This is a genomic window from Bradyrhizobium sp. CCBAU 21365 (assembly GCF_015291305.1).
GTDB classification, from domain to species: domain Bacteria; phylum Pseudomonadota; class Alphaproteobacteria; order Rhizobiales; family Xanthobacteraceae; genus Bradyrhizobium; species Bradyrhizobium elkanii.
This window is the reverse complement of the sequence record NZ_CP030036.1, coordinates 397,410-452,262: the sequence shown is the minus strand read 5'-3', so window position 1 is coordinate 452,262 and position 54,853 is coordinate 397,410. Positions and strand designations below refer to the sequence as shown.

General features: G+C 65.0%; 58 protein-coding genes (2 of these 58 only partly in view). 32 read left to right on the top strand and 26 right to left on the bottom strand.

The window, feature by feature from the left end; translation table 11 throughout:
• The 8 genes from XI02_RS02130 to XI02_RS02095 all read right to left on the bottom strand — a co-directional run.
• Positions 1 to 2,903, bottom strand: the 5' portion of a protein-coding gene (locus XI02_RS02130; RefSeq protein ID WP_069277283.1) for a 2-oxoglutarate dehydrogenase E1 component. It extends 58 nt beyond the left edge of the window; 2,903 of the gene's 2,961 nt are visible here — the first part of the coding sequence; its start codon is at positions 2,901 to 2,903; the stop codon falls past the left edge of the window.
• Positions 2,904 to 3,158: 255 nt separating this feature from the next.
• Positions 3,159 to 4,040, bottom strand: a complete 882-nt coding sequence (gene sucD, locus XI02_RS02125; RefSeq protein ID WP_172646103.1) for a succinate--CoA ligase subunit alpha — start codon at positions 4,038 to 4,040, stop codon at positions 3,159 to 3,161.
• A 97-nt stretch (positions 4,041 to 4,137) separates the two neighbouring features.
• A complete protein-coding gene (locus tag XI02_RS02120) occupies positions 4,138 to 4,614 on the bottom strand; it encodes a DUF1579 family protein (RefSeq protein ID WP_016845086.1) in 477 nt (158 codons plus the stop codon).
• 2 nt (positions 4,615 to 4,616) lie between these two features.
• Complete coding sequence (sucC, locus tag XI02_RS02115) at positions 4,617 to 5,813, bottom strand: ADP-forming succinate--CoA ligase subunit beta (protein WP_016845085.1); 1,197 nt, start codon at positions 5,811 to 5,813, stop codon at positions 4,617 to 4,619.
• A gap of 161 nt (positions 5,814 to 5,974) precedes the next feature.
• A complete protein-coding gene (gene mdh / locus XI02_RS02110; RefSeq protein WP_016845084.1) occupies positions 5,975 to 6,943 on the bottom strand; it encodes a malate dehydrogenase in 969 nt (322 codons plus the stop codon).
• Positions 6,944 to 7,140: 197 nt separating this feature from the next.
• Entirely contained in the window at positions 7,141 to 8,328 is a 1,188-nt protein-coding gene (zapE, locus tag XI02_RS02105) for a cell division protein ZapE (RefSeq protein WP_194483361.1), read from the bottom strand.
• Positions 8,329 to 8,479: 151 nt separating this feature from the next.
• On the bottom strand, positions 8,480 to 9,016 hold the full coding sequence (gene thpR / locus XI02_RS02100; RefSeq protein ID WP_016845082.1) for an RNA 2',3'-cyclic phosphodiesterase: 537 nt from the start codon (positions 9,014 to 9,016) through the stop codon (positions 8,480 to 8,482).
• Between the two features lie 166 nt (positions 9,017 to 9,182).
• Positions 9,183 to 9,842, bottom strand: coding sequence for an arylesterase (locus XI02_RS02095; RefSeq protein WP_026192096.1), 660 nt, complete (start codon positions 9,840 to 9,842; stop codon positions 9,183 to 9,185).
• Positions 9,843 to 9,897: 55 nt separating this feature from the next.
• On the opposite strand from XI02_RS02095, the gene XI02_RS02090 reads away from it, so the two are divergent.
• The 3 genes from XI02_RS02090 to XI02_RS02080 all read left to right on the top strand — a co-directional run bounded on the left by XI02_RS02090 (position 9,898) and on the right by XI02_RS02080 (position 14,227).
• Positions 9,898 to 10,617, top strand: coding sequence for an ABC transporter ATP-binding protein (locus XI02_RS02090; protein WP_069277322.1), 720 nt, complete (start codon positions 9,898 to 9,900; stop codon positions 10,615 to 10,617).
• Positions 10,618 to 10,630: 13 nt separating this feature from the next.
• Positions 10,631 to 13,201, top strand: a complete 2,571-nt coding sequence (locus XI02_RS02085) for an ABC transporter permease (RefSeq protein ID WP_172646105.1) — start codon at positions 10,631 to 10,633, stop codon at positions 13,199 to 13,201.
• A 234-nt stretch (positions 13,202 to 13,435) separates the two neighbouring features.
• Positions 13,436 to 14,227, top strand: coding sequence for a Bax inhibitor-1/YccA family protein (locus XI02_RS02080; RefSeq protein ID WP_021078796.1), 792 nt, complete (start codon positions 13,436 to 13,438; stop codon positions 14,225 to 14,227).
• Between the two features lie 231 nt (positions 14,228 to 14,458).
• Here the strand turns inward: XI02_RS02080 and XI02_RS02075 are convergent, their stop codons facing one another.
• The 3 genes from XI02_RS02075 to acnA all read right to left on the bottom strand — a co-directional run bounded on the left by XI02_RS02075 (position 14,459) and on the right by acnA (position 19,015).
• Positions 14,459 to 14,830, bottom strand: a complete 372-nt coding sequence (locus XI02_RS02075) for a DUF2794 domain-containing protein (RefSeq protein WP_016845076.1) — start codon at positions 14,828 to 14,830, stop codon at positions 14,459 to 14,461.
• A gap of 541 nt (positions 14,831 to 15,371) precedes the next feature.
• Positions 15,372 to 16,133: a thioredoxin family protein gene (locus tag XI02_RS02070; RefSeq protein WP_016845075.1), complete on the bottom strand. Its 762-nt coding sequence runs from the start codon at positions 16,131 to 16,133 to the stop codon at positions 15,372 to 15,374.
• Between the two features lie 161 nt (positions 16,134 to 16,294).
• Positions 16,295 to 19,015 carry an aconitate hydratase AcnA gene (acnA, locus tag XI02_RS02065; RefSeq protein ID WP_172646106.1) on the bottom strand — a complete coding sequence of 907 codons (2,721 nt, stop codon included), beginning with the start codon at positions 19,013 to 19,015 and terminating at the stop codon, positions 16,295 to 16,297.
• A 240-nt stretch (positions 19,016 to 19,255) separates the two neighbouring features.
• On the opposite strand from acnA, the gene ccmA reads away from it, so the two are divergent.
• The 6 genes from ccmA (at position 19,256) to XI02_RS02035 (ending at position 22,723) form a co-directional block, all read left to right on the top strand.
• Positions 19,256 to 19,858 (top strand): heme ABC exporter ATP-binding protein CcmA, encoded by a 603-nt coding sequence (ccmA, locus tag XI02_RS02060; protein ID WP_069277279.1) that lies wholly within the window; start codon positions 19,256 to 19,258, stop codon positions 19,856 to 19,858.
• Positions 19,855 to 20,523: a heme exporter protein CcmB gene (ccmB, locus tag XI02_RS02055; protein ID WP_018269392.1), complete on the top strand. Its 669-nt coding sequence runs from the start codon at positions 19,855 to 19,857 to the stop codon at positions 20,521 to 20,523. The genes ccmA and ccmB overlap by 4 nt, the downstream gene beginning before the upstream one ends.
• 75 nt (positions 20,524 to 20,598) lie before the next feature.
• Complete coding sequence (locus XI02_RS02050) at positions 20,599 to 21,399, top strand: heme ABC transporter permease (protein WP_172646107.1); 801 nt, start codon at positions 20,599 to 20,601, stop codon at positions 21,397 to 21,399.
• A gap of 4 nt (positions 21,400 to 21,403) precedes the next feature.
• Positions 21,404 to 21,583: a heme exporter protein CcmD gene (gene ccmD / locus XI02_RS02045; protein WP_172646108.1), complete on the top strand. Its 180-nt coding sequence runs from the start codon at positions 21,404 to 21,406 to the stop codon at positions 21,581 to 21,583.
• Positions 21,580 to 22,173 carry a DsbE family thiol:disulfide interchange protein gene (locus XI02_RS02040; RefSeq protein WP_069277276.1) on the top strand — a complete coding sequence of 198 codons (594 nt, stop codon included), beginning with the start codon at positions 21,580 to 21,582 and terminating at the stop codon, positions 22,171 to 22,173. Before ccmD ends, XI02_RS02040 begins: the two co-directional genes overlap by 4 nt.
• A 175-nt stretch (positions 22,174 to 22,348) precedes the next feature.
• A complete protein-coding gene (locus tag XI02_RS02035) occupies positions 22,349 to 22,723 on the top strand; it encodes a helix-hairpin-helix domain-containing protein (protein WP_069277275.1) in 375 nt (124 codons plus the stop codon).
• Positions 22,724 to 22,900: 177 nt separating this feature from the next.
• Here XI02_RS02035 and XI02_RS02030 read toward each other — a convergent pair whose 3' ends face one another.
• Both XI02_RS02030 and ftsY read right to left on the bottom strand, forming a co-directional pair.
• Positions 22,901 to 23,503, bottom strand: coding sequence for a septation protein A (locus XI02_RS02030; RefSeq protein ID WP_069277274.1), 603 nt, complete (start codon positions 23,501 to 23,503; stop codon positions 22,901 to 22,903).
• Positions 23,503 to 24,447 (bottom strand): signal recognition particle-docking protein FtsY, encoded by a 945-nt coding sequence (gene ftsY, locus XI02_RS02025; protein ID WP_016845066.1) that lies wholly within the window; start codon positions 24,445 to 24,447, stop codon positions 23,503 to 23,505. The genes XI02_RS02030 and ftsY overlap by 1 nt, the downstream gene beginning before the upstream one ends.
• 49 nt (positions 24,448 to 24,496) lie before the next feature.
• Between ftsY and XI02_RS02020 the strand changes: the two genes are divergently transcribed.
• On the top strand, positions 24,497 to 25,198 hold the full coding sequence (locus XI02_RS02020; protein ID WP_026192094.1) for an RluA family pseudouridine synthase: 702 nt from the start codon (positions 24,497 to 24,499) through the stop codon (positions 25,196 to 25,198).
• Positions 25,199 to 25,303: 105 nt separating this feature from the next.
• Positions 25,304 to 26,443, top strand: coding sequence for a DUF2336 domain-containing protein (locus XI02_RS02015; RefSeq protein WP_172646109.1), 1,140 nt, complete (start codon positions 25,304 to 25,306; stop codon positions 26,441 to 26,443).
• A gap of 183 nt (positions 26,444 to 26,626) precedes the next feature.
• On the opposite strand, the gene XI02_RS02010 is transcribed toward XI02_RS02015, so the two are convergent.
• From XI02_RS02010 to dapF, 3 genes are all read right to left on the bottom strand, one after another.
• Positions 26,627 to 27,691, bottom strand: coding sequence for an IS630-like element ISRj1 family transposase (locus XI02_RS02010; protein WP_011084514.1), 1,065 nt, complete (start codon positions 27,689 to 27,691; stop codon positions 26,627 to 26,629).
• Positions 27,692 to 27,875: 184 nt separating this feature from the next.
• The gene (gene mtaB / locus XI02_RS02005) at positions 27,876 to 29,150 is read right to left on the bottom strand and encodes a tRNA (N(6)-L-threonylcarbamoyladenosine(37)-C(2))-methylthiotransferase MtaB (RefSeq protein WP_172646110.1); all 1,275 of its coding nucleotides are present in this window, start codon (positions 29,148 to 29,150) and stop codon (positions 27,876 to 27,878) included.
• 18 nt (positions 29,151 to 29,168) lie between these two features.
• Positions 29,169 to 30,059, bottom strand: coding sequence for a diaminopimelate epimerase (gene dapF, locus XI02_RS02000; protein ID WP_172646111.1), 891 nt, complete (start codon positions 30,057 to 30,059; stop codon positions 29,169 to 29,171).
• 185 nt (positions 30,060 to 30,244) lie between these two features.
• On the opposite strand from dapF, the gene XI02_RS01995 reads away from it, so the two are divergent.
• Complete coding sequence (locus XI02_RS01995) at positions 30,245 to 30,955, top strand: GyrI-like domain-containing protein (RefSeq protein ID WP_172646112.1); 711 nt, start codon at positions 30,245 to 30,247, stop codon at positions 30,953 to 30,955.
• A gap of 5 nt (positions 30,956 to 30,960) precedes the next feature.
• Positions 30,961 to 31,677, top strand: coding sequence for an SIMPL domain-containing protein (locus tag XI02_RS01990; protein ID WP_172646113.1), 717 nt, complete (start codon positions 30,961 to 30,963; stop codon positions 31,675 to 31,677).
• A 141-nt stretch (positions 31,678 to 31,818) separates the two neighbouring features.
• Here XI02_RS01990 and XI02_RS01985 read toward each other — a convergent pair whose 3' ends face one another.
• Positions 31,819 to 32,883, bottom strand: a complete 1,065-nt coding sequence (locus XI02_RS01985) for an MBL fold metallo-hydrolase (RefSeq protein ID WP_172646114.1) — start codon at positions 32,881 to 32,883, stop codon at positions 31,819 to 31,821.
• Between the two features lie 379 nt (positions 32,884 to 33,262).
• Between XI02_RS01985 and ffh the strand changes: the two genes are divergently transcribed.
• From ffh to rimM, 3 genes are all read left to right on the top strand, one after another.
• A complete protein-coding gene (ffh, locus tag XI02_RS01980) occupies positions 33,263 to 34,810 on the top strand; it encodes a signal recognition particle protein (RefSeq protein ID WP_018269389.1) in 1,548 nt (515 codons plus the stop codon).
• An 85-nt stretch (positions 34,811 to 34,895) separates the two neighbouring features.
• Positions 34,896 to 35,228 (top strand): 30S ribosomal protein S16, encoded by a 333-nt coding sequence (gene rpsP / locus XI02_RS01975; RefSeq protein ID WP_016847621.1) that lies wholly within the window; start codon positions 34,896 to 34,898, stop codon positions 35,226 to 35,228.
• A gap of 18 nt (positions 35,229 to 35,246) precedes the next feature.
• Positions 35,247 to 35,780 carry a ribosome maturation factor RimM gene (gene rimM, locus XI02_RS01970; RefSeq protein ID WP_172646115.1) on the top strand — a complete coding sequence of 178 codons (534 nt, stop codon included), beginning with the start codon at positions 35,247 to 35,249 and terminating at the stop codon, positions 35,778 to 35,780.
• 10 nt (positions 35,781 to 35,790) lie between these two features.
• On the opposite strand, the gene gcvA is transcribed toward rimM, so the two are convergent.
• Entirely contained in the window at positions 35,791 to 36,702 is a 912-nt protein-coding gene (gcvA, locus tag XI02_RS01965) for a transcriptional regulator GcvA (protein ID WP_172646116.1), read from the bottom strand.
• Between the two features lie 169 nt (positions 36,703 to 36,871).
• On the opposite strand from gcvA, the gene XI02_RS01960 reads away from it, so the two are divergent.
• The 6 genes from XI02_RS01960 to XI02_RS01935 all read left to right on the top strand — a co-directional run bounded on the left by XI02_RS01960 (position 36,872) and on the right by XI02_RS01935 (position 42,741).
• Positions 36,872 to 38,071, top strand: a complete 1,200-nt coding sequence (locus XI02_RS01960) for an MFS transporter (protein WP_172646117.1) — start codon at positions 36,872 to 36,874, stop codon at positions 38,069 to 38,071.
• A gap of 227 nt (positions 38,072 to 38,298) precedes the next feature.
• Positions 38,299 to 39,381, top strand: a complete 1,083-nt coding sequence (locus tag XI02_RS01955) for a zinc-binding alcohol dehydrogenase family protein (RefSeq protein ID WP_172646118.1) — start codon at positions 38,299 to 38,301, stop codon at positions 39,379 to 39,381.
• A gap of 9 nt (positions 39,382 to 39,390) precedes the next feature.
• Positions 39,391 to 40,152, top strand: a complete 762-nt coding sequence (trmD, locus tag XI02_RS01950) for a tRNA (guanosine(37)-N1)-methyltransferase TrmD (protein WP_172646119.1) — start codon at positions 39,391 to 39,393, stop codon at positions 40,150 to 40,152.
• A 109-nt stretch (positions 40,153 to 40,261) separates the two neighbouring features.
• The gene (rplS, locus tag XI02_RS01945; protein ID WP_018269387.1) at positions 40,262 to 40,642 is read left to right on the top strand and encodes a 50S ribosomal protein L19; all 381 of its coding nucleotides are present in this window, start codon (positions 40,262 to 40,264) and stop codon (positions 40,640 to 40,642) included.
• A 372-nt stretch (positions 40,643 to 41,014) separates the two neighbouring features.
• Positions 41,015 to 42,421, top strand: coding sequence for a 3-isopropylmalate dehydratase large subunit (gene leuC / locus XI02_RS01940; RefSeq protein ID WP_016847628.1), 1,407 nt, complete (start codon positions 41,015 to 41,017; stop codon positions 42,419 to 42,421).
• A 110-nt stretch (positions 42,422 to 42,531) separates the two neighbouring features.
• Positions 42,532 to 42,741: a hypothetical protein gene (locus XI02_RS01935; RefSeq protein WP_016847629.1), complete on the top strand. Its 210-nt coding sequence runs from the start codon at positions 42,532 to 42,534 to the stop codon at positions 42,739 to 42,741.
• A 113-nt stretch (positions 42,742 to 42,854) separates the two neighbouring features.
• Here XI02_RS01935 and XI02_RS45930 read toward each other — a convergent pair whose 3' ends face one another.
• On the bottom strand, positions 42,855 to 42,989 hold the full coding sequence (locus XI02_RS45930; protein ID WP_256438826.1) for a hypothetical protein: 135 nt from the start codon (positions 42,987 to 42,989) through the stop codon (positions 42,855 to 42,857).
• A gap of 96 nt (positions 42,990 to 43,085) precedes the next feature.
• Between XI02_RS45930 and XI02_RS01930 the strand changes: the two genes are divergently transcribed.
• Positions 43,086 to 43,379, top strand: a complete 294-nt coding sequence (locus XI02_RS01930) for a DUF1330 domain-containing protein (protein WP_016847630.1) — start codon at positions 43,086 to 43,088, stop codon at positions 43,377 to 43,379.
• Between the two features lie 75 nt (positions 43,380 to 43,454).
• Here XI02_RS01930 and XI02_RS01925 read toward each other — a convergent pair whose 3' ends face one another.
• The 3 genes from XI02_RS01925 to XI02_RS01910 all read right to left on the bottom strand — a co-directional run bounded on the left by XI02_RS01925 (position 43,455) and on the right by XI02_RS01910 (position 45,042).
• Positions 43,455 to 43,793 carry a hypothetical protein gene (locus tag XI02_RS01925; protein ID WP_194483499.1) on the bottom strand — a complete coding sequence of 113 codons (339 nt, stop codon included), beginning with the start codon at positions 43,791 to 43,793 and terminating at the stop codon, positions 43,455 to 43,457.
• Between the two features lie 127 nt (positions 43,794 to 43,920).
• Positions 43,921 to 44,154, bottom strand: coding sequence for a hypothetical protein (locus tag XI02_RS01920; protein WP_016847632.1), 234 nt, complete (start codon positions 44,152 to 44,154; stop codon positions 43,921 to 43,923).
• Positions 44,155 to 44,715: 561 nt separating this feature from the next.
• Complete coding sequence (locus tag XI02_RS01910) at positions 44,716 to 45,042, bottom strand: hypothetical protein (RefSeq protein WP_172646120.1); 327 nt, start codon at positions 45,040 to 45,042, stop codon at positions 44,716 to 44,718.
• 115 nt (positions 45,043 to 45,157) lie between these two features.
• Between XI02_RS01910 and XI02_RS01905 the strand changes: the two genes are divergently transcribed.
• From XI02_RS01905 to XI02_RS01885, 5 genes are all read left to right on the top strand, one after another.
• Complete coding sequence (locus tag XI02_RS01905) at positions 45,158 to 45,556, top strand: metallopeptidase family protein (protein WP_016847635.1); 399 nt, start codon at positions 45,158 to 45,160, stop codon at positions 45,554 to 45,556.
• A 189-nt stretch (positions 45,557 to 45,745) separates the two neighbouring features.
• Positions 45,746 to 46,348: a 3-isopropylmalate dehydratase small subunit gene (gene leuD / locus XI02_RS01900; RefSeq protein WP_016847636.1), complete on the top strand. Its 603-nt coding sequence runs from the start codon at positions 45,746 to 45,748 to the stop codon at positions 46,346 to 46,348.
• Positions 46,349 to 46,441: 93 nt separating this feature from the next.
• Positions 46,442 to 47,251 carry a hypothetical protein gene (locus XI02_RS01895; protein WP_016847637.1) on the top strand — a complete coding sequence of 270 codons (810 nt, stop codon included), beginning with the start codon at positions 46,442 to 46,444 and terminating at the stop codon, positions 47,249 to 47,251.
• Between the two features lie 76 nt (positions 47,252 to 47,327).
• Positions 47,328 to 47,741: a DUF6455 family protein gene (locus XI02_RS01890; RefSeq protein WP_069277258.1), complete on the top strand. Its 414-nt coding sequence runs from the start codon at positions 47,328 to 47,330 to the stop codon at positions 47,739 to 47,741.
• Positions 47,742 to 47,769: 28 nt separating this feature from the next.
• A complete protein-coding gene (locus XI02_RS01885; protein WP_069277257.1) occupies positions 47,770 to 48,132 on the top strand; it encodes a cytochrome c in 363 nt (120 codons plus the stop codon).
• A 96-nt stretch (positions 48,133 to 48,228) separates the two neighbouring features.
• Here the strand turns inward: XI02_RS01885 and XI02_RS01880 are convergent, their stop codons facing one another.
• Positions 48,229 to 49,107, bottom strand: a complete 879-nt coding sequence (locus XI02_RS01880; RefSeq protein ID WP_172646121.1) for a CoA ester lyase — start codon at positions 49,105 to 49,107, stop codon at positions 48,229 to 48,231.
• A gap of 142 nt (positions 49,108 to 49,249) precedes the next feature.
• Here XI02_RS01880 and XI02_RS01875 point away from each other — a divergent pair, with 142 nt between their 5' ends.
• Entirely contained in the window at positions 49,250 to 49,906 is a 657-nt protein-coding gene (locus tag XI02_RS01875) for a carbonic anhydrase (protein WP_016847641.1), read from the top strand.
• A 5-nt stretch (positions 49,907 to 49,911) separates the two neighbouring features.
• On the opposite strand, the gene XI02_RS01870 is transcribed toward XI02_RS01875, so the two are convergent.
• Positions 49,912 to 50,472 carry a TIGR00645 family protein gene (locus tag XI02_RS01870; protein ID WP_016847642.1) on the bottom strand — a complete coding sequence of 187 codons (561 nt, stop codon included), beginning with the start codon at positions 50,470 to 50,472 and terminating at the stop codon, positions 49,912 to 49,914.
• Between the two features lie 25 nt (positions 50,473 to 50,497).
• Positions 50,498 to 51,532, bottom strand: a complete 1,035-nt coding sequence (locus XI02_RS01865; protein WP_016847643.1) for an aspartate-semialdehyde dehydrogenase — start codon at positions 51,530 to 51,532, stop codon at positions 50,498 to 50,500.
• A 117-nt stretch (positions 51,533 to 51,649) separates the two neighbouring features.
• Between XI02_RS01865 and XI02_RS01860 the strand changes: the two genes are divergently transcribed.
• A complete protein-coding gene (locus XI02_RS01860; RefSeq protein ID WP_172648973.1) occupies positions 51,650 to 52,444 on the top strand; it encodes a hypothetical protein in 795 nt (264 codons plus the stop codon).
• 176 nt (positions 52,445 to 52,620) lie between these two features.
• Positions 52,621 to 53,025 (top strand): hypothetical protein, encoded by a 405-nt coding sequence (locus XI02_RS01855; protein ID WP_028337879.1) that lies wholly within the window; start codon positions 52,621 to 52,623, stop codon positions 53,023 to 53,025.
• A gap of 159 nt (positions 53,026 to 53,184) precedes the next feature.
• Here the strand turns inward: XI02_RS01855 and leuB are convergent, their stop codons facing one another.
• Positions 53,185 to 54,297 (bottom strand): 3-isopropylmalate dehydrogenase, encoded by a 1,113-nt coding sequence (leuB, locus tag XI02_RS01850; protein ID WP_172646122.1) that lies wholly within the window; start codon positions 54,295 to 54,297, stop codon positions 53,185 to 53,187.
• A gap of 274 nt (positions 54,298 to 54,571) precedes the next feature.
• On the opposite strand from leuB, the gene XI02_RS01845 reads away from it, so the two are divergent.
• Positions 54,572 to 54,853, top strand: partial view of an EamA family transporter gene (locus XI02_RS01845; protein WP_018269384.1) — the 5' end (the start) only. Its footprint extends 582 nt past the window's final position; 282 of the gene's 864 nt are visible here — the first part of the coding sequence; it begins with the start codon at positions 54,572 to 54,574; its stop codon lies beyond the right edge, outside the window.

The window sequence follows — 54,853 nt, the reverse complement described above, 5'->3', positions numbered from 1 at the left end:
CCGGTCGCGGTCGCCGCCGATGCCGGACGGCCGGCATAGCGCGGACGCTTGTTGGGGGCGTGGATCTGGTTGAGCACCCATTCCAGATAGGGCTCGATGAAGTGCCACGAACCCATATTGCGCGGCTCCTCCTGGCACCAGACCACTTCGGCGTTCTTGAAGCGGCCGAGCTCCTGCACCAGCGCCTTCAGCGGCACCGGATAGAGCTGCTCGACGCGCAGCAGATAGATGTCGTCGATGTCGCGCTTCTCGCGCTCCTCGTACAGGTCGTAATAGACCTTGCCGGAGCACAGCACGACGCGGCGAATCTTGTCGTCCGGCACCAGCTTGATCTTCTCGTCCGGCAGCATCTGCGCGTCATCGTACAGGATGCGGTGGAACGTGGCGTCCTTGCCGAGCTCCTCGAGCCGCGACACGGCACGCTTGTGGCGCAACAGCGACTTCGGCGTCATCAGGATCAGCGGCTTGCGGATTTCGCGATGCAGCTGGCGCCGCAGCACGTGGAAGTAGTTCGCCGGCGTGGTCGGATTGACCACCTGCATGTTGTCTTCGGCGCACATCTGCAGGTACCGCTCGAGGCGCGCGGAGGAGTGCTCCGGTCCCTGCCCTTCGTAGCCATGCGGCAGCAGGCAGACGAGGCCCGACATGCGCAACCACTTGCGTTCGCCCGAAGAGATGAACTGGTCGAACACCACCTGCGCGCCGTTGGCGAAGTCGCCGAACTGCGCTTCCCAGAGCGCCAGCGCGTTCGGCTCGGCCAGCGAGTAACCGTATTCGAAGCCGAGCACCGCCTCTTCCGACAGCAGCGAGTTGATGACCTCGTAGTGGCCGGTGTCTTCGCCGCCGAGATGGTTGAACGGCGTGTAGCGGCTCTCGTCCTCCTGGTCGATCAGCACCGAATGGCGCTGCGAGAAGGTGCCGCGCTCGGAATCCTGCCCGGACAGGCGCACATGATGGCCTTCCTGCAGCAGCGTACAGAACGCCAGCGCCTCACCGGTGGCCCAGTCGATCCCGACACCGCTGTCGATCGCCTTGGCGCGATTGTCGAGGAAGCGCTGGATGGTGCGGTGGACGCGGAAACCGTCCGGCACCTTGGTGATCTTGCGGCCGATGTCCTTGAGCACGGCAAGGTCGACGCCGGTGACGCCGCGGCGGGCGTCTTCTTCCTGGTCGGCGATCTTGAAGCCCGCCCATTTGCCGTCGAGCCAGTCGGCCTTGTTCGGCTTGTAGCCGGCGCCGGCTTCGAGCTCGGCGTCGAGCCGCGCGCGCCAGTCGGCCTTGGCCTTCTCGACCTCGCCCTCGGTCAACACGCCGTCAGCGACCAGCCGCTTGGCGTAGATCTCCAGCGTTGGCGGGTGAGAAGCGATCTTCTTGTACATCACCGGCTGGGTGAACGCCGGCTCGTCGCCCTCGTTGTGGCCGTGGCGCCGGTAGCAGAACATGTCGATGACGACCGGCTTGTGGAATTTCTGCCGGAATTCGATCGCGACCTTGGCTGCGAACACCACGGCCTCCGGATCGTCGCCATTCACGTGGAAGATCGGCGCATCGATCATCTTCGCCACGTCGGACGGATAGGGCGACGAGCGCGAGTAGCGCGGATAGGTGGTGAAGCCGATCTGGTTGTTGACGATGAAGTGCAGCGAGCCGCCGGTGCGGTAGCCCTTCAGATCCGACAGGCTGAAGCATTCCGCAACCACGCCCTGGCCCGCGAAGGCCGCGTCGCCATGCATCAGCAGCGGCAGGACCGAGATGCGCATATCCGGCGGATCGCCGTGCTGGTCCTGCTTGGCGCGCACCTTGCCCATCACGACCGGATCGACGATTTCCAGATGCGACGGATTTGCGGTCAGCGACAGATGGATGTTGTTGCCGTCGAACTCGCGGTCCGAGGACGCGCCGAGGTGATACTTGACGTCGCCGGAGCCTTCGACCGAATCCGGATTGGCCGAACCGCCCTTGAATTCATGAAACAGCGCGCGGTGCGGCTTGCCCATCACCTGGGTCAGCACGTTGAGGCGGCCGCGATGCGGCATGCCGACCACGATCTCCTTCACGCCGAGATTGCCGCCGCGCTTGATGATCTGCTCGAGCGCCGGGATCAGCGATTCACCGCCGTCGAGGCCGAAGCGCTTGGTGCCGGTGAACTTGGTGTCGCAGAACTTCTCGAAGCCGTCCGCCTCGATCAGCTTGTTGAGGATCGCGCGGCGTCCCTCGGGCGTGAACGAGATCTCCTTGTCCGGCCCCTCGATGCGCTCCTGGATCCACGCCTTCTGCGCGGCGTTCGAGATATGCATGAACTCGACGCCGAGCGTCTGGCAGTAGGTGCGTTCGCAGATCTGCACGATCTCGCGCAGCGTGCCGTATTCGAGGCCAAGCACGTGGTCGAGGAAGATCTTGCGATCGAAGTCCGCCTCGGTGAAGCCGTAGGAGCGCGGATCGAGCTCCTCACGGTCGCGCGGCGCCTCGATGCCGAGCGGATCGAGCTTGGCGTGGAAATGGCCGCGCATGCGATAGGCGCGGATCAGCATCAGCGCGCGAACCGAATCGCGGGTGGCCTGATGGACGTCGGCATCGGACAGCTCGGCGCCCTTGGCCTGCGCCTTGGCCGCGAGCTTGGTGCCGACCGCCTTCTCGACCTGGGCCCAGTTGCCGTCGAGCGCGGAGGTCAGCTCGTCGCGCGGCGTCACCGGCCAGTTGTCGCGGCCCCACGAGGCGCCCTCGGCGTTCTTCTGGACGTCGGCCGGGGCGTCCTTCAGGCTTTTGAAGAAATCCTGCCATTCGGCGTCGACCGACGACGGGTCCTGCTCGTAGCGGGCGTAGAGGTCGTCGATGTAGGCGGCGTTGGTGCCCTGCAGGAATGATGAGAGTGCAAAAGCGGCGTTCGCGTCTTGGCGAGACATGGGCAGTCCTGGTGATTTTTTCGGTTCGCGCGTAGGAGACGGCGCTAGGTGCCGGTCTGGAAGTGCGCCGGCTGGATTGATACCCTTTACCCTATCTAGGACAGATATTCCTGTCTAAAAGAACTAAGAAATGAACTTATTTTCATATTTTATTGATCGGCATTCCGGCGACAAAACGCAATAAAAGAGCGGGTTCCCCAAGGAGAACCCGCCCGAAACACGCCAAATCTCGAAGGGAACTTCGCCGGACGGCGGTTACTTCAGCATCTCCGCGAGGGTGTGCCCGAGACGCGCCGGGGACGGCGATACCTTGATGCCGGCGGCTTCCATCGCCGCGGTCTTGGAACCGGCGTCGCCCTTGCCGCCCGAGATGATGGCGCCGGCATGGCCCATGCGGCGGCCGGGAGGTGCGGTGACACCGGCAATGAAGCCGACCATCGGCTTCTTGCGGCCGCGCTTGGCCTCGTCCTTGAGGAACTGGGCGGCGTCTTCCTCGGCCGAGCCGCCGATCTCGCCGATCATCACGATCGACTTGGTCTTCTCGTCGGCCAGGAACAGCTCCAGCACGTCGATGAACTCGGTGCCCTTGACCGGGTCGCCGCCGATGCCGACCGCGGTGGTCTGGCCGAGGCCCTCCTGGGTGGTCTGGAACACCGCCTCATAGGTCAGGGTGCCGGAGCGGGAGACGATGCCGACCGAGCCGGGCTTGAAGATGTTGGCCGGCATGATGCCGATCTTGCATACGCCGGCGGTCATCACGCCGGGGCAGTTCGGCCCGATCAGCCGCGACTTCGAGCCCGACAGCGAGCGCTTCACGCGCACCATGTCGAGCACCGGGATGCCCTCGGTGATGCAGACGATCAGCGGGATCTCTGCGTCGATCGCCTCGCAGATCGCGTCCGCCGCGCCCGGCGGCGGGACATAGACCACGCTGGCGTCGGCGCCGGTCTTCTGCCGCGCTTCGGCGACGGTGTCGAACACCGGCAGGTTGAGATGGGTCGAGCCGCCTTTGCCGGGCGCCACGCCGCCGACCATCTTGGTGCCGTAAGCGATCGCCGCTTCCGAATGGAACGTGCCGTTCTTGCCGGTGAAGCCCTGGCAGATGACCTTGGTGTTCTTGTCGATCAGAATGGACATGGTTCGAGATGCTTTCGCGAGACGATCGGTGAAGGGAACTCTATGGTTTGAGCATGATCTTGTCGGAAAACCGGGGGACCACTTTTCCGGATCATGCTCAGTGGATACGCCGGTACACGCCGGTGAGCACGTCGGCCCACCCTTCCGCGTCAGGCGAGAACTGGATTTTCATGTTGTAGGTGTTGTCGTCGACGACCTCGTAGACGTGACGGGCATTGCCGCGCAGCGAGCCGCGCACCAGGATCAGCGACTTGCCCGCCCAGCCACCGGACGCCGGCGACGGCGGGTAGTAGCCGAGCGAGTCGTGCCAGAACAACTTGTAGGCCCGATCGTCGCGGTCGTAGGTGAACACGCCGTGGGTGGCGAAGCTCTCCTTGCCGTCGCGCGTCTGCACGCTGTCCTGGATCAGGTAGAAGCCGTTGAGCGCGATGCGCGCAACGACATGCGAGGTGGCCGGACCGCCCGCGGTCCAGCGCGACGGATAGACCATCTCTTCGCCGCTCCACTCGCCCGCAAACGCCGCGAGCTTGCGGTGTTCGTCCAGCGGTGTCGGAGCGTCGAGATGATCGGCCATCGTTAGCCTCCCTTGACGGCTTTCACGATCTTCTGTGCAGCGTCATCGAGGTTGTCGGCGGGCAGGACGTTGAGGCCGCTCTCGCGGATGATCTTCTTGCCCTGCTCGACATTGGTGCCTTCGAGGCGCACCACCAGCGGCACCTTGAGGCCGACCTGCTTCACCGCGGCGACCACGCCCTCGGCGATCACGTCGCACTTCATGATGCCGCCGAAGATGTTGACCAGGATGCCCTTCACGTTCGGATCGGCAGTGATGATCTTGAACGCGGCCGCGACCTTCTCGACGCTGGCGCCGCCGCCGACATCGAGGAAGTTCGCCGGCTCCATGCCGTACAGCTTGATGATGTCCATGGTCGCCATGGCGAGGCCGGCGCCGTTGACCATGCAGCCGATCGTGCCGTCGAGCGCGACATAGTTGAGGTCGTATTTCGACGCCTCGATCTCCTTGGCGTCTTCCTCGGTCTCGTCGCGCAGCGCGACGACGTCGGGATGGCGGTACAGCGCGTTGCTGTCGAACGACACCTTGGCGTCGAGCACGCGGAGCTGGCCCTGCTTGGTGACGACGAGCGGATTGATTTCGAGCATCGCCATGTCCTTGGCGACGAAGGCGGCATAGAGCTGACTGGTCAGCTTCTCGGCCTGCTTGGCGAGATCGCCCTTCAGCTTCAACGCCTCGGCGACGGTGCGGCCGTGATGCGGCATGATGCCGGTCGCGGGATCGACCGAGAAGGAGACGATCTTCTCCGGGGTCGAATGCGCGACCTCCTCGATGTTGACGCCACCCTCGGTCGAAACCACGAAGGAGACTTCGGAGGTCTCGCGATTGACCAGGATCGAGAGGTAGAACTCCTTGTCGATGTCGGAGCCTTCCTCGATGTAGAGGCGGTTGACCTGCTTGCCGTGCGGACCGGTCTGCACCGTGACCAGCGTCGCGCCGAGCATCTGCTTGGCGAACTCGGCGACCTCGGCGGCCGACTTGGCGATGCGGACGCCGCCCTTGTCGCCGGCCGATGCTTCCTTGAACTTGCCCTTGCCGCGGCCGCCGGCATGGATCTGGCTCTTCACCACCCAGATCGGGCCGGGCAGCTGCTTGGCCGCCGCGTCGGCCTCTTCCGGCTTCAGCACCGGCACGCCGCGCGAGATCGGCACGCCGAATTCATGCAGCAAAGCCTTGGCCTGGTATTCATGGATATTCATGGAAAGACGCTCCCAAACCCTCGTGCGGCGACCTTTTACGTCAGCCTTGCGACTGGCATACCATATACCAAAGCTCGCGCAACTAAAAAATCCGCCGGAATTTCATCGCCTTGCACCCGATAGACGATTGAAATCGCCTATCGGGTCATTGCCATTCGAGATTACTTGCCGAGCAGATCGGGCGCGATCTTCTTGCAGGCGTCGACCAGGCCCTGCACCGCACCGACCGACTTGTCGAAAGCCTCGCGGTCCTTGCCCGCCAGTTCGATCTCGACGATGCGCTCGACACCCTTGGCGCCGACCACGACCGGCACGCCGACATACATGTCCTTCACGCCGTACTCGCCGTTGAGATAGGCGGCGCAGGGCAGCACGCGCTTCTTGTCCTTCAGGTAGCTCTCGGCCATCGCGATCGCGGACGCCGCCGGCGCGTAGAAGGCGGAGCCGGTCTTGAGCAGGTTGACGATCTCGGCGCCGCCGTTGCGGGTGCGGTCGACGATCTCATCGATGCGCGCCTGCGAGGTCCAGCCCATCTTGACGAGGTCGGGCAGCGGAATGCCGGCGACGGTCGAGTAGCGGGTCAGCGGCACCATGGTGTCGCCATGGCCGCCCAGCACGAAAGCGGTGACGTCCTCGACCGAGACGTTGAATTCGTCGGCCAGGAAATAGCGGAAACGCGCGGAGTCGAGCACGCCGGCCATGCCGACCACCTTCTTGTGCGGCAGGCCCGAGGCCTTCTGCAGCGCCCACACCATGGCGTCGAGCGGGTTGGTGATGCAGATGACGAACGCGTCGGGCGCGTACTTCTTGATGCCGGCGCCGACCTGCTCCATGACCTTGAGGTTGATGGAGAGGAGATCGTCGCGGCTCATGCCGGGCTTGCGCGGCACGCCGGCGGTGACGATGCAGACCTTGGCGCCGTCGAGCGCTTCATAGGAATTGGCGCCGACCAGATTGGAATCGAAACCGTCGACCGGCGACGACTGCGCAATGTCGAGCGCTTTGCCCTGCGGCACGCCCTCGGCAATATCGAACAGCACGACGTCTCCGAGTTCCTTGAGGCCGACGAGGTGCGCCAGCGTTCCGCCGATCTGTCCGGAGCCAATCAGAGCAATCTTGTCGCGTGCCATGGGAAATCAGTCCTTTGAACTGTGTACGGGAGGGAGGGAAGTCGGTTGCGAGGGTGGTTATCCCTTTCGAATGATCCATTCAAGTCGCGGCCTGCCCGATTGCAGGCCCTGCCTGGAATTCGATCAGGCATGCCAGCAACATCCGCCCCGGAGACACGAAAAGTTGCTCCGAACCGGACCGCGCGCAAGACGGAATTTCAGGTCTCGACCAGGCCGGTCGACGCGCCGCTCGCCGAGGAGTCCTTCCGGCCGTGCGGCAGCGCCAGGTAGGATTCCGAGCTCATCTCGATCAGGCGCGAGGACGTGCGCCTGAACTCCATCGCCTCGACGCCGTCGGTCGCAAGGTACAGCGACACCGGATCGGCCTCGGCCGAGGCCATCAGCTTCACGGCATTGTCATAGAGCGTGTCGATCAGCGAGATGAAGCGCTTGGCGGCATTGCGCTCGGCGTAATCCATCACCGGAATGTGGTCGATCAGGATCGTGTGGTAGTCGTGCGCGAGCCTGAGATAGTCGGACGCGGCCAGCGGCTTCTCGCAGATGTCCATGAAGCTGAAGCGCGCGACGCCGTGCGCCGAGCAGGGCACGTTCAGGATGCGTCCCTTGATCGGAATGAGGCGCGCCTTGCACGGCGCATTGCCGGTCATCTTGCGCCAGGCCGCGTTGAGCGCGGCATCGGCCGCGTCATCTGCGGGCACCAGCCACATCTTGACGCCGACGAGTTTCTCCAGCCGGAAGTCGGTGCGCGCATCGAGCCGCAACACGTCCATGTGGTCGGATATCTGCGCAATGAACGGCAGGAACAGCGCGCGATTGAGCCCACCCTTGTAGAGATCGTCAGGCGCAACGTTCGACGTCGCGACCACGACGGTGCCGAGATCGAACAGCTTTGCGAACAGCCGGCCGAGGATCATCGCATCCGCGATGTCGGTGACGTGAAATTCGTCGAAGCAGAGCAGCCAGGCTTCGTCGAAGATCGCCTGCGCGGTGAGCGCGATCACGTCGCCATCGGCGATCTCGCCGCGCGCGATCTGCTGACGGTAGCCGTAGATGCGCTCATGCGCCTCGGCCATGAATTCGTGGAAGTGCGCGCGGCGCTTGTGTTCGACCGGGCTCTGCTGGAAGAACAGATCCATCAGCATGGTCTTGCCGCGGCCGACCTCGCCGTGGACGTAGAGCCCGCGCGGCGGCTTGTCATCCTTGTCGCCGCCGAACAGCCGCCCGAACAGGCCTTGCTTGCGCTGCGGCTTGTAGCTCGCGAGCCGCTCATCCAGCGCGCCGAACGCCTCGGCGGCGCGGGCCTGCGCGGGATCGGCCTCGATCGCGCCGGAGGCGACCAGGGACTTGTAGTGCTCGAGAAAGGAACTGGGCGAGGTGGACAGCATGAGCCCACCTTACGGCCCTAGTGCGCGGCAAATTGCAAGCCGTGAATTGTGCCGGTGGCTATGCAGGCAGGTATGCAAGCGCGAACCCCTGCATACCACGGCCGGCCGCATGAGCCACGTCGGGTGTCTCAAGCCGCGATCTCAAGGGACCTCACGCGCAGAGCGCGTAGGAATCCTCGACCACATAGGGGCCGCCGCCTGTCGACGCGCGCGACGAGAACAGCACGAAGCGGTCCGCCATGAAAGTGCGGCTCGGGAAGTAGCCGCGCACGGACAGATAATCCGCGACGTCCTGGCTCGAAGCGTCATGCAAACGCGCGAGCGTGACATGTGGCGTGAATTTTCTGCCCTCGGGATCGAGCCCCATCCGCTGCATCATCCGCTCGAGCTCCGCCTGCAGTTCTATCAGCGGCCGGCTCGGCTCGACGGCGGCAACCACCGCGCGCGGCTTGCGTCCGCCGAAGCTCGACAGGCCTTGCAGTTTGACCTCGAACGGCTTGCGGTTCACCCGAAACAGCATCGACGCGATCTCGTTGGCCCAGATGCCATCGATATCGCCGATGAAGCGCAGAGTGACGTGATAATTTTCGGGATCGATCCAGCGCGCGCCGGGAAGGCCGCCACGCAAGCTGGAGAGGGTTTGGCCGATCTCGGCCGGAATTTCCAGTCCGGTGAACAGACGCGGCATCGCAATAATCCTCGATGCTTGGCGCGAGTTTTGGGAGCCCGCACCCTGTAACAGCCCGGCGACGAATCACCGATGCCTATTTGTACCCGAGATATGTGACTCTGCGAAGCATGACCCGTTAACAGCTCGTAAACCTACGGACACGACACGGCTCACTGCCTGCGCTTCAACTGCGTTGCCCTGATATTGCGCCGAGAAATGCCTCCACTGTGGGCAGGATATTTTTCACAACGATGTCCACACCCTCCGCCGTCGGATGCATGCCGTCGGCCTGATTGATCTTCGGATTAGCAGCAACGCCGTCGAGGAAGAACGGATAGAGCGGCACGCCAAGGGCCTTCGAGAGATCCGGATAGATCGCGTTGAACTTCGCTGCATACTCACTGCCATAGTTCGGTGGCGCGAGCATGCCGCACAAGAGCACGGCGATCTTGCGCGCCTGCAACTTTGTGATGATGTCGGACAGCGCGGCACGCGTGACGGCGGGATCGATGCCGCGCAAGGCATCGTTGGCACCGAGCTCGATGATCACGGCATCGGTTCCATCAGGCACCGACCAGTCGAGCCGCTCGCGGCCGCCCGAGGCGGTGTCCCCGGACACCCCGGCATTGGTCATCTCGACCTTTATCCCCTTGGCTTCCAACGCCTTTTGCAGCCGGATCGGGAACGCCGCCGGGCCCGGGAGGCCGTACCCGGCGCTCAGGGAATCGCCCAGTACCACCATCTTGATCGGCTTCGCCGGTCCTTTCTCCGGGCCATTTTCCAATCCAGGCGTCTGCGCGCTGGCCGCCGTCATCAAGCCCATAAGCAACACGAGTATGTGCACGAAGATTCTCAACCGGCCCTCGACCGCAGCCGCGGAAGTGCCATATGACCGAACCATGGACAGTCTCATCGAATCCTCTTCACTGACCGACGTCGAGCCGGACACCATTGCCGTCAGCAACGTCAATCTCTCGCTCGGCACCGGCGCGGCACGGGTCCATATCCTCAAAGATATCAGCCTTCGTGTGGCGGCGGGTGAGGCCATCGGCCTGATCGGCCCGTCGGGCTCGGGCAAGTCGACCTTGCTGATGGTGATGGCGGGGCTCGAACGTCCTGACAGTGGAGAAGTGGTCGTCAACGGCACCTCGTTCAATGCCCTCGATGAAGATGCGCTGGCGCGCTTCCGCGGCCGCCAGGTCGGCATCGTCTTCCAGTCGTTCCACCTGATCCCGACCATGACGGCGCTGGAGAATGTCGCGGTGCCGCTCGAGCTCGCCGGCAATCCCGATGCCGCCACGCGCGCCGCGCAGGAGCTGCAATCGGTCGGGCTCGGCGAGCGCCTGCATCACTATCCGACGCAACTCTCCGGCGGCGAGCAGCAGCGCGTCGCGATCGCGCGCGCGCTCGCGCCCGATCCAGCGATCCTCGTTGCCGACGAGCCGACCGGGAATCTCGACGAGACGACGGGCAAGCAGATCGTCGACCTGTTGTTCACCAAGCACGCCGAGCGCGGCATGACGCTGGTGCTGGTGACGCACGATCTCGCGCTCGCGCAGCGCTGCGACCGCGTCGTGCGGCTGCGCTCCGGCCGCATCGACGGACAATCAACTACATGAGCTTTGCCACCACATGAGCATCGCGTCCGAAGTCGCGCTGCAGGGCCGCGCGTCGTCGCTTGCCTTCCGTTATGCGCTGCGCGAACTGCGTGGCGGCCTGCGCGGCTTCTACGTGTTCATCGCCTGCATCGCGCTCGGCGTGATGGCGATTGCCGGCGTCGGCTCGGTCGCCGCCAGCCTCGGCGACGGCCTTTCGCGCGAAGGACGCACGCTGCTCGGCGGCGATGCCGCGTTCTCGCTGATCTCGCGCGAGGCCAAGCCCGACGAGGTCGCCTATCTGCGCACGCGGGGCGAGGTTTCGATCGCGGCCACGCTCCGCGCGATGGCGCGCAGCAATGACGGCAAGCTGGCGCTGGTCGAGCTCAAGGCCGTCGACAACAAATATCCGATGCTCGGCGAGCTGACGCTCGAGCCGAACATGCCGGTCGCCGAACTGCTCGCCGAACGCGACGGCGCCTATGGCGCGGCCGCCGATTCGACGTTGCTGGCGCGGCTCGACCTGAAGCTCGGCGACCGCGTCACCATCGGCAGCGCGACCTACCAGATCCGCAGCGTGGTGGTGGCCGAGCCCGACAAGCTCGCCGGCGGCGTCGGCCTCGGGCCGCGCTTCCTGATCAGCGAAGCCAGCCTGCACGCCACCGACCTGCTGCAACCGGGCAGCCTGGTGCGCTGGATCTACCGGGTGAAACTGCCCGACGGCGCCAATGACGATCGCGCCACCACCGCGCTGATCGACGGCGCGCGCAGCGCCGCGCCGGAGGCCGGCTGGGAGGTCCGCAGCCGCAGCAATGCCTCACCGCAGCTCGAGCGCACCATCAACCGCTTCACCCAATTCCTGACCCTGGTCGGCCTCGCGGCGCTGCTGGTCGGCGGTGTCGGCGTCGCCAACGCGGTGAAGAGCCACATCGACCGGCGCCGCGACGTCATCGCTTCGTTCAAGGCGCTCGGCGCCACCGGCCGCGACGTCTTCACGATCTACTGCACGCAGGTGGTGGTGCTGGCCGGGATCGGCTCGGTGATCGGGCTCGTGCTCGGCGCCGCGCTGCCCTTCGTCATCGTCGGCCTGTTCGGCAAGCTGCTGCCGCTGCCGGTGGTGCCCGCGCTGCATCCCGACGAGCTCGCGCTGTCCTTCCTCTACGGCCAGCTCACCGCGCTGGCATTCGGGCTGTGGCCGCTCGGCCGCGTTCATGACGTGCCGGTCGCAGCGCTGTTCCGCGAGACCGTCACCAGCGAGTGGCATCGCCCGCGCTGGAGCTATCTGGCGCTGATGGCCGTGGTGATCGCGCTCCTGATCGGCGTCGCGATCGGGCTTGCCTATGACAAGCGGGTCGCCGCCGTGTTCGTCGCCTCGTCGATCGCGGTGTTCCTGCTGTTGCGCGGAATCGCCGAGCTCCTGATGGCGGTGGCGCGGCGGCTGCCGCGCAGCCGCATGACCATGCTGCGGCTCGCGATCGCCAACATCCACCGGCCGGGCGCGCTGACGCCGTCGGTGGTGCTGTCGCTGGGGCTCGGGCTCGCGGTGCTCGTCACCATCACCCAGATCGACGGCAATCTGCGCCGGCAGTTCCTGGCCGCGCTGCCGGAGCGGGCGCCGTCGTTCTTCTTCATCGACATCCCCTCCACCGAAGCCGACCGCTTCAATGCCTTCCTGGCCAAGATCGCCGCCCGCTCGACCGTCGAGGACGTTCCGATGCTGCGCGGGCGCATCGTGGCCGCGCGCGGCGTCAAGGCCGACCAGCTGAAGCCGTCAGTCGATTCGGAATGGGTGCTGCAGAGCGACCGCGGCCTGACCTATACCGGCGAAATTCCCAAGGGCTCGAAGATCGTCGAGGGCGAATGGTGGGGGCCGGACTACAGCGGCCCCCCGCTGGTCTCGATGGAGAAGAAGATCGCCGACGGCCTGTCCCTGAAGATCGGCGACGAGATCGTCGTCAACGTGCTCGGCCGCGACGTGCCGGCGAAGATCGCCAACTTGCGCAACATCGACTGGCAGGGCCTCGGCATCAATTTCGTGCTGGTTTTCTCGCCGAATGCCTTCAAGGGCGCGCCGCACAGCCATGTCGCGACCCTGACGGAACCACACGCCGATTCCGCGGACGATGCGCGCATCATCAAGCAGGTCGCCGACGCGTTCCCGATGGTGACCAGCGTGCGGGTCCGCGAGGCGCTGGAGACGGTCGGCAGCGTGGTCAGCAATCTGGTGCTGGCGATCCGCGGCGCCAGCGCCGTGACGCTGATCTCGGCGATCCTGGTGCTCGGCGGCGCGCTCGCGGCCGGACACCGCCACCGCGTCTATGACGCCGTGATTCTCAAGACGCTCGGCGCGACGCGGGTGCGATTGCTCGGCGCCTACGCGCTGGAGTATCTGATGATCGGTTTTGCAACCGCCGTGTTCGGGGTGATCGCCGGCTCGATCGCGGCCTGGCTGATCGTGACGCGGCTGATGACGCTGAGTTTTATCTGGCAGGCCGGCAGCGCCGCGCTGGTCGTGGTCGCCGCGCTGGTCGTCACGGTCGGACTGGGGCTCGCCGGGACGCTGCTCGCGCTAAACCAGAAGCCGGCCTCAGTGTTGCGGAATTTGTGACAAAATGTAGCGGCGCGAGCGCCGTTTTTGCCTATGATGCTAGGGCAGAGCGACATTCGGCCGCGCGTGGAAGCTTGCGTCGGATGTGTTAATTTCCCACATACCAATCGGGTCGGATAGTCGGTTTGAATGACACGGAATTAATGTTCCGCAAACCGAGCCATCTGAGATAGATTTACGACCGGCGCCGCAAATCCCTTGCGCTCCACCGGGACCAACCACGGGAATTCGACCATGTCGGACCTAGACCGCAACTACGCTTCTCCTTTCGGCCGGGCCGCCGGGCGCATTGACGCTGCGGCCGTCGACGCCGGTCTGCGCGCCTACATGCTGCGCATCTACAACTACATGAGCATCGGCCTGGCCATCACCGGCCTCGCCGCGCTCGGCGTCTACATGGGTGCGGTGACGACCGACCAGTCGGCCGCCGTCGCCAAGTTCGGCAACGCCTATCTGACGCAGTTCGGCTACGCGATGTTCGTGAGCCCGCTGAAGTGGCTGTTCATCCTCGCCCCTCTGGCGATGGTGTTCGTCATCTCGGCCGGCATCAACCGCCTGCAGCCCGCGACCGCCCAACTCCTGTTCTGGGTGTTCTCGGCGCTGATGGGTCTGTCGCTGTCGTCGATCTTCCTGGTGTACACGCACACCTCGATCGTGCGCGTGTTCTTCATCACCGCGGCGACGTTCGGTGCGCTGAGCCTCTACGGCTACACCACCAAGCGTGACATGAGCGGCATGGGCTCGTTCCTGTTCATGGGTCTGATCGGCATCATCATCGCGAGCCTGGTCAACCTGTTCCTGGCGAGCTCGGCGCTGCAGTTCATCGTGTCGGTGGTCGGCGTGCTGGTGTTCGCGGGCCTCACCGCCTGGGACACCCAGCGGCTGAAGAACGACTACATCTACGGCTACGCCTCGCAGGGTGGCGTGATGGCAGAGCGTGCGGCAATTACGGGTGCGCTGTCGCTCTACCTGAACTTCATCAACCTGTTCACGCTGCTCCTGCAGCTGCTCGGCCAGCGCGACTAAGCGCCTCGAGCGAGCCATCAAATCCAAGCCCCGGCCATCCCGCCGGGGCTTTTCTTTTGGGCGAGGCGAGATGTGGCGTAGCCCGGATGAAGCGCAGCGAAATCCGGGGCAAGTTCATCCATGGCTTCGGCATTTGTAGCCCGGATGAGCGAAGCGATATCCGGGGAAGTTGTACCCGGGTGGTGAGACCCTCCCGGATGTCGCTTCGCTCATCCGGGCTACGAGAAATCCCTACACCAGCGACAGCTTGCGGTCGATCACAAGCAGCACGCGTTCGAGTTCATGGCCGCGGCGCAGGATCAGGCCGGTCGCGGAAATCACGCTGTACATGCCCTGCTTGCGCGCAAGCCGGGGGTCCTTCTCGATCCGGTAGATCGGCACTTCCGACGCGCGCCGGAACACCGAGAACACGGCACGGTCCTTCAGGAAGTCGATCGCATAGTCGCGCCACTCGCCGTCGGCGACCATGCGGCCGTAGAGATTGAGAATGCGGTTGAGCTCAAGTCGATCGAAAGTCACGCGGTTGGGCTGAGGAGTCGCGGCGGCGGTGCGCGCCGCGGCACGACTCCCGCTCGGATCAGTGTCCTCCGAAATCAAACTCATCGAGCGCCTCCTGTCACCTCGGTGACGATCGGGTTCCGAAGGCCCCTCTTCGGGCTCGTCACGAGAGTGACATGATCGCGCTAAGCGAGGGGGCCCGCAAGGGGCCAATCGCAATGCAACCGGGCCTTAACCACCGCCGCGCGCGGCGGATTGTCCGGAAAACCGCAGAGTCACGGGAACGTTAGCGGAATCATATTGCTGCCCCACTTCCGCCCATCGCCCGCCCCGCTGCCCTGCGAAAAGGAAATCCTGCGTTGGCCCGGTCCTTTCGGTTCCGGATTCCTCAGCCCCCAGCCCCCCGGGGCCGTCGGGATCGGGCCTGTTCGCAGGGGAGTCAAATCCCAACACTGGGCCAACGAAAGTTGGTCCTTTTTGTTTTTGGGACCTGTGCAAGCGAGACGCGCGCAAAGCCCCGGCGCCTTCCTTTCGGCAAATCACTGGATGCACGTTCGTCGCCATGCGCGGCTGCACGACAACATGCGTGCGGTCCAACGACGCGACGGGCGGAAGCCGGCGCACCGCGCTTGACCGCAGCGAGGCGCTAGTGAAGCGAGGTGAAGGCAGCGCCGAGCATCGGGCCCGGCTTCTCGCGGTTGCCGTCCTGGACGTACACCGCCGCAGCATCGACGCCGTCACGCGTGATGTTCTCCAGCGGCACGGTCCAGCTCCCGGACGAACCGTTCCAGTCACCGACCTTGAGGAGATTGCGCACCACGTTGTGGTAGGTGATCTCGCGGCCGCGGTTCTCGCCGCGCGCGATCGAGATCGGCACCGACTTCGAGATCGAGCAGATCCAGACCTCGCCGCGCGACACTGCGGGTGACTTCGATGCGGCGACCGACACGTTGATCTGCTTGCCGGTCAGCGTCATCGTCACCGGCACCGACATCACGCTGCCGCTCCTTTCGGTGCTCTTGATGGCGTCCTCGATACTGGCGCGATCGCTGCCGATCACATGCGCGGAGCCGTTGATCACGGCCTGCGGCGTGTAGACGTCGCGATCGCCGCGCACATGTGAATAGGCCTTCTGGCGCGCGCTGAAACGGGAATCGGCCAGCGTGTCCTTCCAGCCGAGATAATCCCAATAGTCGATCGGCATGCTCAGCGCGATGACGTTGGGGTCCTTCGCGAGGTCACCGATGATCTTGTCCGCGGGCGGACAGGACGAGCATCCCTGCGAGGTGAAGAGTTCGACGACGGCACGCGGATCGGCGTGGGCGGGGCGGATGATCGCGACGATTGCGCAGATACCAAGGGCGCTCGACCATCGCGAGATACAGTTATAGGCCATCATCGCTGTCATACTGCGAACCAGTCGTGATGATTTCCATCCGTAATTGTACGGAGCATGAAGTCTGTCCCTGAACTTGCGTGCCCCAAAACGCGAGAAAGCGGCCTTTTCATAGGCCGCCTTCTTTTTAGTCGCTACTCACTAAGCGGTGAGGCACCGATCACAAATCCGCGTTAGGCCGCGAGTTTGCGCAGCACATAATGCAGGATGCCGCCGTTGCGATAGTAATCGAGCTCGTCCAGCGTATCGATGCGGCAGAGCAGCGGGACATCCTTCTTGCCGCCGTCGGCGGAGACGATTTCGGCCGTCAGCGTCTGGCGCGGCTTCAAATCGCCTTGCAGCCCGCGGATCGTGACCTTTTCGTCGCCCTTGAGGCCGAGCGAGGACCACGACGTGCCGTCCTGGAAGGTGAGCGGAAGCACACCCATGCCGACCAGGTTGGAGCGATGGATGCGCTCGAAGCTCTGGCAGATCACCGCCCGGACGCCGAGCAGGCGCGTGCCCTTCGCGGCCCAGTCGCGCGACGAGCCGTTGCCGTATTCGGCGCCGGCGAACACCACCAACGGCACGCCTTCCGCCTGGTACTTCATCGCGGCGTCGTAGATCGACATCTGCTCGCCGTCGGGCCAGTGCTTGGTCAAACCGCCTTCCGGAATATTGCCGTCGGCACCCTTCAGCATGAAGTTCTTGATGCGGATGTTGGCGAAGGTGCCGCGCATCATCACTTCATGGTTGCCACGCCGCGTGCCGTACTGGTTGAAGTCGGCGGGGCGCACCTGGTGCTCGCTGAGGAACTTGCCGGCGGGCGAGGTCAGCTTGATCGAACCGGCCGGCGAGATGTGGTCGGTGGTGATCTTGTCGCCGAACATCGCGAGGATCCGTGCATCGACCACGTCGGTGACCGGGTCGGGCTGCTTCTTCATGCCCTCGAAGTAGGGCGGGTTCTGCACATAGGTCGAGCTCATGTTCCAGCGATAGGTCTCGCTTTCCGTGGTCTTGATCTTGCGCCAGTTGGTATCGCCCTTGAACACGTCGGCGTACTTCTTCTTGAAGATCGTCGCGGTGACGTACTTCTTCATGAAGGCGTTGATCTCCTTGGCGGTCGGCCAGATGTCCTTGAGGAACACCGGCTTGCCGTCCTTGCCGATGCCGAGCGGCTCGACTGCGAGATCCTTGGTCACGGTGCCGGCGAGCGCATGCGCGACGACGAGCGGCGGCGAAGCGAGGTAGTTCGCCTGCACGTCGGGCGAGACGCGGCCTTCGAAGTTGCGGTTGCCCGACAGCACGGCGGCGGCGACGATGCCGTTTTCATTGATCGACTTCGAGATATCTTCGGGCAGCGGGCCGGAATTGCCGATACAGGTGGTGCAGCCGAAGCCGACCAGGTTGAAGCCGACCTTGTCGAGATCGGCCTGCAGGCCGGAGTTGGCGAGATACTCCGCCACCACCTGGCTGCCCGGCGCGAGCGAGGTCTTCACCCACGGCTTGGCCTTGAGGCCCTTGGCGGCGGCCTTGCGCGCCAAGAGGCCGGCGCCGATCAGCACGCTCGGATTGGAGGTGTTGGTGCAGGAGGTGATCGCCGCGATGACGACGTCGCCATGGCCGAGATCAAAATCACGGCCCTCGACCGCATAGCGCTTCTGCTCGCCCTCGGGCTTCTTGTATTCGCCGACCAGCGCGGTCGCGAAACCGGTCGACACCGCCGGCAGCGCGATGCGGCCCTCGGGGCGCTTCGGGCCGGCCATCGACGGCACGACGTCGCCGAGGTCGAGCGTCAGCGTGGTGGTGAACACCGGATCGGCCGACTTGGCGGTGCGGAACAGGCCCTGCGCCTTGGCATAGGCCTGCACCAGCTTGACGCGATCGGCCTTGCGGCCAGAGGTCTTCAGGTAATCGATGGTCGCGGCATCGACCGGGAAGAAGCCGCAGGTCGCGCCGTATTCGGGCGCCATGTTGCCGATGGTCGCCTTGTCCGCGACCGAGAGATAATCGAGGCCCGGGCCGAAGAACTCCACGAACTTGCCGACCACGCCGAGCTTGCGCAGCATCTGGGTGACGGTCAGCACGAGGTCGGTGGCGGTGACGCCTTCCTTGAGCTGGCCCTTGAGCTTGAAGCCGACCACTTCCGGCAGCAGCATCGACAGCGGCTGGCCGAGCATGCAGGCCTCCGCCTCGATGCCGCCGACGCCCCAGCCGAGCACGGCGAGGCCGTTCACCATCGTGGTGTGCGAGTCGGTGCCGACCAGCGAGTCGGGATAGGCGACCTCGAAGGTGCCGGTCTTCCGGCCGACCGTCATCTTCTCCTTCTTGGTCCACACCGTCTGCGCGAGATATTCGAGATTGACCTGGTGGCAGATGCCGGTGCCGGGCGGCACCACCGAGAAGTTCGAGAACGCCTTCTGGCCCCACTTCAGGAACTCGTAGCGCTCCTGGTTCTGCTTGTATTCCTCGGTGACGTTCTTCGCGAACGCCTTGTTGTCACCGAAGAAGTTGACGATCACCGAGTGGTCGATGACGAGATCGACCGGCACCAGCGGGTTGATCTTCTCGGCATCGCCGCCGAGGTTCTGCATCGCGTTGCGCATCGCCGCGAGGTCGACCACGGCCGGGACGCCGGTGAAATCCTGCATCAGGACGCGCGCCGGGCGGAACGCGATTTCGTGCTCGAGCTGGCGCTTCTTCAGCCACTTCGACACCGCAACGATGTCTTCCTTCTTGACGGTGCGGCCGTCCTCGTTGCGCAGCAGGTTCTCCAGCAGAACCTTCATCGAATACGGCAGCTTCGAAATCCCCTTCAGTCCGTTCTTCTCTGCCTGGGGCAGGCTGTAATAGACGTAGGACTTGCCGCCGACCTTCAGGGTCTTGCGGCATTTGAAGCTGTCGAGCGAGGTCATGCGAGGAATCCCAATTCTCAGTTATACCCGGCAAGGGTAACTAAACACCGGCGATCGGCACTGGCCAAGGGATGGCCTGGGGTGGGTTGCGGCCGCCGATTGTGTGTGCTGCATCAAGTTCCGGGCTTATAGAACCTTTCTAGAAGCACCGCCACACCGACAAGCGTGCGACAGCGTTGCGCGACCCAAAAATTCTCACGCGGTAGCGAAAGATTTCAGAGGGCTGTGACAAGACGAACCATGCGGCTCTCGGGACGAAATCTGAAATGCGTGCGCGGCGGACGCGAGGTGTTTGCCGGCCTCGATCTGTCGGCCACGGCCGGCGAGGCGCTCGCCATCACCGGCCCCAACGGCGCCGGCAAGACCTCGCTGCTGCGCGTCCTCGCCGGGCTATTGGTTCCCGCCGAGGGTGTGGTCGCGCTCGAAGGCGGCGACGCCGAGCTCAGCCTGCCCGAGCAGGCCCACTATCTCGGCCACCGCGACGCCCTGAAGCCGGCGCTGAGCGTTGCGGAAAATCTGTCCTTCTGGCGGGAATTCCTCGGCGGCGAGACCGAGGACGCCGGCCACTGCCTTGCCGCGGTGGCGCTCGACCACGCCGCGCACCTGCCGGCGGCCTATCTTTCCGCCGGCCAGCGCCGCCGCCTGTCGATCGCGCGCCTGCTCTCGGTGCGGCGGCCGGTGTGGCTGCTGGACGAGCCGACATCGGCACTCGATGCGGCCGGACAGGCGCTGTTCGTCGACCTGATGCGCGGCCATCTCGCCGGCGGCGGCCTGATCGTCGCGGCGACGCATCTGCCGCTCGGCATCGATGCGCGCGATCTGCGGATGGGAGGCGCGGCATGAGCGCGCTTGGCGCCTTGATCCGCCGCGACATCCGCATCGCGCTGCGCGTCGGCGGCGGCGCGCTGATCGGCGTGCTGTTCTTCCTCACCGTCACGGTGCTGATGCCGTTCGCGGTCGGACCGGATCTCGCGCTGCTGTCGCGGCTCGGCCCCGCCATCCTCTGGCTCGGCGCACTGCTGGCGAGCCTGCTCACGCTCGACCGGCTGTTCACGGCCGACCACGAGGACGGCTCGCTCGACCTCATCGTGATGAGCCGGACGCCGCTGGAACTCGCCTGCGCCGCCAAGGCACTGGCACACTGGATCGCCGCCGGCCTGCCGCTGATCGTCGCAACCCCGGTGCTCGGCCTGCTGCTCAATCTCGACGGCACCGCGACGCTCGCGGTCGCCGCGACGCTGCTGGCGGGAACACCGGCGCTGACTTTCACCGGCATGATCGGCGCGGCATTGGCCGTGACGCTGCATCGCGGCGGGCTATTGCTGGCGGTGCTGGTGCTGCCGCTGTCGATCCCGGTGCTGATCTTCGGGGTTGCGGCCTCGCAGGCGGCGATATCGGGGCCTTTGCCCTTTGGAACACCGTTCTCGATCCTCTGCGCGCTGTCGCTTGCCAGCCTCGTGATCGGCCCCTTTGCCGCCGCCGCGAGCCTGCGGCACGGGCTGGACTGAAATGAGCCCGATCAAATCTCGCCGAGAGGAAATCGGCCAATTGCCTGCGACACATCGGACGACTATCAGGGTGCCATGAAGCTGACCGCGACGCTGACCGACCTCGCCAATCCGACCAAGTTTCTGGCGCTGACCGCGCGCATCCTGCCGTGGCTCGCGGGCGTGACCGCGATCCTGCTCGCGATCGGGCTCTACCAGTCGGCGATGGCGCCCGACGACTACCAGCAGGGCGCCACGGTGAAGATCATGTTCATCCACGTGCCGAATGCGTGGCTGTCGATGTTCGTCTGGGGCGTCATGAGCGTGGCCGCGCTCGGCACCTTGGTGTGGCGGCATCCGCTCGCTGACGTCGCCGCGAAGGCCGCCGCTCCGATCGGCGCCGCCTTCACCTTCCTTGCGCTCGTCACCGGCTCGCTGTGGGGCCGGCCGATGTGGGGCACCTATTGGGAATGGGATGCGCGCCTGACCTCGGTCTTGATCCTGTTCCTGATGTATCTCGGCCTGATGGCGCTGTGGCGCGCGGTGGATGACCCGTCGCGTGCGGCGCGGGCGGCGGCGGTGCTCACGCTGGTGGGCGCGATCAACATCCCGATCATCAAGTTCTCGGTCGACTGGTGGAACACGCTGCATCAGCCGGCCTCGGTGTTTCGCGCCGGCGGGCCGACGCTCGACAAGGCGTTCCTATGGCCGCTGCTGGTGATGGCGATCGCGTTCTCGCTGCTGTTCATCACCTTGCACCTGGCGGCGATGCGCAACGAGATCCTGCGCCGCCGCGTGCGCAACCTGCAGATGATGCAGGCGAGCCGCGTCTCGTTCACGAGCGAGGTGAGCGGCGGTTCGCAAGGAACCGCGTCAAACGAAATTGGAGCGGCGTGATACGATGGCGCTTGGTCCCTACGCCTCCTTCATCGTGACGTCCTACGTGCTGGTCGCGGCGGTCGTGCTGCTGCTGATCGTCTGGATCATCGCCGACTATCGCCGGCAACAGTCGCGTCTCAGGGAGATCGAGGCCAGCGGCGTGACGCGCCGCTCCGGCCGCAGCGCAGCGGATATAAGATGAGCGATCAGGCGACCAACAGCCCGCCGCAAGCCCGCCGCCTGCTGGTAGTGCTGCCGCTGGTGATCTTCCTCGGCCTCGCCGGGCTGTTCCTGCTGCGGCTCTATGGCGGCGATCCCTCGAAAATCCCGTCGGCGCTGATCGGCCGGCCGGCGCCGCAGACCGCGCTGCCCGCGCTCGACGGCCTGGTGCGGGACGGCGCGCCGGTCCCCGGTCTCGATCCCGCCGCCTTCAAGGGCAAGGTCTCGGTCGTCAATGTCTGGGCGTCGTGGTGCGTGCCGTGTCACGACGAGGCGCCGCTGCTGACCGAGCTCGGCCGCGACAAGCGCTTCCAGATCATCGGCATCAACTACAAGGACTCGCCCGAGAATGCCCGGCGCTTCCTCGGCCGCTACGGCAATCCATTCGGCATCGTCGGCGTCGACGGCAACGGCCGCGCCTCGATCGAATGGGGCGTCTATGGCGTGCCCGAGACCTTCCTGGTCGGGCGCGAGGGCACCATCGTCTACAAGCTGGTCGGCCCGGTGACCCCGGACAACGTCAACAGCGTGCTCAAGGCCGAGATCGAGAAGGCGCTGCGCGCGAACAAGTAATCGCGTCGGCATGCCGTGACTCGCGAACCTGAATCGCGCATGAATAACGCGAGAAAACACCTGCGGCATAATACTTCGACACGTTTATCTGCGGTTCATTTCGCGGCCACGGCAACGCCATGAACGCACCCCCAACTCAGTGGCGTTGACATCAACGTTCCTCTGGAGGGGACATATGCGCAAGACCACGCTCGCTTCACTTCTCGCCACCGCACTCACGCTCGGCATGATCACGGCGTCGCCGTCGATGGCCCAGACTCCGCAGCCGGCTGCGCCCGCCGCGAAGTCCGAGAGCAAGATGGCTCCCGCCCCGAAGGCCGCCACCCCTGAGTTGAAGACGACGGGAATGGCGAAGGACGACCTGCTCGACATCAACAGCGCCAGCACCGACCAGCTCGACGCGCTGCCGGGCGTCGGCAAGGCCTATTCGGCCGCGATCATCAAGGGCCGCCCCTACAAGGGCAAGGATGAACTGGTGCAGAAGAACATCCTGCCGCAGGCGACCTACGACAAGATCAAGGACAAGATCGTCGCCAAGCAGAAGAGCTGAGGCGGCTCACTTCACCTCTCCCCGTTCTTTACGGGGAGAGGTCGAAATTCGCGCGAAGCGGGAATTTCGGGTGAGGGGCTTTGGACGGTGTTTGTCACAAACTCCGAGCCTATCCGTGGAGAGACCGCTCACCCCAACCCTCTCCCCGCAGAGCGGGGCGAGGGAGCAGAGTGCTGATCACCCCTTCCGCACGTCGCCCGCGTCGGCCTCGCTCGCCTCCAGCGAGACCGGCTCGAGGTGATAGCGCTTGGTCAGGGGCATCTGGGCGATGGCGAAGATCATGGTCAGCGGCGTCACGCCGAACACCTTGAAGTTCACCCAGAAGTCCGTGGTCTGCGTGCGCCAGACCAGCTCGTTGAGAACCGCCATGCCGGCGAAGAACAGCGCCCAGCGCATGGTGAGGATGCGCCAGCCCTGCGGCGTCAGGTTGAACACCTGGTCGAACATGATGGCGATGAAGGACCGGCCGAAGAAGAGCCCGCCGCCGAGCACGGCCGCGAACAAGCCATAGATGATGGTCGGCTTGACCTTGATGAAGGTCTCGTCGTGCAGCACCAGCGTCAGCGTCCCGAACACCAGCACGATCGCGCCGGTCACCAGCGCCATGATCGGCACGTGCCTGGTCACCACATAGGATGCGATCATTGCGGCCACGATCGCCACCATGAACGCGCCGGTCGCGACGAACAGGTGGTACTTCGCGTTGGCGATAAAGAACACGAGCAGCGGCCCGAGTTCGGTCGCCAGCTTGAACAACGGATGCGGCTGGGTCTTGTCCATCAATCGATTCCAGCAATTGCCTTGGCAAAATCCTTCGCCGCGAAGGGCGCGAGGTCCTCGACGCCTTCGCCGACGCCGATGAAATGCACCGGCAGCTTGTGCTTCTCCGACAGCGCGACAAGGATGCCGCCGCGCGCCGTGCCGTCAAGCTTGGTCATCACGAGCCCCGTGACGCCTGCCGTACGATGAAATGCCTCGACTTGCGACAACGCATTTTGTCCCACCGTGGCGTCAAGCACGAGCAGCACCGCGTGCGGCGCCGACGCATCGACCTTCCTGATGACGCGCACGACCTTCTCGAGCTCGTTCATCAGCTCGGACTTGTTCTGCAGACGTCCGGCGGTGTCGATCAGCAGCACGTCGCGCGCCTGCTCCTTGGCCGCGGTCAGCGCGCTGAAGGCAAGGCTCGCCGAATCGGAGCCCTGGGCGCCTGATATCACCGGCGACTTGGTGCGCTCGCCCCAGACCTTGAGCTGCTCGATCGCCGCGGCGCGGAAGGTGTCGCCGGCGGCCAGCATGACCTTGCGACCCTCGGCGGAGAATTTCGCCGCCAGCTTGCCGATCGTCGTGGTCTTGCCGGAGCCGTTGACGCCGACCACCAGGACGACGAACGGCTTTTTTCCGGCATCGATCTCGAGCGGCTTCGCCACCGGCGCCAGCACCTTCTCGACCTCGGTCGCGACGACGTCCTTGACCTCGTCGGCGGAGATCGCCTTGTCGTAGCGGCCCTTGCCGACCGCCTCGGCAATGCGGACCGCGACATCGGTGCCGAGGTCGGCGCGCAGCAGAACATCCTCGATGTCGTCGAGCATGGCCGAATCGAGCTTGCGCTTGGTGACGAGGTCGGCGACCGCGGTCCCGATCGAACTCGAGGTCCGCTTCAGGCCGCCCTTCAGCCGCTGCCACCAGCTCTGTTTTGGAGTTCCCGCAGTGGTATCGTTCATGGCGCGGCTGTGTTAGCCGTTTCGCACTCCAAACGAAAGTCTCGACGAATTGATCGATGTTCCCCAATTGACTGCGGAAGAAATCCTGGGCCGGGTGCTCCACCGCGACGGGCTGATGCTGGTGATCGACAAGCCGGCCGGCCTGCCGGTGCATCGCGGTCCCAAGGGCGGCCCCAATCTGGAAGCCTCGTTCGACGCGCTGCGGTTCGGCCTGCCGCGGCCGCCGGTGCTGGCGCATCGGCTGGACAAGGACACGTCCGGCTGCCTCGTCCTGGGACGCCACCGCAAGGCGACCGCCTCGCTCGGGCTGTTGTTCAAGCACAGCAAGATCTCGAAGACCTATTGGACCGTGGTCGAGGGCGGCCCCGCCGAGGATGAAGGCACCATCGACATGCCGCTCGGCCGGCTCAATGCCGAGCGCGGCTGGTGGCAGAAGCCGGACCCGGATGGCCAGAAGGCGATCACCAACTGGAAGGTGCTGGGGCGTGGCGACGGCCTCACCTGGCTCGCGATGGAGCCGGTCACCGGCCGCACCCATCAGCTGCGGGTGCACTCGGCGGCGATGGGCTGGCCGATCGTCGGCGACAATATCTATGGCAACGGTCCGCGCTTCGGCGAGCCGACCTTGCATCTGCATTCCCGCGAGATCGGCATCCCGATCTCCAGGAACAAGGACCCGGTGCATGTGGTCGCGCCGGCGCCCGAACACATGCGGGAGCGGCTCAAGGCCTGCGGCTGGAACGGGCAGTAGCCTCCGTGATTTTACGGACAATTATCCTTTACGGAACATTCAGGCCCATCGGATAGTCCTGCAGGCGGCTTAGAAAAAGCGCGCCGCGACGGCTCAGGACGAGCAATGCTGAATGAAGGGCAAGCAATTGTCGACGAGGTCGAGGCTGCGATACGCGCAGGCTCCGCCGATAAATGCCTGGCCACAGCAAGGCGCGTCACCAGCCTTTTCCTCGCATCCGCCGGCAAGTTCAACAGCGAACAGATCGAGTTGTTCGACAACGTGCTCGAGCGTCTGGTGAAGACCATCGAGTTGCGCGCCCTCGCCGACATCAGCGCCCGGATGGCACTCACCGACATCAGCGAACAGCTCGCACCGGTCGCCCAGGCACCGCCCGCGATCATTCGCCGCCTCGCCAGCAATGACGAGATCAGGATCGCGCGGCCGATCCTGCAGGAATCGTCGCGGCTCAGCGCGGACGACCTCGTCGAGATCGCACGGACCAAGAGCGAGCAGCATCTGCTCGCCGTCGCCGGCCGCTGGTGGCTGAAGGAGGTCGTCACCGACGCGCTTCTGGCGCGCCGCTTTGCGAGCGTGAGCCACCGCCTTGTCAGCAATCCCGGCGCCAAAGTATCGCCGGGCGGATTTGCCGTCATCCTCGCGCAGGCCGAGCACGATCCGGTGCTTGCGGTGCAGACCGGGATCCGCGCCGATCTGCCCTCGGAGCTCCGTCTTCAGCTGCTGCACGACGCAACGGAAGAGGTTCGCGCCCGTCTGCTGGAACGCGCGCCGGCACATCTGTTCGAGGAAATCCGCAATGCGATCGCAGCGGTCGCCGCCGGCGTCGAGCGCGACATGGCCCGGGTTCGCGACTTCGCCGCGGCCAGGCGTCACATCGCAAAGCTGAAGGACGCCGGCGATCTCAACGAGGCCGCCCTGCTCGGCCTCGCCAGACAGCGGATGTATGAAGAAACCATCGTTGCGCTGGCCGACCTTGCGCATGCAAGCATCGAGGTGATCCGTCCCCTGATGCAAAGCCTCCGTAGCGAAGGTCTGCTGGTGCCCTGCCGGGTCGCGGGGCTCAGCTGGGAGACGACGGCCGCGGTGATGGAATGCCGCTATTCGACCGGATCGATGGGGCCGGTCGAGCTCGCCAACGCCAGGAGCCAGTTCACACGATTGACGCACGCCAACGCCGACCGCCTGCTGCGGTTCTGGCAGGTCCGCGCGTCACAACCGGCAAAGCCCGGCCATCGCAGTCGTTGATGATCTCGCGCGCAATGTCGCGACCGATTCCGAATTGACCGGTCAAGCAAAGTATTCGGTGCCACCACCCGCGCATGCGGATGGTCCAGCATTCCAGCAGCGACACCGATTCGTCGCGCGACTTTCTCCGCACACTCCACCGTCGTCCCGGCCTAGTGCGCAATTGCGCACTAGTACCCGGAATCAGAGCTGAGTGATACGGCGGCCTTTGAAACGGCGTTGCCGGACCTTTTTCTTGGTCCAGACGAAGGGCTCGGCTCTGTCGTTGTATGCGTTGACGTAGGCATCGATGTGTTCCTGAAGCTGCTTGAGGCTCGTGAAGGAGGTGCCGCTGAGCGACTGCCCCTGCAAGATGGAAAACCATACTTCGACCTGATTGAGCCATGACGCACTTGTCGGCGTGAAATGAAATTGCACGTTGGGGTGGGCCTTGAGCCAGTCCTCGTTCTTTTTATGGGTGTTGAGGTTGTCGAGGATGACGTGAAGCTTGCGGTTCGGAAAAGTCGCGGTGACGCTGTTCATGAAATCGAGAAACTCGACGCGGCGCCGGCGTTTTGAATGGGTCGCGATGATCTTTCCGGTGGCGACTTCGAGCGCCGCAAACAATGTTGTGGTGCCATGCCGCTTGTAATCGTGGCTTTGGCCGGTTAAGGCGCGGCCATTGGGCAACTTCAGATAACCCTGCGCTCGCTCCAAAGCCTGGATCGAGGGCTTCTCGTCCACGCACAGCACAATGGCCTTCGCCGGCGGCGCGACATAGAGGCCGACAACATCGGCGGCTTTGGCCGTAAAGTTCGGGTCGTTGCTCTCGCACCAGGACTTGCGAGCCACCAGGTCAATCTTGTGGCTGCGCAGGAACCGCCAGACATATTGGACATCGACATCGCCCAGCGCCTCGGCCAGCAGGGGGCCGGTCCAGCGCGCAAACCCTTGCGGTGGCGGCTTATCCAGCAGCTTCAGAATCCGCTTGTCGGTCGTCTTCGTATAAATCGGCTGCTTGCCAGGCCGCGGCTTGTCTTGCAGCCCTTCAAGGCCATGGTCGGCATAGCGATGCCGCCAAAGGCTGACAATCCGCGGCTGGACCCCAACTTCCTTGGCGATCGACCGGGTGCTGCGCCCATCCGCCGCCAACAGAACTATCCGCGCCCGCTTCAAATCGCGCTGCAACGTCACCGGTGAGCGACAGCACGCCTCAAGCACCTTGCGATCTTTCCTCGAAAGGTGGACTTCTCTTGCTTCGGGTATCATCCCGACCTTGAATCACGACTCACGTTCCAAGAAAAGTGGGTACTAGGCCGGGACGACAGCGAATATATAGCACGACCGGTGAGTGATACCTACTGACTCATACCTGCGCTCTGGCGACATGATCTGTCCGATCCAGCGCGTCTTGACTTGCTAGGATGACGGAGATGGAGTCGGAGTGAGCGTCTCAGCGATCCTGTGCAACGAGGCGCGCGCCGTCATGGCCCGTCACGACAAGCCGCCGCACCGCGCCGGGCACATCATCATCGATCGCGACCGGCAGGAAGTGCTCGGTGCGGCCCTGCGTGCCGCTCTCGATCAGCACCTCGCGCGTCGCGCCGACTTCCGCATCAAGCCGGCGCAGCAACGCGGCTTCGCCTGCCGTGCGCAGCTGCCTGGCGCGCTCCTTGATCGCGCCGCCCTCGACCTGCGGCATCCGCGCGGCCGGCGTGCCCGGACGCCGCGAATAGGGAAACACGTGCAGGAAGGTGAGATCGCATTCTTCGACCAGGTCGAGCGAGCGCGCAAACATCTCTTCAGACTCGGTCGGGAAGCCCGCGATGATGTCGGCGCCGAGAGCGATGTCCGGCCGCAGCCGGCGAACCTGCGCGCAGAAATCGATCGCGTCCCGGCGTGAATGCCGGCGCTTCATTCGCTTGAGGATCATGTCGTCGCCGGATTGCAATGAGAGATGCAGATGCGGCATCAGCCGCGCATCGTCGGCGATGACATCGAGCAGGTCGCGATCCGCCTCGATCGAATCGATCGACGAGATACGCAGCCGCTTCAGCTCGGGCACATGACGCAGGATCTGCCGGGTCAACTGGCCGAGTTTCGGCGCGCCCGGCAGGTCGGCGCCATAGCTCGTGAGATCGACGCCGGTCAGCACGATCTCGGCATGGCCGCGCTCGACCAGCGCGCGGACCTGATCGACCACCGCGCCCATCGGCACCGAGCGCGAATTGCCGCGGCCGTAGGGGATGATGCAGAAGGTGCAGCGATGATCGCAGCCGTTCTGCACCTGCACGAACACCCGCGGCAGGCCTCGCTCGAAGCCGTCGAGCAGATGCGGCGCCATCTCGGTCACCGCCATGATGTCGGCGACCGCGACCTTTTCGCTCGCGTCGGTGCCGAACGGCGCCTCGAACGCAGCGCGCGTCGCCTGCCAGGCGTCGCCGCGCATCTTCTCGTCATTGCCGACGACGCGATCGACCTCGGCCATGTCAGCGAACATCTGGCTTTGCGTCTGCGCCGCACAGCCGGTGACGACGATGCGCGCATGCGGGCGTTCGCGTTTCAGCTTGCGGATCGACTGCCGCGCCTGCGCCACCGCCTCGTTGGTGACGGCGCAACTGTTGATGACGATGGCATCAGTAAGCCCCGCCTGCTCCGCCTCGCGACGAATCACCTCAGATTCGAATGCGTTGAGGCGGCAGCCAAAGGTGACGACATCGACGCCCATAACCAATCTCACGCCCGATCAAGCGACGCTGGCGAACAGCGCCGGATCGAAGCGGCCCTCATATTCGAAATCGGCGGTGCCGGTCATCAGCACGTGATCGTCGCGCTCGCGCCACTCGATGCCGAGCTTGCCGCCGGGCAGCGTGATCTCGACGCTGCGGTTGGCACGCTTCAGCCGCGCCGCCGCGACCGCCGTCGCGCACGCCGCCGAGCCGCACGCTTTGGTGAGACCGGCGCCGCGCTCCCAGGTGCGGATCGTGATGCGGTCGCGATCGACGATGCGGGCCAGCGTGATGTTGGCGCGCTCCGGGAAGATCGGATGGTTTTCCAGCAGCGGCCCGAAACGCTCGAGGTCGTAGGCATTGACGTCATCGACCCAGAAGATCGCATGCGGATTGCCCATCGAGACCACCGAGGGCGAATGCAGCACCGGATTGTCGATCGGCCCGACCTGCAGCTCGATGTAGCGGGTGTCACGGAATTCCTCGGCCAGCGGAATGTCCTGCCAGCCGAACTTCGGCGCGCCCATGTCGACGGTGTAGAGATCGGGCGCCGGCCCCTGCCAGCAATTGAGCAGGCCGGCGCGGGTCTGGAACGTCGCTGATGTCTGGCCGGTCTTCTCGAAGATCCGCCGCACCACGCAACGCATGCCGTTGCCGCAGGCCCCGGCTTCCGAGCCGTCATTGTTGTAGATCGAGATGAACGCTTCGGTGCCGTCGAGCCGCGGCGGCTGCAGCACCATCAGCTGGTCGTAGGGCACGCCGCCGGCCGGCGAAGCCACCGCGCGCGCCTCCGCCGCCGACACCTGCGCCCGACCCTGTGCCGCCTCGGAATCGCGCAGGTCGACGACGACGATCTCGTTGCCGATGCCGTTCATCTTGGCGAATGCGTGATTGGCGAGCGCGCTCATCGATTTTCCCAAATTCTGCCCGGTTATATGGCGAGTGATGGCCCGTTAGCCAGCCTGAATAGCCCCATGACACATCTGTCATGGGACGAATGCAGAACTTGCGTGTTAGGAATATCGCACCTCGCGGACCGCGCGCGCCGGGACAGATCGAGCGGCCGTTTGAGGCAGGGGATGGAGAATAACCAATGAACCGTATCAACACGCTCCGCGCGGCCCTGGTCGCGCTGCTGCCCTTGGCCGCGATCGCACTGGCAAGCCCGGCCCCCGCCCAGTCGCCGTCAGCCTCGCCCGCTCCCGCGGCGAGCCCGAGCCCAACCCCGGCGCCTGCACCGTCGGCGACGCCGGTGCCCCCGCCGGCCGAGACCAAGTCGCCGGCCGACAGCCCGGCCGCAGCGCAGACCCCGACGCCGGCGCCGGCCGCCCCGGTGCAGACCGCCGATCCCTTCGGCGAGCCGTTCACGCTGGAGCCGAAGAAGGTCGTGATGCTGAAGGGCACGGCCAATTGGGATTCCGCCTTCGACGCTCTGATCGAGGCGTTCAAGCAGCTCACCGCGCTGCTCGACAAGGACGGCGTCAAGGCATCGGGCAATCCGATGATCGTCTATACCTCGACCGACGACACCGGCTTCACCTTCATCGCCGAGATCCCGGTCGATCAGGACGTCAAGAACCTCGGCAAGAACATGAGCATGGGCAATTCGCCTGACGGCAAGGCGCTGAAGTTCGTCCATCGCGGTTCCTACGACAACATGGACAACACCTATGAGGCGATCACCAATCACCTCGACGACAAGAAGCTCGAAGCCAAGGACACCTTTATCGAGGAATACATCACCGATCCGCTGAAGACCGCGGAGGACAAGCTTGTGATCAACGTCTACGTACCCCTGAAGTGAGCCAGATGACCCACCGTCTCCCCTTCGCCGCCACCCTGATCGCGACCACGCTGCTGGCCGCGCCCGTACTGGCCAATGACGACTTTCCGCCGGCGATTTCGGTCACCGGCGAGGCGACCGTGTCGGCGCCGCCCGACCAGGCGCAGCTCGACGCGGGCGTCACCACCGACGCCAAGACCGCGCGCGAAGCCGCCGACGCCAACAATGTGACGATGGGCAAGGTGCTGGCCGCGCTGAAGGGCGCCGGGATCGCGGAGAAGGACTTTCAGACCTCGCGGCTGTCGCTGCAGCCGCAATTCGCCAATCGTGGGCCGTCGTCGCCGAGCGCCCCGCCCAGCATCGTCGGTTACCACGCGAGCAATCGCGTCACGATCAGGCTGCACGATGTGAGCAAGGTCGCCAGCGTCATTGACGTGCTGGTCGGCGCCGGCGCCAATGATATCGGCGGGCTCAATTTCTCGGTGTCGCAGGCCTCGAAGCTGCTCGATGACGCCCGCGAGAAGGCGATCGCCGACGCCCGCCGCAAGGCCGAGATCTACGCCAAGGCCGCCGGCGTCACGCTCGGCGCGCCCGTAAATATCGCGGAGGTCGGCGCGGCGCCGGTCCCTGTGTTCCGTCCCAAGATGGCCACGGCAGGCTTCGCCGCGCCGACGCCGGTGGCGCAAGGCGAAGAAACGCTGACGGTCAATGTCAGCGTCTCCTGGGCGATCAAGGAGAAGTAATTCAAGGTGGCCAATTGATGTCGTCCCGGCGAAGGCCGGGACCCATTACCCCAAATATTGATTGTTGCGCGACGCTGGGGCCACGATTCCGTTCACAACCAAATTCGGTGGTAATGGGTCCCGGCCTTCGCCGGGACGACGCTAAATCTCGAACACCTGCCCGGGCTTCAACGTCAGAAACTTCTCGCGCGGCACGCTCGCCGCGTCGAGCGCTTCGCCAAGCGCGATCGCGGGCGCGTCGATCGCCTCGTCGGTCAACTGGAATGTGCCGTGGTGATGCGCCAGCGCCTGGGCGGCGCCGCAATCGGCCAACGCCTTCACCGCATCCTCCGGGTTCATGTGCTGGTCGCGCATGAACCAGCGCGGCTCGTAGGCGCCGATCGGCAGGATCGCGAGCCTGAGCGGGCCATGCGCCTCGGCCACCCGGCGGAAATGCCCCCCGTCGCCGTAACCGGAATCGCCGACGATGTAGAGCTTGCCGGCCGGCGTCTCCAAAACAAAACTCGCCCACAGCGCCTTGTTGCGATCGAACAGCCCGCGCGCCGACCAGTGCCGCGTCGGCACCAGCGTCGCGGCAAGGCCATTGCCGAGCTCGATGCGCTGATGCCAGTCGAACGCCTCGGCTTTGATCGCAGCATCGGACGTACGCATCGTGACGTCGTTGCCGAGCGGCGTGATCACGCGAGGACCAAATGCCCCCGCAAGTCTCGACAGCGTCGCGACGTCGAGATGATCGTAGTGGCCGTGCGACACCAGCACGACATCGATCCTGGGCAGTTTCTCGAATGCGATGCCGGGATCGTTGTGCCGCTTCGGCCCGGCGAAGCTGAACGGTGAGGCGCGCATCGACCAGACCGGATCGAACAGGATGTTGAGGCCCGCGGTCTGGATCAGCCAGCTGGCATGACCGACGAAGCAGAACCGCACCCTGTCGCCATCGACGCGGGGCGGCGGCGTATCGGCATGGGGGCTTGGCGCCCATTCCGGCCAGACCGCGCGCTGCCGGCCGCCCCCGAACTGCCAGCGCAGCACCTCACCAAGCGATTTCGGCGGCGAGCCGTCCGGATCGAAGAAGTGCAGGCCGTCGAAATGATCGGAGGCGGGGCCGTCGTAGGTTTTCATAAGAGACATCCAGATCGAGGGCACGCCGATCGCCGCGGCGGCTCCGGTCAAGGTTGCAAGCAGGCGGCGGCGGGTGATCAGCACGCGGGTTCCGGAATAGGAGGCAGGCTCCGGTTATATGGGTGGCAGCGGCGAATTCGGAACCAGGACGGCAAATCGACATGATTTCAGTACCTTACTGTCCAAGCTAAGCGGATTTCAGCGAAACTTTCCTTGACTTTGCCGCCCCGGCAGCGTTTAACCCGGCCACTTTCTCGGAAAGCCCCGTCTTTTCGACCCGCCGACTGGTCCTGGAGGCCAGAGGCCAACGCCCGACAGCGCGATGCGCCCTCGGGCGCGAAAGTGTTTGGGACCATCGTCTTGGCCTGACGCCAAGGCGGACTATGTGGTCATCACCCGCAAAAGCGGGTCATGACCAGAAGCGAAATAAGCGCGCTCACGGGCGCAACGAAGGACAACGGCATTGTTCGACAATCTGTCGGAACGGCTTGGTGGCATTCTCGATCGTCTGACGGGGCGCGGCGCGCTGACCGAAAAGGACGTCGACGCCGCGATGCGCGAGGTGCGCCGCGCGCTGCTCGAGGCCGACGTCGCGCTCGAGGTGGTCCGCAGCTTCATCGACCGGGTCCGCGAGCAGGCGATCGGCGCCACCGTCGTCAAGTCGGTGACGCCAGGCCAGATGGTGGTGAAGATCGTCCATGACGAGCTCGTCGCCACGCTCGGTTCCGACGGCCAGACCATAGATATCAACTCCGTCCCGCCGGTGCCGATCATGATGGTTGGTCTGCAAGGCTCCGGTAAGACCACCACCACCGCGAAGCTCGCGCGCCGTATGGTCCAGCGCGACAAGCGCAAGGTGCTGATGGCCTCGCTCGACGTCTATCGCCCGGCGGCGATGGAGCAGCTCGCGGTGCTCGGCCGCGACCTCGACATTCCGACGCTGCCGATCGTCGCCGGCCAGATGCCGCCGCAGATCGCAAGGCGCGCGCTAGAGGCCGGCAAGCTCGGCGGCTACGACGTCGTGCTGCTCGACACCGCCGGCCGCACCACGCTCGACGAAGACATGATGAAGGAGGCGGCCGAGATCAAAGCCGCCGCCAACCCGCATGAAGTGCTGCTGGTCGCGGACTCCCTCACGGGCCAGGACGCAGTCAACCTCGCGCGCTCGTTCGATGAGCGCGTCGGCCTCACCGGAATCGTGCTGACCCGCGTCGACGGCGACGGCCGCGGCGGCGCCGCGCTGTCGATGCGCGCCGTCACCGGCAAGCCGATCAAGCTGATCGGCACCGGCGAAAAGACCGACGCGCTGGAGGACTTCCATCCGAACCGCATCGCCGGCCGCATCCTCGGCATGGGCGACGTCGTCTCGCTGGTCGAGAAGGCCGCCGCCAATATCGACGCCGAGAAGGCCGCGCGCACCGCCGAGCGGATGCGCAAGGGTCAGTTCGACCTCAACGACATGCGCGAACAGCTACAGCAGATGGCCAATATGGGCGGCATCGGCGGCCTGATGGGCATGATGCCCGGCATCTCCAAGATGAAGAACCAGATCGCCGCGGCCGGCATCGACGACAAGATCCTGAAGCGCCAGGTCGCGATCATCGATTCGATGACGCGGCAGGAGCGCAAGAACCCGGACATCTTGAAGGCGAGCCGCAAGAAGCGCATCGCGGCGGGCGCCGGCCAGAGCGTCGAGCACGTCAACAAGCTCTTGAAGATGCACCGGAACATGGCCGACATGATGAAGGCCATGGGAAGCGGCAAGCGCGGCCCGCTCGCCGGCATCGCGCAGGCGATGGGATTCGGCGGCGGCATGAAGCCACCCTCGGCCGAGGAGATGAAGGCGCTCGCCGAGAAGATGCAGGGCGGCGCCGGCGGCGGCCTGCCGAACCTGCCGAAGGATTTGCCCGCCGGTTTGCGCGGCGGCTTGCCGAACGTGCCGGGCCTGACCGGCCTTTCCGGCAAGCCGATGCTGCCGGGCCTCGGCGGCTTCCCGGGCAAGAAGAAATGAGGAATTCGTCGCGACGGCTCACACGTGGCCGGCGCGACGCGGAATGCCAATCAATCGAACACATCGACCTTTGAAGGAGAACTGAATGTCCGTTGTTATCCGCCTCGCTCGCGCAGGCACCAAGAAGCGTCCGGTCTATCACGTCGTCGTCGCCGACTCGCGCTTCCCGCGCGATGGCCGCTTCATCGAGCGTCTCGGCCACTTCAACCCGCTGCTGCCGAAGGACAACGAGTCGCGCCTGAAGCTCGACATGGACAAGGTGAAGGCCTGGCTCGCCAAGGGCGCGCAGCCGTCGGATCGCGTGACCCGCTTCCTCGACGCCGCCGGCGTCAAGAAGCGCGCGCCGCGCAACAACCCGGAAAAGGCCGTGCCGCGCAAGGAGCGCAAGGCGCAGGCCGAAGCTGCCGCCAAGGCTTAAGGCTGAACGGCGACCACGGTGGCTGCACCGGTCTGTGTCGCCCGTATCGGCGCTGCGCATGGCGTGCGTGGCGCCGTCAGGCTTTGGACCTTCACCGAAGATCCGCTGGCCGTGAAGGACTACGGCCCGCTGATGACCAAGGACGGCACGCGCCAGTTCGAGGTCACACATGCGCGCGAGGCCAAGGACCATCTGGTGGTGACGCTGAAGGGCGTCGCCAGCCGCGATGATGCCGAACGACTCAACGGCCTCGAGCTCTACGTTCCGCGCGACCGGCTGCCGGACACCGACGACGGCGAATACTACCACACCGATTTGATCGGGCTCGCCGCGGTGACGACGACGGAGCAGCCGCTCGGCAAGGTGATTGCGATCCACAATTTCGGCGCCGGCGACATCATCGAGATCGCCCCGCCGCAGGGCGCGACGATGCTGCTGCCATTCACCAATGCCGTGGTGCCGACTGTCGATCTCGAAGGCGGCCGCGTGGTGATCGACCTGCCCAAGGAAATCGACGATGAGATCGACGGCAACGATCCGTCGGCCGCCTGAACCAAGAATATCAGCCCGTCATCCGGCCCTGCTGCTCGAGCCAGTCGCAGAACACCGCGCTGTGCGGATCGCTGCTGCGGCCTGCGGGAAAATACGCGAAGTAGCTCCGCGCCGGCAGGCTGACATCCGGAAACGGCGTCACCAGGCGCCCGGCCGCGAGATCGTCTGCGATCAGCGCGGTCGGTCCCATCGCGACGCCGAGACCATCGAGCGCGGCCTGGATCGTCAGATAGAAATGATCGAAGGTCAGCGCGGCCGCCGGCTCCAGCGCGGATTGCCCGGCCTCGGTGAGCCAGTCGCGCCACAGCCGCGGCATCGACGTGACATGCAGCAGCGTATGCCGTGACAGGTCCGCGATCTCACGCAGCGGCAGTTGCGCTGATAGCTTCGGACTGCACACCGGCAATCTCCGCTCCGACACCAGGAAGCGTGACGAGAAGCCGTGGAAGGTGTCGGGGCCACCGCGGATCACGACGTCGAATGGTTCAGGCAGCGCATCCACCGGATCGTTCGACGTGCTAAGGCGCACCTCGATATCGGGATGCTCGGCGCGAAACCGGCTCATCCGTGGTAATAGCCAGCGCAGGCTGAAGGTCGCGAGCGCATTGACGCGCAACACCGCGACCGCCACATCGCCGCGCCGCTCGCGATGCTGCTGCACGGCGGCGGAAATCCGGTCGAGCGCGGGTGCGAACTCTGCCAGCAATGCCGCGCCTGCCGGCGTCAGCACCACGCGCCGCACCGATCGCCGAAACAACGACGGGGCGCCCAGCCATTCCTCGAGCAGGCGGATCTGCTGACTGACCGCGCCATGGGTCACACTGAGCTCGGCGGCGGCCTCCTTGAAGCTGCCGAGGCGTGCGGCGGCCTCGAAGGCGCGGACCGCATTGAGTGGCGGCAGGCTGCGGCGTGGGACGAACATGATCCCTCAATACAAGATTTTCTAACGCATGATGCGACTATTACTGATTTGTGACAACGGCTTCGGCCGCGCATACTGCATGCAAGCTGCTTACATGGCTTTCTTTTCTGAGGTCTCCGCCTGATGCCCCCCGTCCAGACTTTAGATTTTCTTGCACTGGAGGACGGCAATGAGCGTGTCGGCTGAAACCGGCGCAACGCGGCCCGACCGTGCCCGGTCAACCCGCACCCTGACCGTGACCGGGCTCAATCACGCCCTCCACGACGGCTACACCGACGTCATCTACGTGCTGCTGCCGGTCTGGCAGGCCGAATTCGCGTTGAGCTACGGCCTGCTGGCGCTGCTGCGCGGGCTCTATGCCGGCGCCATGGCCGGGCTGCAGATTCCGGTCGGACGCATCGCGGAGCGGATCGACGGCAAGATCATCCTGATCGCGGGCACGGCGCTGTCGGCGCTCGGCTACGCGTTTGCCGGATTCTCCGGCGGTGTCATTGGCCTCGGCCTCGCCCTCGCGCTCTCCGGCGCGGGGTCGAGCACGCAGCATCCGATCGCTTCCGCCGCGGTGTCGCGCGCCTATGGCACGGCGGCGCGCGGGCCGCTCGGCGTCTACAATTTCTCGGGCGATCTCGGCAAGGCGGCGATCCCGGCGCTGACCTCGATCCTGCTCGTGATCATGTCATGGCGGCACACGCTGCTCGTGCTGGCTTTCGCAGGCCTGCTGGTCGCGGTCTGCATCGCGCTCTGGATGCCCTCGGTCGGCAAGGGCGCCGAGCACAAGGCGACATCAGCATCGCGCGGCGCCAGCACAGGCGGCGGCTTTCGCTGGCTGCTCGCGATCGGAATTCTCGACACCGCGGTCAGGATGGGCTTTCTCACCTTCCTGCCGTTCCTGTTGCGCGACAAGGGCGCCTCGCTGCCGACCAACGGCCTCGCGCTGGCGCTGGTCTTCATCGGCGGCGCCGCGGGAAAATTCACCTGCGGCTGGCTCGGCGAGCGGGTCGGCACGTTGCGCACCGTGCTGATCACCGAAGGCGGCACGGCGGCGCTGATCGCAGCCGTGCTGGCTCTGCCGCTCGCACCGGCCATCGTGCTGCTGCCGCTGCTCGGCGTGATGCTCAACGGCACGTCATCGGTGCTCTACGGTACGGTGCCCGAGCTTACCCCCGCGCACCAGACCGAACGCGCCTTCGCGCTGTTCTATACCGGAACGATCGGGTCGGGCGCGATCGCGCCGGTGCTCTACGGTTTGCTTGGCGACGCGCTCGGCCCGACGCTCGCGACGGCGGCGACCGCGCTCACGGCGCTGGCGATCTGTCCGCTTGCGGTCGTGCTCGCGCGGCATCTCGCTGACGATCCGAAGGCGGCGTGACGCATGTCGTGCCTAAGCCCGGGTTACGGCCTGTCGTCTCCTTCCCCCCAAAAGGGGGAAGGTCGGGATGGGGGTCAGCCGCGGGCGACGCTGCAAGCCGACAGAACTGATCCCCACCCGCTTTGCTCTTGCGAGCAAAGCGACCTCCCCTTTTCAAGGGGAGGTTGGAGCGGATTGCGCTTCGCTCCATCCGGGCTACCTAAGCAATGGTGCCACGGAGGATGATAATGACAAGCACGCACAAGGCCTGGCGGCTGCACGCCCACAATGATCTCCGCTTCGAGGATGTCGCGACGCCGAAGCCCGCGCCCGATGGCGCCGTGGTGCGGATCGAGGCCGGCATGGTGCTGTCCTATACCAACAAGCTTTTGTCGGGCGCGCTGCCCTACAGCCTGCCGCCGATGCCGTTCGTGCCGGGCACCAATGCGATCGCGCGCGTGGTCGCCGCCGGCGAGAACGTCACCCATGTGCAAAGCGGCGACCGCGTGTTCCTCAGCCCGCATCTGCGCGGCGACGTCCCGGATCGCGATCCGCCGCAGATCCTGATCGGCCTCACCGCGACGGTGACGACGCCGGAAGCGTTCGCCTTGCAGACGCGCTGGCGCGACGGTGTGTTCGCGGAGATCGCGCACTGGCCGGCCGCCTGCGTCACGCCGCTTGCCAATCTCGACGACAAGCCGGCCACCGAATTGATCGGGCTCGCAAAACTGATCGTGCCGTTCGGCGGATTGCAGCGCTCCGGCCTGCGCGGCGGCCAGACCATCATCGTCAACGGCGCGACCGGCTATTTCGGTTCGGGCGGCGTGATGCTCGCGGTCGCGATGGGCGCGGGCCGCGTCGTCGCGGTCGGACGCAAGGAGGCCGCGCTCGAGCAGTTGCGCGATGCATTCGGCCCGCGCGTCATTCCCGCCGTTGTCAGCGGCGATGCCGCAGCCGACCTTCAAGTCATCCGCCGCGCCGCCGGCGGCAGCGCCGATGTCGCGCTCGATCTGCTCGGCGCCGCCAAGAGCACGTCGACCACACTGTCCTCTCTGCGCGCGCTCAGGCGTGGCGGCCGGATGGTGCTGATGGGCAGCGCCGAGGTGCCGCTCGAACTCTCGTTCCGCGAGATGCTGGCCAATGACTGGGAGGTGGTCGGGCAGTTCATGTACGACCGTACGGCACCAGGCCAACTCGCCGGCCTCGCCGCCGAAGGCCTGCTGGACCTGCGCAAGATCAATGTCGCGACGTTCAAGCTTGCCGACTTCCGCCGTGCGGTGGATGCGGCCGCGATGATGCAGAGCCTCGACCTCACGGCCGTGGTGCCGTAACCAGAGGCCATGACATCGCGAGACACCCCAGCCCCGGCGACACCATGGCGCGCCACCGTGCTGACCCTGTTCCCGGACATGTTTCCGGGGCCGCTCGGCGTGAGCCTCGCCGGCAAGGCGCTGGCTGGCGGGCTCTGGGGGCTGGAGGCGCGCGACATCCGGGCCTCGGCCACCGACAAGCACCGCAGCGTCGACGACACTCCGGCCGGCGGCGGCCCGGGCATGGTGCTGCGGGCCGATGTCCTGGCGGCGGCGATCGACGCCGCTGACATCGCGCCTGACCGCCCGCGCCTCTTGATGAGCCCGCGCGGTCGGCCATTGACCCAGACCCAGGTCGCGGAGTTGGCGGCCGGGCCCGGCCCCCTGATCGTCTGCGGCCGCTTCGAGGGCATCGACCAGCGGGTGATCGAGGCGCGGGGTCTCGAGGAGGTCTCGATCGGCGATTATGTGCTGTCCGGCGGCGAAATCGCCGCGATGGCCCTGATCGACGCCTGCGTCCGCCTGCTGCCGGGGGTGATGGGCAAACGGGCCTCGGGAACCGAGGAAAGCTTTTCCGAAGGACTACTGGAATACCCTCAATACACCCGCCCGCAGGAGTTCGAGGGCCGGCCAATTCCGGAAATCCTGATTTCCGGCGATCACGCCAAGGTCGCGGCCTGGCGGCTGGCCCAGTCCGAGGCCCTGACGGCGGCCCGGCGGCCCGATCTCTGGGCCCGCAAGGCCGGCCAAAAAGCCGCTCCGCGAGGGACAAAAAACAAGACAGACGGGTGACAAACCCTGCGCTTTGCCTTATACGGGCGGCCAAATCCGCACCCGCGCAGGATAGATGGACGTTTGCGCAGCCCGCGAAAGGCTGGGCGCGCCGCCGATGGAGATTTCAATGAACCTTATTCAGCAGCTCGAAAAAGAGCAGTTCGACAAGCTCGCCGCCACCAAGGATATCCCGGAATTCGGCCCCGGCGACACCGTCATCGTCAACGTGAAGGTGGTCGAAGGCGAGCGTACCCGCGTGCAGGCCTATGAGGGCGTTTGCATCGGTCGTTCCGGCCAGGGCCTCAACGAGAGCTTCACCGTGCGCAAGATATCCTACGGCGAAGGCGTCGAGCGCGTCTTCCCGGTGATGTCGCCGATGATCGACTCGATCAAGGTCGTGCGTCGCGGCAAGGTTCGTCGCGCCAAGCTTTATTATCTGCGCAACCTGCGCGGCAAGTCGGCCCGCATCGTCGAGAAGCAGGACCGCCAGACCGCCGTCGGCGAGTAACGTTTCCCTCGGGGGATGTGACCGAAAGCGCGGGGCCTGCCCCCGCGCTTTTTTGTTGCGGCATACCTATCTGACGTGCAGGCCCGCGCCTGGATCGATTGTCGCGGGCGCGAGCCCTGTGTTAGAAATTTAGAATGGTTCCGGATCAAGCAAGCCAGCGCTGCCCAAGTCAGTGCCCAAGTCAGACCTGCAAGCGCGTCGTGATCGACGATCGCTCGCGGCTGCCCGGCCGCTTCTTCGGGCGCTTTGCGACGTCGGCAACGTCCGAGCTTAGACGCGCAGCGTAACGCTGCCTGGACGCTTTCGCCTGTCCGCTCGCTTAAGACGCGCTCATGCCATTCCACCACTGAATTTCTTCTGGAGCTGAAGCTCATGTCCAAACCGACAACGCTGTACGACAAGATCTGGAACGACCATCTGGTCCACGAGGCCGACGACGGCACCTGCCTGCTCTATATCGATCGCCACCTGGTGCACGAGGTGACCTCGCCGCAGGCGTTCGAAGGGCTGCGCGCCGCCGGCCGCAAGGTGCACGCGCCCGAGAAGACGCTCGCCGTCGTCGACCACAACATCCCGACCACCGATCGTTCGAAGCCGAACCCCGACCCTGAAAGCATCGAGCAGATGCGGGTGATGGCCGAGAACGCCAAGGAATTCGGCATCGAGTATTACAACGAATTCGACAAGCGCCAGGGCATCGTTCACGTCATCGGCCCGGAGCAGGGTTTTACGCTGCCCGGCACCACCATCGTCTGCGGTGACAGCCACACCTCGACGCATGGCGCGTTCGGCGCGCTCGCGCACGGCATCGGCACCTCCGAGGTCGAGCATGTGCTGGCGACGCAGACGCTGATCCAGAAGAAGGCCAAGAACATGCGCGCGATCGTCGACGGCAAGTTGCCCGAAGGCGTGACCGGCAAGGACATCATCCTGGCGATCATCGGCGAGATCGGCACCGCCGGCGGCACCGGCTACGTGCTGGAATATGCCGGCGAGGCGATCCGTGCGCTCTCGATGGAAGGCCGCATGACGGTCTGTAACATGTCGATCGAAGGCGGCGCGCGCGCCGGCCTGGTTGCGCCCGACCAGAAGGCGTTCGACTTCCTGCGCGACCGCCCGAAGGCGCCGAAGGGCGCCGCCTGGGACGCCGCGATGCGCTACTGGGAGACGCTGCGCTCCGACGAGGGCGCGCATTTCGACCACGAGATCCGCCTCGATGCCGCCAAGCTGCCGCCGATCGTCACCTGGGGCACGAGCCCTGAGGACGTCATCTCGGTGACCGGCTTCGTGCCCGATCCGGACAAGATCGCCGACGAGGCCAAGCGCATCTCCAAGCATCGCGCGCTGAAATATATGGGCCTGACCGCCGGCACGAAGATCACCGACATCAAGCTCGACCGCGTCTTCATCGGCTCCTGCACCAACGGCCGCATCGAGGACCTGCGCGCCGCCGCGAAGATCGCCGAGGGCAAGACCGTCAACGCCAATGTCAACGCGATGATCGTGCCGGGCTCGGGCATCGTGAAGGAGCAGGCGGAAGCCGAAGGCCTCGACAAGATCTTCATTGCGGCCGGCTTCGACTGGCGCGAGCCGGGCTGCTCGATGTGCCTTGCGATGAACCCGGACAAGCTGAAGCCGGAAGAGCGCTGCGCCTCGACCTCGAACCGCAACTTCGAGGGCCGCCAGGGCTTCAAGGGCCGCACCCATCTGGTCTCGCCCGCGATGGCCGCGGCCGCCGCGATCGCCGGACACTTCGTCGACGTCCGCGACTGGCGGTAAGGCAAGCGCGGGTTTCGTCTCAAGCTCGAGCCGTTTCGGAAACGGCTCGTTAACGGGGCGCACGCACACTGCCTCCCTGCGAAAACGAGCCTTCGCAAGGAGCGCGTGCCGTGGCCGATAAACCCGAATTCGTCGACATGATCAGCGACGCGACGCGCCAGAAGCGCCGTCGTGCAGTAGCGCGCATCATCGATCCGCTCCCCGAGGTGAAGGAAACCTCGCGCCTCAGCCACTGGCCGCCGGAGCGCTGGACGCAATGGCGGATGGAAAACCTGACGCCGTGGAAGATAAAGTCCTGGAAGCTGAAGAACTGGGATTAGCGCTTCATTCTTGACGCGGTTTCTTCACGCCAACCGGCGTCCACTTCGCTCGAACACGCTCCAGCGCGCAAAGAGAGTGATCCAACAAGACGGGCGCCGTGAGGCGCCCGCTGTCATTTCAGACCATTACCAATAGACCCGGTACGGCCGCCAGTAGTGGCGGTGGTGCCACCACGGCCGGCAGATCCGACCTCCCTGACAACGGCAACAAGCACCACGCTGATGGCAGCCGGCTTCATTGCGTTCATTGCAGTCGCTCCCGGCATGACGCTAGTCTAGAAACCGCTGAGTGAATGCGCCATGAACGCGCAAAACGCAGCGACGAAACGTCCGGAGGAACGCCAGTGACTGTCTATGTGATCGTGCAACTCAAGATGACCGATCGCGCCGCCTATGATCGGTATCAGGCGCGCTTCTTCGACGTGTTCAGGAAGTTCAACGGACGCCTGCTGTCGGCCGACGAGCAGCCCGCGGTGCTCGAGGGCAGCTGGGATCGCGACAAGCTGGTACTGATGTCGTTCCCTGACGAAGCCGCATTCCGTGCCTGGTCGGAATCGCCCGAATATGTCGAGATCTCGAGGGATCGCAAGGCGGGCGCGCAGGGCATTGTGCTGCTGGCGAAGGGCTTCGCGCCCTGAGGCGAGCGGAGCAGCTCCGATCGGAGCCGCTCTCTCGTTGCAGCGCTGATGTCGCGCCCAGCGCGACTGCGCGCATCACCAGAACGGGCCGAACCCGAAGCCGAAGGTGAATGGCGCCGGCGCGGCATATGGGTACGGCCGATAGTAAGAGGGCCGCCCGTAATAATAGGAGCCGTACGGCCGATAATAGGAATAGGGCCGGTAGTACGGCCGGTAATAGGGACGGTAGCCGTGGTGATAGTGGCGACGATGGTAATGGTGATGATGGCGCTGCGCGCTGATATCAGTTGCCTTGCCTGCTTGCCGCTGCGGTGCCGCGGCCTGCGGCTTGGCCGATGCCGCGGCGGTTGCCGATGCCGGCGCCGTCAACGCGAATGCACACGCGACAGCCGCAACACCGATCCATCTCATCATGATCAACTCCTGCAGATTGCGATTGATATCATCTCGCGTGGGCGAATCTGCCGGTTTGATGGCTGAGAACGACAACAGGCCCGCTGCTCACGGGCCTGTGTCTCATCTGCGCTGATACGCCGCGCGATCAACGGCGCCAGTGGCGACGATGCCCCCAGCCGCGGTGATGTCCGCGATGCCAGCCACGATGCCAGCCGCGTCCGCCCCAGCGTACCTGCGTGGTCGTCTGGTTCGCGTTGTCCTGAACCGTTGCGGCTGTGCCCGGCGTAGCGAGCGACATAGCGCTTGCACGCTCGGCCGGCGCCGCCAACACCAACACGGCACCGACGGCCGCCAGTCCCAGAACCTTCATCGCCTTCATGAATTGTCTCCTTGATCCCTTTAAGTCACGTCTTGCAACGAACGATCAGATCTTGCTTTGACGCGTTTTCTTCACGCGAGCCGACGTCCATCCCGCATCACGTGCGGGACAGGCTCCGCTGGAAAACGCTTGAGCTTTCGAATCGACCCCCGTTGCCGCGACGCAGATCGCAAGCAGAATGCGGACGACGTGAATGGGAAGTGAATAACTGCGCCACGATCATGAATGCTGCGAGCGCGCTTCAGGTTCCGACACGGCCGCAGGATTTTTGGTGTCGATGCGTAAATCCGGCATAGACTATGGTCGCATGTTGTGAGGTGCTTCTCGCAGGACATCGCCAATGGCACAGCAAGGCCCGCGCAAATGATTGGCACTCGGCACGGCAGCGCTCGGCGGTTCCATCATTTCAATTGATGTCGCGCTCGCCTCGCGAGGACCGGGCGGCGCCATGGGCACTGCAAGCCATCTCACGCAATTGCTGATGGCGGTCGCGGTCTATGGATCGATGGGATTGATCGCGGCTGTTGCAATGATCGGCGCGACGCGCCGACATACGCGCAACTAGCCCGGCCGCCAGAAGCAGTTCATGCGCGGCGTGATCACGGTACCGCTCGGCCGATGCTCCTGCACATAGGTCGCAGTGCAGTCGCGCACGGCGTTCGGACCGGGATTGTAGCGCGGGATGACATCGGGTTCCCAATGATCGGGCCGGGACCGGTAGATCGGCACGCGCTTCAGCCGGCGGCGCTCGACGACGCGCTCGCGCACGACCGGTGCCGCCTCGCCGACGCGCGCCTCAGCTGCCGCGCTCTGAGCCTGCGCTCCCGTCGCCGGGAGCGAGAGCCCGACTGCTACAGCCAACAACGCTGCCGCCACGATCCGTTTCATTACGCCCACCCAAGCTCGATTCTTGAGCCCCATTCGTGGGCGGCACGGTCTCCCATTGCGCCGCCAAGGTCAACTGCGCTGGCGTCGCCGATAGCACTCGCGCTAAAGGAGTGTCATGTGGACCACAGAAAAAGCCCCCTCGCTCGCCGAGATGGAGGCCATGGCGCACGAGGTCTTCGAGCGCCTGCCCAAGACGTTCCGGGCCCTCTGCGAGGGGCTGATCATCCGCGTCGACGATTTCCCGACCGATGAGGTGCTCGACGAGATGCAGGCCGAGAGCGAGTTCGACTTGCTCGGCCTGTTTCAGGGCATCGGCCTGCCGCAGCAGAGCCATAGCGACGTGGCCCGGCTGCCCAACCTGGTCTGGCTGTACCGCCGACCGATCCTGGACTACTGGGCCGAGCACGACGAGACCCTCGGCCACATCGTCCGCCACGTGCTGATCCACGAGATCGGGCACCATTTCGGCCTCTCCGACGCCGATATGGAGGCGATTGAGGCCGATGCGGGCTAAAGCGTTCTCGAGCGAAGTGGGACCAGTTCGCGTGAAGAAAACGCGTCAAAACAAGAAGCTGGAGCCTCGTTCCGATTTCATCGGTACGGAAAAGGGCTCCAGCCCTGCAGAAATGGCCCTTTTACCGCTGTCACATTCGCGATAAACATCCAGCCGATATCCGCTATTTTTTGCCCGGGAAGAGCACCGATGGACAAGTTCACCACGCTGGAAGGCGTCGCGGCGCCGCTGAAGATCATCAATGTCGACACCGACATGATCATTCCGAAGCAGTACCTCAAGACCATCAAGCGCACCGGCCTTGGCAAGGGGCTTTTCTCCGAGCAGCGCTACAAGGATGACGGCAGCGAGAACCCCGATTTCGTCCTCAACCAGCCCGCCTATCGCAACGCGAAGGTGCTGGTCGCCGGCGACAATTTCGGCTGCGGCTCGAGCCGCGAGCACGCGCCCTGGGCGCTGCTCGATTTCGGCATCCGCTGCGTGATCTCGACCTCGTTCGGCGACATCTTCTACAACAACTGCTTCAAGAACGGCATCCTGCCGATCCGCGTGTCGCAGGAGGACCTCGACAAGCTGTTCGACGACGCCGAGCGCGGCGCCAACGCGACACTGACCATCGACCTCCCCAACCAGGAGATCCGCGGTCCCGACGGCGGCAAGGTCAAGTTCGAGATCGATCCGTTCCGCAAGCACTGCCTGATCAACGGCCTCGACGACATCGGCCTGACGATGGAGAAGAAGGCGTCGATCGACAGCTACGAGACCAAGCTCAAGGAACGCGCCTGGGCTTGAGGCTCAGCGCATCATCGTGCCCCGGTGCCGTCAGGCGCCGGGGCTTTTCTTTGCCAAATTCGCTCGCCGCAAACCCGCTGATAGCTGACGCGCATGCTGCCTGACATCGTCACCTTCTGGCACGGCTCGATGGATGCGCTACGCCAGACCTGCCTGCGCTCGCAGGTGGCGGCGGGGCACAAGGTCACCGTCTACAGCTTCGATCCGATACCCGGCCTGCCCGAGGGTGTCGGCAATGCCGAGGCCGAAGCCGTGCTGCCGCATTCGTTCGCGGAGAAGCTGCGCCCGGCGGAGCCCGACGGCTCGTGGCGCGACTGGACCATGCTGCAGTTCAGCGACTTCTTCCGCATGCGGCTGATGGCGCAGCGCGCCGGCCTCTGGCTCGACGCCGACGTGCTGCTGCTGAAGGGCGTCGAGCTCGATCCGGCAAAGCCCTATTTTGCCTGGGAGCGGCCGCGGCAGCTCGGCAACTCCGTGCTGTATCTGCCGCAAAATGATCCCATCGTGCGCGCGTTCGAAGCGCTGATGCAGCAGGACGAGCTGATTCCGGACTGGCTGGCGCTGCGCCATCGCCTGACCTTTGCGATGCGCCGGCTGCGCGGCAAATCCAATCGCCTCGCCGACATCCGTGTCGCGATCTACGGCCCGGCGGCACTGACCGCGCTGGCGCGCCGCGCCGACGAATTGCAGCACGCGCTGCCGAAGCGATCATTCTACGCCGTGCATGCCGAGCCGAGGCTATTCTTCGAGCCGTCGGATTTTTCGCGCTACCTGAATGATCCCGGGATCATCGGCCTGCACATCTCGCCGAAGGGACGCGGCAAGGCGGCACCGATCCCAGGCAGCCTCTACGCGTGGGCGGCGCAGCGCTTCGGCCAACGGAACACCTTGAGCAAGCCTTAGCCAATTTGATCTGCCGCAAGGTCAGGCCGCGCAGAAGGCCTCATATGGGACAGCCATTCTATCTTGGAGGCACCCCATGACCACAGAAGCTCGGACGTATCCTGCCGTCGAGTATCTGATCGACGTGTTCGGCAGCTGGCTGAAGCATCGGCGGGAGCTTCGTGAACTGCGCGAACTCGACGATGCAAGTCTCAACCAGATTGCAGGCGACCTGCGGGTCAGCCGCGACGACCTCGCGGCGCTGGTGCGCCAGGGACCACACAGCGCCGACGAGTTGCCCAAGCTGCTCGAGGCGCTCGGGATCGATGAAGAGAAGCTGGCGCGCACCGAACCCTTGGTGCTGCGCGACATGGAGCGGGTCTGCAGCCTGTGCGGCCATAAGCGGCAGTGCGAGCACGATCTCGCCACCGGGACGTCCAGTACACGCTATCATCAATACTGCCTGAACGCTGCGACGATCGACGCGCTGGGCGAGGCCGGACGCCGCTAACCGCAGCTCAGAGTTCGAAGGTGCATCGATGCTGAATCGGTACGTCGTCTGGCGTCGTGCATTGCTGGTCGTCCTGATCGTGGCGGCCGCACTTTTCCTGTTGCGTCTGCATCAGGCCAACGGTGCGGAACAGCCCGCGGAGAGCGTCGCTGCCGGACATCGGCTGGCTGAAGCTTGGTGCATGGAATGCCATGCCATCGGCCCCATCATCACGGGTGTGAAGAAAGTGCCGCCGGACTTCGCCGCCGTTGCCGACCGCCCCTCGACCACCACGCTCTCGTTGAAGGTCTTCCTGAAGACCAGTCATCCGACGATGCCGAACATCATCATCGGGCCGAGTGAGGCCGATGACCTCGCAAATTACATTATGAGCCTGAAGCGAGACTACTAGCGGGATCAGTCTCGGTTCTGATTCAATCAGAACCCAAACTCTAGATGCCAGCTTTGGGCGTTCTCTTCCCGCGAACTGCTTCTGGATCGGTGATTATCACTGCCGCATCGCGGCGATCGCGTCCGCGATCGCGATTGTGCGCTTCGCCATCTCGGCGTGCAGGCGCTCGACCATGCGGCCGTCGAGCTGGATCGCGCCGCGCGAGGCGTTCTCCGGCTTCTCGAAGGCGGCTATGATCTTGCGCGCCTCGGCGACCTCAGCTTCGGGCGGCGTGAAGATCGCGTTGCAGGCATCGATGTGGCTCGGATGGATCAGCGTCTTGCCGTCGAAGCCGAGATCGCGGCCCTGCGCGCATTCCTCGGCGAAGCCGTCGACATTGCTGATGTCGCCGTAGGGCCCGTCGAGGATCTCGAGCCCGTGCGCGCGGGTCGCCAGGATGCAATGCGTGATCATCGGGATCATCGCCGCGCGGCCCGGCTTCATCCGGATCCGGGTTTCGCGCGCAATGTCGTTCGGCCCGAACACGAAGCCGGCGAGCCGGGTTTCGGAATCCTTCGAGGCCGCGGCCAGCTTGTCGGCGTCGAGCACCGCGCGCGCGGTCTCGATCATCGCCCAGACCCGGATCGAGGCAGGTGCATTGATGTCGCTGAGGCGATCGGCGACGGCGTTGAGATCGTCGACGGTCGAAATCTTGGGAACCAGGATCCCGTCCGGCTGCGCCTTGCCGGCCATGCCGATGTCGTCGACCCACCAGGGCGTGTCGAGCGCGTTGATGCGGATCAGGACCTCGCGCTTGCCAAAGCCCTTGGCCGCGACCGCCTTGGCGATCTGCTCCCGGGCTGCGGCCTTCGCGTCGGGAGCCACGGAATCCTCCAGGTCGAGGATGATGCCGTCCGCCGGCAGCGTCCGGGCCTTTTCCAGCGCCCGTGCATTCGATCCCGGCATGAACAACAGGCTGCGGCGCGGACGGGTCATCGACATTCTCCTGGGGGCTTGGGCTCCGCCAGTGTCCATTGTTTGGGCATCGGGCGGAACCATTCTTCAACGCTGCCGTATCATCTCAGGCCACACGCCGAAAGTCTTGTTCCCGTTACCCGCATGTGGTTAGCCAGAGGCCATGAAATTCTTTCCGAAGCAGTTGATCGACGGCTACCGGACGTTCGCGACCCAGCGGCTGCCGACCGAACAGTCGCGCTATCGCGACCTGTCGGAGCGCGGCCAGTTTCCCGAGACCATGGTGATCGGCTGCTGCGATTCCCGCGTCTCGCCGGAGGTGATCTTCGACGCCGGCCCCGGCGAATTGTTCGTGGTCCGCAACATCGCGAACCTGGTTCCGGTCTATCAGCCCGACAGCAACGCCCATGGCGTCTCGGCCGCGCTGGAATACGCCGTGACCGTTTTGAAGGTGAAGAATATCGTGGTGCTGGGCCACGCGCAGTGCGGCGGCATCCGCGCCTTCGTCGACAAGATCAAGCCACTCACCCCCGGCGACTTCATCGGCAAATGGATGCAGATGTTCATCAAGCCCGGCGAAGTCGTCGAGCAACGCGAGCATGAGACGATGCAGGACTTCGTCGTCCGCATCGAGAAGGCCGCGGTGTTCCGCTCGCTGGAGAACCTGATGACCTTCCCGTTCGTGCGCGAGCGCGTGGAGAGCGGCGAGATGCAGCTGCACGGCGCCTATTTCGGCGTCGCCGAAGGCTCGCTGTTCGTGCTCGACCGGGTCGCGAAGGAATTCATCAGCGTCCGCGACCAGCTGCAATCAGGCGGATAGCGTCTCTACTCCCCGCCGTGATGGCCGCTACCCCAGCGGTCGGAGATCGCGAGCATGAAGGCCGAGACCACGAACACCAGGTGCACGCCGACCAGCCAGGCGAGCTTGCTGGGATCGAAGACGGTATCGATGTTCATGAACGCCTTCAGCACCTGAATGGCCGAGATCGCGACGATCGACGCCAGCAGTTTTTGCTTCAGGCCGCCGAAATCGACCTTGGTCATCCAGTCCGGCCAATCCGGGTGCCCTTCCGGATCGATCTTCGAGACGAAGTTCTCGTAACCGGAAAACACCACGATCAGGATCAGATTGCCGGTCAGCGAGATGTCGATCAGGGCGAGCACGCCGAGGATGATGTCGGATTCCTTGGCATCCGGCACATGCAGGATGAAGTGCCACAGCTCCATGCAGAACTTGAGCAGCAGTGCCGCGAGGCTGATGACGAGGCCGAAATAGAACGGCGCCATCAGCCAGCGGCTGTTGAAGAGCAGGCTTTCGAAGCTTCTTTCGACGCGCTTCAGCGTCGGATTGGGCCGGTAGGTCGCCGGTTCTTCCGCTTCCGCCATGGCACGCGCTTCCCGATTTCCGCTGCTAGGCCGCCTTCCGCTTCGCGGTGATCAGCTTGCGGTTGATCAGGACCTCGGCGATCTGCACGGCATTGAGCGCCGCGCCCTTGCGCAGATTGTCCGACACGCACCAGAACGACAGGCCGTTCTCCACCGTCGCGTCCTCGCGGATGCGGCTGATATAGGTGGCGTCCTCGCCGGCGGCCTCATAGGGCGTGACGTAACCGCCCGGCTCGTGCTTGTCGATCACGAGGCAGCCCGGCGCATTGCGCAGGATGTTGCGCGCCTCGTCCGGCGTGATCGGATTGGCGAACTCGACGTTGACGGCTTCGGAGTGACCGACGAAGACCGGCACGCGCACGCAGGTCGCGGCGAGCTTGATCTTCGGATCGAGGATCTTCTTGGTCTCCGCCATCATCTTCCACTCTTCCTTCGTGTAGCCGTCTTCCATGAAGACGTCGATCTGAGGAATGACGTTGAAGGCGATGCGCTTCGGAAACTTCTTATTGACCAGCTCGTCATTGGTGTAGACGGCCTTGGTCTGCGAGAACAATTCGTCCATCGCGTCCTTGCCGGCGCCCGACACCGATTGATAGGTCGAGACCACGACGCGCGTGATCGTCGCCTTGTCGTGCAGCGGCTTCAGCGCGACCACGAGCTGCGCGGTCGAGCAGTTCGGGTTGGCGATGATGTTCTTCTTGGTGAAGCCGGCGGTCGCGTCCGCGTTCACCTCGGGCACGATCAGCGGCACGTCGGGGTCCATGCGCCAGGCCGAGGAGTTGTCGATCACGACCGCGCCGGCGGCGCCGATCTTGGGCGACCATTCCTTGGAGACCGAACCGCCGGCCGACATCAGGCAGATGTCGATGTCGGAGAAGTCATAGTGCTCGAGCGCCTTCACCTTCAGCGTGCGGTCGCCATAGGAGACCTCGATGCCGACGCTGCGGCGCGAGGCCAGCACGACGACCTCGTCGGCGGGGAATTTGCGCTCGTCGAGAATGTTGAGCATTTCGCGCCCGACATTGCCGGTCGCTCCGACCACCGCGACTTTGTAACCCATCGTTCACTCTCCGACGAAAAATGCCCGTTCCCCCGCCAGCTGCGGAAAGGGAAGAGGCAGCGCTTCTATGCGAGAAAGCCCGTCAAGACAACGTTGCGCAAGCTTTTGAGCGTTTTGATGCGTTTATTTCGGGCTGATCCGGCCGCGCCCCATCATACGAGAAATCCGTCAGGACTGACGAGCTTCGTCGACGAGGTGTACGCCACGCTCTCCCGGCTGTTCGCCTATGTCGCCATGCTCGCGCTGTTCGTCGTCCTCGGCAACTATCTATGGAAGCAGCTGCCCGACGCAACGGCGATGGCGGCCCCTGCCGCCGCGAGTTGGAGCCCAGCCGGCCGCACGGCGCCGGCGTTTGCCGTGAGCCGGCTCGATCTGCGAGATAAAACAGAGGCTTACGAGATTTTCCGGCACCCCGAGGGCGGCCGCAAGGACGTCTTCCGCTGGGCCGACGCCGACGGTGCACCGGTCGCTGAGCTGGAAATCTACCGCCCCGGCGGCGAGGCCATGGGGCCTGCGGTCACCGAGACTGCCGGGCGGCTCGACCCGAACGGCGTCCGCGGGCTCGAGGCGGCCGGCATCGTCGACAGCAAGTTCGGCAGCGTCACCCTGCTGCGCCCGGCACGGCAGGACGGCGACCGCGCCTGCCTCGGCTTCCTCAAGCAGGCCGACGCGCCTGACCTTCGAATCTCCGGCTGGACCTGCCAGGGCACCAGCCTGCCGGCCCGGCGCGCCGCGATCGTCTGCATGCTGAACCGCCTGACCCTGCTGGCCGCGGGCAACGATCCGCGGCTCGCCGCCCTGTTCGCACATGCCGAGCTCAAGCGCACCGACTGCGTTACCTCCGGCGCGCCCGCCTTGTCGGCCGACTGGGTCATGGGCAGCGAGAACCCGGGCCTGCGCGGCGCGCTTTGATGGCGAGACCGTGGCAAGGCACTGGTTTTCATGAAACTTTTGCGCTTGGACACGCATTATCTCGGCCGGTGTGGCGCAATTGACCTAGTGACGGCCTCCCCACCATGGCTACAATGTGTTCCGAGTGATTTTGGCGGACGCGCCAGCCCCGATGGGGCCGTAATGACGAGGATGCGATGACCTTGAAATTCCCTGCCGCGAACAAGCTCGTGGTGTTGCTTGCCGCGGCTGCCGTCACCGCAACCGCGTTCGGCATGACCGCGGCCAGCGCGCAGAGCCCGGCCAAGCGCAAGCAGCAGGAGCAGTATGACCGCGACGGCCGCCGCTATTACGGCGCGCAGGGTCCGAACCGGGTCTATCAGCAGGGTCCGCGCACCCGCGTTTACGTCACCACGCGCTCGTGGCTCGACGCCGGCACCGAAGTGCTGCCGGGCGATCGCAAGTTCAACGACTACGCGTATCCGCCGGAGATCGGCTACCCCACGTTCGCACGCGAGAACAACAACCGCCCGATCGATCGCCAGCCGCTCAGCCCGCCGGCCGATCTCGGCGGCTATCCGCGGAATTTCCCGCTGTACTGAGACGTCTCACTCGGCGTCGTCCCGGCGAAGGCCGGGACCCATACGCCGCGGCCTCTCGATCTGAAATGATTGTTCGCCGATCTTCGTAACCATCGGCGTCGGTGGTTGTGGGTCCCGGCTTTCGCCGGGACGACATCGTGTTTGTGTCAGCCGCGCGCCCTACGCGTGCAGCTTCTGCAATTCCTTCAGGATCGCCTCGCCCATCTGGCTCGTGCTGGCCGGCGTGGCGCCTTCCGACTTGATGTCGGCGGTGCGCAGGCCGCTGGCGAGCACGGCCGCGATCGCGGCATCGACCTTGTCGGCGAGCTCGCCCATGTCGAAGGAATAGCGCAGCGCCATGCCGAACGACGAGATCATCGCGATCGGGTTGGCGAGGCCTCGGCCTGCGATATCGGGCGCCGAGCCGTGCACCGGCTCGAACAGCGAGCGCCGCTTCTTCGTCTTCGAGTCGACCTCGCCGAGCGAGGCCGACGGCAGCATGCCGAGCGAGCCGGTCAGCATCGCCGCGATGTCGGACAGCATGTCGCCGAACAGATTGTCTGTCACGATGACGTCGAACTGCTTCGGCGCCTTGACGAGGTTCATGCCGCCGGAATCGGCGAGCTGGTGCTCGAGCGTGACGTCCTTGTATTCACGCGCATGGACCTGGGTCATGACCTCGTTCCAGAGCACGCCCGACTTCATGACGTTGCGCTTCTCCATCGACGTCACCTTGTTGCGGCGCTTGCGCGCCAGGTCGAAGGCGACGCGGCCGATGCGCTCGATCTCGTAGGTGTCGTAGACCTGGGTGTCGACCGCGCGCTTCTGGCCGTTGCCGAGATCGGTGATGGTCTTCGGTTCGCCGAAATAGACGCCGCCGGTGAGCTCGCGGACGATCATGATGTCGAGACCCTCGACCACGTCGCGCTTCAGGCTCGAGGCCTCGGCGAGCGCCGGGTAGCACACCGCCGGGCGCAGATTGGCGAACAGGCCGAGATCCTTGCGCAGCCGCAGCAGGCCCGCCTCGGGACGGACCTCATAGGGCACGCTGTCCCATTTCGGACCGCCGACCGCGCCGAAGATCACGGCATCCGCCGCCGTCGCCTTGGCCATGTCGCCCTCGGAGATCGACACCTTGTGGGCGTCATAGGCGGAGCCGCCGACCAGGCCCTGCTCGGTCTCGAACTTCGCGATGCCCTGCGCATTCAGCCAGTCAATCATGCGTTGTACCTCGGCCATCACTTCGGGGCCGATGCCGTCGCCGGGGAGAAGCAGCAGTTTATGGGTCGCCATGATGTTACCTCGAGCTAATCGTTGTTGTCGTTGCCGGGCAAGAGCGCGAAGCGCGTCCTCGCACAGATGACCCGGCAATCCATCCCGCTTCGAAAGGCCTCTCTGAAGATGGATGGATGCCCGGGTCGAGCCCGGGCATGACGAGCGGGGAAATCCGGCCGGAGTGCTAAAACGCCGGAGCCGGATTGGCAAGGCACCCCGGATCGGCCCAGAATGGCCCCAACGAGCAACCCGCGCCCCAAGAAGCTAACAAGAAGCCAACAAGACGGACCTCATGACCGCAGCCATCGTCTACGCCTTCGCCTCGGCGATTTTCCTCGGCGCCGGGGTGGTGCTGGCGCAGCTCGGCCTGCGCACCGTCGAGCCGCTGTCGGGCGCCGCGATCAGCGTGCCATCTTTCACCCTGCTGTTCCTGGTGCTGTCGCCGCTGATCCTGCACGGCGAGCCGGTGGTCTGGGGCGCCCTGCCGATCTTCATGGCGATCGGGCTGTTCTTCCCGGCCTCGCTGACGCTCCTGACCTTTGCGTCGAACCGGGCGCTGGGACCGGTCATCACC

What these genes read in the sequence shown, in the direction of transcription:
- zapE (WP_194483361.1), bottom strand. Translation starts at nt 8,328, where the DNA reads ATGCTGTCCACCTCGCCCAGTTCCTTTCTCGAGCACTACAAGTCCCTG.
- XI02_RS45930 (WP_256438826.1), bottom strand. Translation starts at nt 42,989, where the DNA reads ATGAACGCAATGAAGCCGGCTGCCATCAGCGTGGTGCTTGTTGCCGTT.
- XI02_RS02070 (WP_016845075.1), bottom strand. Translation starts at nt 16,133, where the DNA reads ATGACAGCGATGATGGCCTATAACTGTATCTCGCGATGGTCGAGCGCC.
- XI02_RS01885 (WP_069277257.1), top strand. Translation starts at nt 47,770, where the DNA reads ATGCTGAATCGGTACGTCGTCTGGCGTCGTGCATTGCTGGTCGTCCTG.
- XI02_RS01880 (WP_172646121.1), bottom strand. Translation starts at nt 49,107, where the DNA reads ATGACCCGTCCGCGCCGCAGCCTGTTGTTCATGCCGGGATCGAATGCA.
- ccmA (WP_069277279.1), top strand. Translation starts at nt 19,256, where the DNA reads ATGCGGCTCTCGGGACGAAATCTGAAATGCGTGCGCGGCGGACGCGAG.
- XI02_RS01955 (WP_172646118.1), top strand. Translation starts at nt 38,299, where the DNA reads ATGACAAGCACGCACAAGGCCTGGCGGCTGCACGCCCACAATGATCTC.
- XI02_RS01960 (WP_172646117.1), top strand. Translation starts at nt 36,872, where the DNA reads ATGAGCGTGTCGGCTGAAACCGGCGCAACGCGGCCCGACCGTGCCCGG.
- XI02_RS01865 (WP_016847643.1), bottom strand. Translation starts at nt 51,532, where the DNA reads ATGGGTTACAAAGTCGCGGTGGTCGGAGCGACCGGCAATGTCGGGCGC.
- leuC (WP_016847628.1), top strand. Translation starts at nt 41,015, where the DNA reads ATGTCCAAACCGACAACGCTGTACGACAAGATCTGGAACGACCATCTG.
- XI02_RS02120 (WP_016845086.1), bottom strand. Translation starts at nt 4,614, where the DNA reads ATGGCCGATCATCTCGACGCTCCGACACCGCTGGACGAACACCGCAAG.
- mtaB (WP_172646110.1), bottom strand. Translation starts at nt 29,150, where the DNA reads ATGGGCGTCGATGTCGTCACCTTTGGCTGCCGCCTCAACGCATTCGAA.
- XI02_RS01990 (WP_172646113.1), top strand. Translation starts at nt 30,961, where the DNA reads ATGACCCACCGTCTCCCCTTCGCCGCCACCCTGATCGCGACCACGCTG.
- leuB (WP_172646122.1), bottom strand. Translation starts at nt 54,297, where the DNA reads ATGGCGACCCATAAACTGCTGCTTCTCCCCGGCGACGGCATCGGCCCC.
- ccmD (WP_172646108.1), top strand. Translation starts at nt 21,404, where the DNA reads ATGGCGCTTGGTCCCTACGCCTCCTTCATCGTGACGTCCTACGTGCTG.
- sucC (WP_016845085.1), bottom strand. Translation starts at nt 5,813, where the DNA reads ATGAATATCCATGAATACCAGGCCAAGGCTTTGCTGCATGAATTCGGC.
- XI02_RS02015 (WP_172646109.1), top strand. Translation starts at nt 25,304, where the DNA reads ATGCTGAATGAAGGGCAAGCAATTGTCGACGAGGTCGAGGCTGCGATA.
- XI02_RS01920 (WP_016847632.1), bottom strand. Translation starts at nt 44,154, where the DNA reads ATGAAGGCGATGAAGGTTCTGGGACTGGCGGCCGTCGGTGCCGTGTTG.
- ftsY (WP_016845066.1), bottom strand. Translation starts at nt 24,447, where the DNA reads ATGAACGATACCACTGCGGGAACTCCAAAACAGAGCTGGTGGCAGCGG.
- XI02_RS02030 (WP_069277274.1), bottom strand. Translation starts at nt 23,503, where the DNA reads ATGGACAAGACCCAGCCGCATCCGTTGTTCAAGCTGGCGACCGAACTC.
- XI02_RS01870 (WP_016847642.1), bottom strand. Translation starts at nt 50,472, where the DNA reads ATGGCGGAAGCGGAAGAACCGGCGACCTACCGGCCCAATCCGACGCTG.
- XI02_RS02075 (WP_016845076.1), bottom strand. Translation starts at nt 14,830, where the DNA reads ATGAGTTTGATTTCGGAGGACACTGATCCGAGCGGGAGTCGTGCCGCG.
- XI02_RS01875 (WP_016847641.1), top strand. Translation starts at nt 49,250, where the DNA reads ATGAAATTCTTTCCGAAGCAGTTGATCGACGGCTACCGGACGTTCGCG.
- gcvA (WP_172646116.1), bottom strand. Translation starts at nt 36,702, where the DNA reads ATGTTCGTCCCACGCCGCAGCCTGCCGCCACTCAATGCGGTCCGCGCC.
- XI02_RS01910 (WP_172646120.1), bottom strand. Translation starts at nt 45,042, where the DNA reads ATGAAACGGATCGTGGCGGCAGCGTTGTTGGCTGTAGCAGTCGGGCTC.
- ccmB (WP_018269392.1), top strand. Translation starts at nt 19,855, where the DNA reads ATGAGCGCGCTTGGCGCCTTGATCCGCCGCGACATCCGCATCGCGCTG.
- rpsP (WP_016847621.1), top strand. Translation starts at nt 34,896, where the DNA reads ATGTCCGTTGTTATCCGCCTCGCTCGCGCAGGCACCAAGAAGCGTCCG.
- leuD (WP_016847636.1), top strand. Translation starts at nt 45,746, where the DNA reads ATGGACAAGTTCACCACGCTGGAAGGCGTCGCGGCGCCGCTGAAGATC.
- trmD (WP_172646119.1), top strand. Translation starts at nt 39,391, where the DNA reads ATGACATCGCGAGACACCCCAGCCCCGGCGACACCATGGCGCGCCACC.
- XI02_RS02050 (WP_172646107.1), top strand. Translation starts at nt 20,599, where the DNA reads ATGAAGCTGACCGCGACGCTGACCGACCTCGCCAATCCGACCAAGTTT.
- XI02_RS02085 (WP_172646105.1), top strand. Translation starts at nt 10,631, where the DNA reads ATGAGCATCGCGTCCGAAGTCGCGCTGCAGGGCCGCGCGTCGTCGCTT.
- acnA (WP_172646106.1), bottom strand. Translation starts at nt 19,015, where the DNA reads ATGACCTCGCTCGACAGCTTCAAATGCCGCAAGACCCTGAAGGTCGGC.
- mdh (WP_016845084.1), bottom strand. Translation starts at nt 6,943, where the DNA reads ATGGCACGCGACAAGATTGCTCTGATTGGCTCCGGACAGATCGGCGGA.
- XI02_RS01855 (WP_028337879.1), top strand. Translation starts at nt 52,621, where the DNA reads ATGACCTTGAAATTCCCTGCCGCGAACAAGCTCGTGGTGTTGCTTGCC.
- XI02_RS02080 (WP_021078796.1), top strand. Translation starts at nt 13,436, where the DNA reads ATGTCGGACCTAGACCGCAACTACGCTTCTCCTTTCGGCCGGGCCGCC.
- XI02_RS01890 (WP_069277258.1), top strand. Translation starts at nt 47,328, where the DNA reads ATGACCACAGAAGCTCGGACGTATCCTGCCGTCGAGTATCTGATCGAC.
- dapF (WP_172646111.1), bottom strand. Translation starts at nt 30,059, where the DNA reads ATGAGCGCGCTCGCCAATCACGCATTCGCCAAGATGAACGGCATCGGC.
- XI02_RS01925 (WP_194483499.1), bottom strand. Translation starts at nt 43,793, where the DNA reads ATGATGAGATGGATCGGTGTTGCGGCTGTCGCGTGTGCATTCGCGTTG.
- XI02_RS02035 (WP_069277275.1), top strand. Translation starts at nt 22,349, where the DNA reads ATGCGCAAGACCACGCTCGCTTCACTTCTCGCCACCGCACTCACGCTC.
- rplS (WP_018269387.1), top strand. Translation starts at nt 40,262, where the DNA reads ATGAACCTTATTCAGCAGCTCGAAAAAGAGCAGTTCGACAAGCTCGCC.
- sucD (WP_172646103.1), bottom strand. Translation starts at nt 4,040, where the DNA reads ATGTCCATTCTGATCGACAAGAACACCAAGGTCATCTGCCAGGGCTTC.
- XI02_RS01995 (WP_172646112.1), top strand. Translation starts at nt 30,245, where the DNA reads ATGAACCGTATCAACACGCTCCGCGCGGCCCTGGTCGCGCTGCTGCCC.
- XI02_RS02040 (WP_069277276.1), top strand. Translation starts at nt 21,580, where the DNA reads ATGAGCGATCAGGCGACCAACAGCCCGCCGCAAGCCCGCCGCCTGCTG.
- thpR (WP_016845082.1), bottom strand. Translation starts at nt 9,016, where the DNA reads ATGCCGCGTCTGTTCACCGGACTGGAAATTCCGGCCGAGATCGGCCAA.
- XI02_RS01860 (WP_172648973.1), top strand. Translation starts at nt 51,650, where the DNA reads ATGCGTTTATTTCGGGCTGATCCGGCCGCGCCCCATCATACGAGAAAT.
- XI02_RS01905 (WP_016847635.1), top strand. Translation starts at nt 45,158, where the DNA reads ATGTGGACCACAGAAAAAGCCCCCTCGCTCGCCGAGATGGAGGCCATG.
- XI02_RS02090 (WP_069277322.1), top strand. Translation starts at nt 9,898, where the DNA reads ATGGACAGTCTCATCGAATCCTCTTCACTGACCGACGTCGAGCCGGAC.
- XI02_RS02010 (WP_011084514.1), bottom strand. Translation starts at nt 27,691, where the DNA reads ATGATACCCGAAGCAAGAGAAGTCCACCTTTCGAGGAAAGATCGCAAG.
- XI02_RS01895 (WP_016847637.1), top strand. Translation starts at nt 46,442, where the DNA reads ATGCTGCCTGACATCGTCACCTTCTGGCACGGCTCGATGGATGCGCTA.